This is a genomic window from Herbiconiux daphne (assembly GCF_024979295.1).
In the GTDB taxonomy this organism is placed as follows: Bacteria; Actinomycetota; Actinomycetes; order Actinomycetales; family Microbacteriaceae; genus Herbiconiux; species Herbiconiux daphnes.
On sequence record NZ_JANLCJ010000009.1, the window covers coordinates 57,458 to 113,791 of the forward strand.

Genomic DNA, 56,334 nt, shown 5'->3' on the forward strand with positions numbered 1-56,334 from the left:
CTGCGGTGCCGGCGGCGGAGCCGGATGCCGAGCATCCGGCAGCACCGAGGGCGATCGCCGCGAGTGCGGCGGCTGTGGCTGCCGTCGTGCGTCGTGAGAGTTTCACGGTCACTCCTTTGTGTGCGTGTTGCGGTGGGATTGGTGGTTGAGAGCGCTCTCACGTTTGGGTGTGAGAGCGCTCTCACGATCGAGACAAAACGTAGGTCACTGCTGGCTCACATGTCAAGCCGTTCGCGTATTCCCTTTTCGGCATACGGGCCCAGGCGCGTGATCCGGCGTAACAGTACTTCGCATTCGGCTCTGGGGAGGGGTCGGCATGCGACCCTGTATCGACCGGACGACGAGAGGAGTGGTCGATGACTCACGAGAACAGAACAGGCCGCGCGTTCGGGTTCGCCACCCAGCAACTGCACGCGGGGGGAGCGCCGGCCGACGGCATCAATGCCCGGGCCACCCCCATCTACCTGAGTGCCGGCTTCGTCTTCGACGACTTCGAGCAGGCACGCGACCGGTTCGGCGGCGCCGAAGACGGTTTCACCTACACTCGCATCGGCAACCCCACGAACTCCTCGGTGGAGCGTCGCCTCGCCGCGCTCGAAGGCGGCACCGGCGCCATCCTCGTCGGCAGCGGGCAGGCGGCGGTCTCGGTCGCCATTCTGGGCCTGCTGCAGGCCGGCGACCACCTGGTGTCGGCGTCGAGCATCTACGAGGGCTCGCGGGGCCTCTTCCTCGACAACTTCTCGCGCCTGGGCATCACCACCGACTTCGTCGCCGACGCCAACGACGCCCTCGCCTGGGAGCTCGCCATCACCCCGGCGACCCGCGCGTTGTTCGTGGAGTCGATCCCCAACCCCAAGAACGACCTGGTCGACATCGCGCTGGTGGCCGAGGTGGCTCACCGCCACGGCATCCCGCTGATCGTCGACAACACCTTCGCCACCCCCTACCTGCTGCGGCCGCTGCAGCACGGAGCCGACATCGTGGTGCACTCGGCCAGCAAGTTCCTGGCCGGTCACGGCTCGGTGCTCGGTGGCGCCGTCGTCAGCGGCGACGGGTTCGACTGGTCAGCCGCGACCTCCGGGGTCGCGCACTTCCCGCACCTCACCGAGCCGACCCGTTCGCTCGGCGGCCGGAGCTTCGTCGAGCGCTTCGGCGCCGAGGCGTTCCTCGTCTACGCCCGTGACGTGGTGACCGCACGCTTCGGCCCGACGCCGTCGCCGATCAACGCCTTCCTCATCCAGCAGGGCATCGAGACCCTGTCGCTGCGGGTGGACCGCCAGTCGGCCAACGCCCTGGCCATCGCCGAGTGGCTCGAGGCGCAGCCCGACATCGAGTCGGTCGACTACTCGGGGCTGCCGTCGAACCCGTTCCACGCCCTGGCCCAGCACTACCTGCCGCGAGGCCAGGGCTCGGTCTTCTCGTTCACGCTGCGCGGGGGCGCCGCGGCGGCCGAGCAGTTCATCAACGCCGTCGAGCTCTTCACCCGCATGACCCACCTCGGAGACGTGCGGTCGCTCATCATCCACCCGGCGTCGACCACCCACGCCTGGCGCTCGGAGCAGCAGTTGCGCGACGCGGGCATCTGGCCCGGTCTCATCCGGCTCTCGGTCGGCGTCGAAGACCTGCCCGATCTGCTCGCCGACCTCCAGCACGCGCTCGACGTGGTGCGGGCGAGCGCGCCCGCGCCGGCCGTCGCCGACCTCGTGAGCGAGGCTCGCTAGCCGTGTCGCGCCTGCAGCATTTCGGCTGGTTCCTCTCGCGGGGTTTCGGCCCGCACGGCTGGGGCCACCCCTACTACGAGTGGAATCACCGCTGGCACGGCCCGAAGCTCTACCAGCAGTCGGCACGCGACCTCGAGCAGGCGGGATTCGACCTCGTCATCGTCGAAGACGCCCTCTCGCTCGGCAACGCCGACACGCTCGACCTGCGCGTCCGCAGCGCCTACGGCGGGCCGAAGCACGACCCGTTGCTGCTCGCGCCCTATCTCTTCGCCGCAACCTCGCACCTCGGCATCGCGCCCACCGTCAACCCGCTCGCCTACTCGCCATACCAGGCGGCGCGTCAGTTCGCGACGATGCAGCACCTCAGCGACTACCGCTTCGGCATCAACGTGGTGACGGATGTCGGCTCCAGCCGCCACTTCGGCGCCGAGCCCCTGGCGCACGACGCCGCCTACGATCGCGCCGAGGAGTGGCTCACGGCGGTGCGCCGGCTCTGGCACAGCTGGGGACCCGACGCGCTCATCGCCGATGCGGCCACGGCGCACTTCGCCGACGGCTCGAAGCTCGACGCCTTCGAGCACCGCGGCGAGCACTACCGTTTCGACGGACCCCTCAACGCGCTGCCGTTCCCCGAACTCGGCTCCGAGCACCTCTCGGGTGACCCGATCGTGGTGTCGCCCGGCGGTTCGGGCCGCGGGCTCAACTTCGCCGGCGAGCAGTCCGACGTGCAGCTCGCGCTCGCCTCGCTCGACGTCGACACCATCCGCGCCTACCGCGCCAAGGTGATCGAGGCCGCCGAAGGGCACGGCCGCAGCGCCCGCGACATCGACATCCTGTTCGTGTTCAAGCCCATCGTCACCTCGAGTTCCGACGAGGCCCAGCGCATCGTCGACGCCTCCGCGCACCCCGACGACGCCACGCTGCTGCAGATCGCCGCCGGTCAGTCGAGCGACCTCGAGACCGACCTCACCGTGCTCGACCTCGACAAGCCGATCGACCCCGCCATCTTCGGCGATCACGTCTCGCGCGGCAGCATCAAGGGTCTGCTCGGAAAGTTCGACAGTTTGGCCGACGCCTCTCTCCGCGACATCCTGACCGCCAAGGCGAAGCTCGGCCGCATCTCCGAGCGGGCCGGCTACGTGGGCACGGCTGACGAGATCGCCGACTTCATCCAGGAGCTCGGCGACGAGGCCGACAACGACGGCTTCATCTTCTCGGGCGACCTGCACCCGGTCACCATCCACCGCATGCTCGACGAACTCGTGCCGATCCTGCGCCGCCGCGGCATCCTGCGCACCGAGTTCGGCGACGGCGGCCTGCGCGGCAACCTGCGCGACTTCTGACCGATCCGGTTAGCGGATGCAGATTTCACGACAAGCGACGCCGAATACGGCGTCGCTCGTCGGAAAAGCTGCATCCGTCAACCGATTCACGTGCAAGAACGGCCCGGGCGCGATGCCCGGGCCGTTCTCGGTGTCACTGACGCAGCAGCAGCAGCAGCTACTACTTACTGCTGGGTCAGCGGCTCGAGAGTGGGGTCGTTGGCGTAGGCCTCGGCCGCGTTCTCCTTGGTGACGATCACCGGGTCGAGCAGGAAGGCCGGAACGACCTTCACGCCGTTGTCGTAGGACTCGGTGTCGTTCACGTCGACCTCTTCGCCCTTCTGCAGCTCCGACACCATCGCGATGGCCTGCTTGACGAGGTTGCGGGTGTCCTTGTTGATGGTGGAGTACTGCTCGCCGGCCATGATCGACTTGACCGACTCGACCTCGGAGTCCTGACCGGTGACGATCGGGATGGGCTTTCCGGCGGCCTTCACCGAGGTGATGATCGCGCGGGCCAGGGTGTCGTTGGGCGACAGCACGCCGTCGAGCTCGGCCGAACCGTAGCTCGAGGTGAGCAGCGAGTCCATGCGGCTCTGCGCGTTCTCGGCCTTCCAGCCGGCGGTGGCGGTCTGCTTGATGTCGGTCTGGCCCGAGACGACGACCACGTCGCCCGAGTCGATGGCCGGCTGCAGCACGCTCATGGCGCCGTCGAAGAAGACGGCCGAGTTGGCGTCATCCGACGAGCCCGAGAACAGCTCGATGTTGTAGGGGCCGGTGGGCTTCTTGGCCTTCATGCCGTCGAGCAGGGCCTGACCCTGCAGCTCGCCGACCTTGAAGTTGTCGTAGGCGACGTAGTAGTCGACGTTCGGCGTGTTGAGGATGAGGCGGTCGTAGGCGATGACCGGGATGCCGGCGTCGGCCGCGGCCTGAACCTGCGTGGCGAGCTGGCCACCGTCGGCGGCGCCGATGATGATGGCCTTCGCGCCCTTGGTGATCATGGCCGAGATCTGGTCCTGCTGGTCTTTCACCGTGGTGCTCGCACCGGCGTACTGCACGTCGGACTTGAAGCCGGCCTCGGCGAGACCGTCTTCGAACAGTCCACCGGCGAGCACCCAGTTCTCCGACGTCTTCGACGGAAGGGCGACACCGATCAGCGAATCGGCCGGGAAGCCGGCGGCTGCCGCGTCGGTCGAACCAGAGGCCGAGCCCGAGTCATCCGAGCGCGTGGAACAACCGGACAATGCGAGAGCCGCAACAGCGGTCAGAGCCGCCGTCGCGAGGAGCATTTTCTTCATCTTTGATTACTTTCTCTCTGTGGGTGTGGTGTTAGGGATGGAAAAGAAGCGGATGCCGCGGCCTCAGCCGCGCGGGCGGGAGGTGTCGGGGCTGCCGGCCGTCGGCACGAGCATCTCGGGCGACTCCGACTCGGCCTGACCCGAGCCCACCGCGGGCGCCGCGGGGAAGTCGTCGTCGGTCGCGATGGTGCGGCGGAAGCGTCTCGTGAGCAGGCCCGTGATCGAGGGCCGCCCCTGCGTCTTGTTCCAGACGTCGAGGCCGACGGCCACCAGCAGCACGAGGCCCTTGATGATCTGCACGCGGTCGGCGCCCACGCCGAGCAGCTGCAGGCCGTTGTTCAGCACGGCCATCACGAGACCACCGATGATCGATCCGGCCACGGTTCCGATGCCACCGGCGACGGCGGCGCCACCGATGAAGACCGCGGCGATCGCGTCGAGCTCCCAGCCGATGCCGTCCTGCGGGCCGGAGGCCTGCGAGCGGGCCACGAAGATCATGCCGGCGAGGGCCGCCAGGGTCGACATGTTCATCATGACGAGGAAGTCGATGCGACGCGATTTCACACCCGACAGCTCGGCGGCGTGCTTGTTGCCGCCGACCGAGTAGATGTGGCGGCCGAAGATCGTGTTGCGGGTGACGAAGGAGTACACCAGCACGAGCACGCCCAGGATGATGCCCGACACCGGGAAGCTCGTGCCCACCCGGCCGCCGGCGAAGAGCACGGTCGCGATGACGATGACCGCAACGAGGATGACGAGCTTCACGATGCTCACCCAGAGCGGCGCGGGCTCGGAGCCCATCTTGCGCTGGGTGCGGCGTGCGCGCCACTCCATGAAGATCACGGCGAGCACGACGATGAGGCCGAGCAGCAGGGTGAGGTTGTTGTAGCCCGTGTCGGGGCCCACCTCGGGCAGGTAGCCCGCACCGATCTCGGTGAAGCCCTGCGGCACCGGGATGGTGTTCGCGTTGCCGATCAGCTGGTTGCCGCCACGGAAGATGAGCATGCCGGCCAGGGTCACGATGAACGCCGGCACGCCCACGAACGCGACCCACCAGCCCTGCCAGGCGCCGATCAACGCGCCGACGACGAGGCCGAGCAGGATGCCGAGCGGCCAGGGCAGGTTCCAGTCCTGCATCGCGGTCGCCACCACGATGCCCACGAACGCCGCGACCGAACCGACCGAGAGGTCGATGTGGCCTGCGATGATCACCATCACCATGCCGATGGCGAGGATGAGGATGTAGGCGTACTGGCTGACCAGGTTGATCAGGTTGCCCGACGACAGCGTGAGGCCGTCGGTGAGGATCTCGAACAGCACGATGATGGCGATCAGGCTGAACAGGATGCCGAACTGGCGGGTGTTCGACGTGCCGCCGCCGAACATCTTGCCGAGGTCTCGAATCGACGCCCGCTTCTTCGTGGGGGCCTGGTCGGATGCGCTCATCGGTTCACAGCCTTCTTCTTCATGGAGGTCATGCTCCTCATCAGGGTTTCGGGATCCGCCTCGGCGGCGGGGACGTCGTTGGTGATGGTGCCCTCGAAGATCGTGTAGATGCGGTCGGAGACGCCGAGCAGCTCCGGCAGCTCGCTCGAGATCATGATCACGCCCTTGCCCTGGGCCGCGAGCTCACGGATGATGCCGTAGATCTCGGTCTTCGCACCCACATCGATGCCGCGGGTGGGCTCGTCGAGGATGAGCAGGTCGGGGTCGGTGAACATCCACTTGGCGAGCACGACCTTCTGCTGGTTGCCGCCCGAGAGCTTGCCGACGCCCTCGTTCACCGTGGGGGTCTTGATGCGCAACGTCTTGCGGTACTGCTCGGCGATCTGGTACTCCGAGATGTCGTTCACCACGTCGGCGCGCGAGATCTTCTTGAGCTTGGCCGACACCACCGAGCGCTTGATGTCGTCGAGCAGGTTGAGGCCGAGCGCCTTGCGGTCTTCGCTCACGTAGGCGAGACCGTGGTCGATCGCCTCCGAGACGTTGCGCAGCTGGATCTGCTTGCCGTCTTTGATGATCTCGCCCGACACGAACTCGCCGTAGGCGCGGCCGAAGATGCTCATCGCGAGCTCGGTGCGGCCGGCGCCCATGAGTCCGGCGAAGCCCACGACCTCGCCGCGACGCACGAAGAAGCTCGAGTTCTTCACGACCATGCGCTCGGAGACCACCGGATGACGCACGTTCCAGTTCTTGACCTCGAAGAACACCTCGCCGACCTTGGTGTTGCGATCGGGGAAGCGGTTCTCGAGCGTGCGGCCCACCATGCCCCGGATGATGCGGTCTTCGTTGACGCCGTCGGCCTTGACGTTCAGCGTCTCGATGGTCTTGCCGTCGCGGATGATGGTGATCGCGTCGGCCACCTGCTCGATCTCGTTGAGCTTGTGCGAGATCATGATCGACGAGATGCCGCGGCCCTTGAGCCCGCGGATCAGGTCGAGCAGGTGCTGCGAGTCGGCCTCGTTGAGGGCCGCGGTCGGCTCGTCGAGGATGAGCAGCTTCACCGACTTGTTGAGCGCCTTGGCGATCTCGACCAGCTGCTGCTTGCCCACGCCGATGTTCTTGATCTGCGTGTCGGGGTCGTCTTCGAGGCCGACCCGCGCGAGCAGCTCGATGGCCCGGCGCTTGGCCGACACCCAGTCGATGGCGCCGAAGCGGGTGGGCTCGTTTCCCAGGAAGATGTTCTCGGTGATCGAGAGCTCGGGAATCAGCGCCAGTTCCTGGTGGATGATGACGATGCCGGCGGCCTCGGACGACTTGATGTCTTTGAAGTGCACCTCGGAGCCCTCGAAGAGGATGTCGCCCGTGTAGGTGCCGTAGGGGTAGACGCCCGACAGCACCTTCATCAGGGTCGACTTGCCGGCCCCGTTCTCACCGCAGATCGCGTGGATCTCGTCGGCCCGAACCTCCAGGGAGACATCCGACAGCGCCTTGACGCCCGGGAACTCCTTGGTGATCGAACGCATCTCGAGGATGACGGGAGACTCCCGCACGTCGCTCGTGTTCGCACGCGTGTCCAACAGGGAGACCTCCTCGTCTGGGGCTTGCTTCGTGTCTGGCTTCGGTAGTCTCCATCTTTCGCGCGGTGTGGTCAAGTTGTGAACGCAACGGCGCGATAACGACTAGGTCTCGAATCCCACCGCTTCGAATTCCTGGATCACGATCGCGGCCCCGCCCAGCGCTTCGGCGCGGTCGGTGAACGACGACATCGTCAATTCGGTCGAGTCGTGCACGACCGGCGAGCTGTAGCGCACGAAGCCCTTGCGCACCGGCTCGAGCAGGATCTCGCCGAGCCCGGCGAGCGGCCCGCCGAGCACGAGCATCTGCGGATTGACGAGGTTGGCGATGGCGGCGAGGGCGCGGCCGAGCGCCCGGCCGGCGTCGTCGATCACGTGCAGCGTCGCCTTGTCGCCCGCCTGGGCGAGCGCGATGATGTCGCTGGTCGTGCGCACGTTCTGCGGCTCGCGGCTGAGCAGTTCGATCATGATGGCGGTCGACGCCACGGTCTCGAGGCAGCCGCGGTTTCCGCAGCGGCAGATCAGGCCGTGCTCGTGGATCGGCAGGTGGCCGATCTCGCCGCTCACACCGATGTTGCCCGGAAAGATCTCGCCGCCGAGGATGAGGCCCGAGCCGATGCCCGTGCCGACCTTCACGAACACGAGGTCGTCGACGCCCTTGTGCGGCCCCCAGGTGATCTCGGCGATCGCGCCGAGGTTGGCGTCGTTCTCGAGCATGACCGGCATGCGCAGCCGCTCTTGGATGTGGTCGACCGTGATGCCCACCCACTCCGGCAGGATGGTGCCGTCGATCACGGCGTGGCTCCGCCGGTCGATGGGGCCGGGCACCCCGAGACCCACGCCGATCAGCGCGTCGCGGCTGCTGCCGCACTCGGCGAGCACCTCGTCGAGAACGGTGGAGGCGACATCCAGGGCGAGGTCGGCCTCATGGCCGAGCGGCAGATGCACCCAGCGTTCGCCGACCACGCGGTAGTTGATCGAGGTGACCACGACCCGCACGTGGCTGCGGCCGATGTCGATGCCGGCGGCGAGCGTGTCGTCGCCCGTCAGGCTCACGGCGAGGGCGCGCCGGCCCGAGCTCGTGGTGGGCGACGTGGCGAGCAGCCCGCGATCGACCATCGCCTTGACGATGTTCGACACGGTCGCCGTCGACAGCCCGGTCTGGCGCGACAACTCGGCCTGGGTGAGCGAGCCCGACTGCAGCAGCGACCGCACGATGCGCTGCTGGTTCGAGCGGCGGAGTGAGGCCTGCGACCCCGGCTTGACGCTCCGGCGCTCGGAAAGGTGCCCAGACGTCATGCACCCACCGTGCCCGATGACGACTTTGTAGTCAATTAGTTAACGCAAAGTGGTGCTGAACCGAGACCTACTCGCGCTGATCGGCGGGCCGCTGCACGGGCACCGAGTGGGTCGAGACATCCGGCGCCACCAGCGCGCCCATCTCGCCTGCCGCTACCTGGGCGTTGAGGGCGGCGTCGTCGTCGGCGGCCTCCTGCAGCGCCGACTTCGCGCGGAGCGGCGGCGTCTTGAAGAACCAGCTGAGCACGAACGCCAGCAGCGAGGCGGCCAGCGCCACCCAGAACACGGTGACGGTGGCGTTGGCGAAGCCCACCAGGAACGGGTCGGCCAGGCGCGGGTCGGCGGCGTTGAGGAACGAGGTGTCGCCGTTCAGCGAGCCGGTGAGGGCGCCGGTGTTGCCGTCTTGACCCTGTTTCAGCAGGTCGAGGATCTGCGTGTTCGCCGGGTCGGCGGCCACCGCGGGGTCGGCCGCGGCGGTGGCCACGCCCTTGGCGATGGCCGGGTCGGCGAACGCAGCCTGAATGGTGGTGGGGATGCGGGTGAACAGCACCGAGAACAGCACGGCGGTGCCGAGGGTGCCGCCGATCTGCCGGAAGAACGTCGAGGCGCTGGTGGCCACGCCCATGTCGCGCAGGCCCACGGAGTTCTGGCTGGCGATGGTGAGCGTCTGCATCAGCTGGCCGATGCCGAGGCCGATCAGCAGCATGCCGATCATCAGGTACCAGACCGGCTTGTCGGCCGTGACGAAGGTGAAGTAGAAGAACCCGGCACTCATGAGCCCGGTGCCGATGATGGGGAACGCCCGGTACTTGCCGGTGCGGCTGATGATCTGGCCGCTCGTGATCGACGCGATCATGAGCCCCACGATGAGCGGCAGCATGAGGAATCCGCTCTCGGTGGGGGTGGCGCCGGTGACCAGCTGCAGGTAGAGCGGGATGGTCAGCAGCGCGCCGAACATGCCGAACCCGACCAGCACGCCGAGCACGGTGGCCATCGAGAAGGTCGGCGAGCGGAAGAGCTTGAGCGGAATGAGCGCGTCGTCTTTCATGGCCCGCTCGATGATGATGAAGGCGATCACACCGATGGCGCCGATGACGTAGCAGGCGATGGCGCCGGCCGAGCCCCAGCCCCAGTCGCGGCCCTCCTCGGCCACGAGCAGCAGGGGCACGAGCGCGATGATGACGGTCGCGGCGCCCCACCAGTCGATGCGCACCGCCCGTTTGGCGCCCTTCGGCAGGTGCAGGAAGCGCAGCACGATGAACAGGGCCACGATGCCGATCGGCACGTTGAGCAAGAACACCCAGCGCCATCCGGTGATGAACAGAATCTGGTCGGCCCCGGCGAAGAGGCCGCCGATCAGCGGGCCGATCACGCTCGAGATGCCGAACACGGCCAAGAAGTAGCCCTGGTACTTCGCGCGTTCGCGCGGTGCCAGCATGTCGCCCATGATCGTGAGCGGCAGCGCCATCAGGCCTCCGGCGCCGAGACCCTGGATGGCGCGGAAGGCGGCCAGCTCGAACATCGACGTCGACAGGCTCGCGAGCAGCGACCCCACCAGGAAGATCGAGATCGCGATGATGAAGAGCGGGCGCCGGCCGAAGATGTCGCTCAGCTTGCCGTAGATCGGCGTGCTGATGGTCGACATGATGAGGTAGGCGGTGGTCACCCAGGCCTGCAGGCTCAACCCGTCGAGGTCGTCGGAGATCGTGCGGATGGAGGTGCCCACGATGGTCTGGTCGAGGGCGGAGAGGAACATTCCCGCCATCAGGCCGAAGATCACGAACAGGATCTGCCGGTGGTTCATCACGGCGCCGGCGTCGATCTCGCGCGCTGCGGCTTTGGCTCGACGGTCGGCGGGCGGATTGGTGCGTGACATGCAGATCCTCGGGGAATAAGGGGGACGCGCACGAACTTTGCGCAGGGTGCAAAGTTACACCCGGTGCAGGCCGCTTCTCAACCCGTGGCGCTGCGGTCGGGCAGGCGGTTCCCGGCTCCGCCCGGCCCGCGCGGCTAGGCTGGGCCGGTGTCGACGCGGAGCAGAGAGCGCATGGAACGCGAGCGCGCACGGCGCCAGCGGCGCACCCGCGCGATCGTCCTGGCGGTGGCGACGCTCCTGGTGGCCGCGGTCGTCGCGACCGGCACGCTGTTCGCGACGGGGGTGTGGAGCCTCGGCGGCGACAGGATGGCGGCGGCATCCGTCTCGTCGACCGGGTCGCCCACGGGTTCGCCCTCGCCCTCGGTCAGCGCCACTCCGACCCCCTCTGCTAGCGTGCCAGGCATCCCTGCTCCCTCCTTCACCCCAGAACCCCCGCCGCCGCCGTCATTCGACAAGGCGGCGCTCTCGATCGACGACCCGACGAGCCCTTGGGTGGTGGTGAACAAGCTGCGGCCGATCGCCGACGGTGCCGACTACGGGCCCCCCGACCTCGTCGATCTGCCGGCCGACATGCCCAACCCCAACGGCTACCAGCTGCGGGCGGATGCCGCGGCCGCGCTCGAAGAGATGTTCCACGCCGCGCTGGCCGAGATCGGCGTGCAGCTCGTGGCGCAGAGCGGTTACCGCTCCTACAGCGTGCAGGTGCGGGCCTACGACTACTACGTGAACTCGCTCGGTGTCGCCGGAGCCGACCTCACCTCGGCCCGGCCGGGCTACAGCGAGCACCAGACCGGCATGGCCATGGACATCCTCGACACGGTGTCGGGCTGCTCGACCGACGGGCGGTGCTTCGCCGACACGGCGGCCGGCCAGTGGCTCGCGGCAAACGCCTACCGGTTCGGCTACGTGCTGCGCTACCCCGACGGGGGCACCCCGATCACCGGTTACGAGTTCGAGCCCTGGCACTACCGCTGGATCGGCGTGCCCGCCGCGACCGAGATGCACGACACGGGGGTCACCACGCTGGAGGAGTTCTTCGGGCTCCCCGCGGCGCCCGACTACGCGGGCTGACCGGCGCCGGCTGACCGGCAGCCGGCTCACGCGTCAGGCCACCGACCAGCCGCCGTCAGAGGGCAGGATGACGCCGTTGACGTTCACGCCGTCGTCGCTCAGCAAGAACGTGATCGAGGCGGCGAGGGCGTCGGCCTCGACCGCGTCGGGCAGCACCGCCATCGCCTGGCGCACACGCTGGGCGCCGAGCGGCGACGCGAAGGTCGCCTCGATGTTCGTGATGGTCGGGCCCGGCGCCACGGCGTTGACCCGGATGCCGGAGGGCCCGTACATGAAGGCGGAGCTCTTCGTGAGCCCGGCCACCGCGTGCTTCGACGCCGTGTAGGCGGCTCCGGCGGCCGATCCGCGCAGGGCGGCCTCGGAGGCCGTGTTGACGATCGAGCCATATGCCTGTTCGAGCATGAACGGGATGACGGCGCGCATGAGCTTCATGGTGCCGTCGACGTTGATGGCGAAGACGCGCTTCCAGACGGCGTCGGACACGTCGCCGACCGGGGTCATGTCGTCCATGATCCCGGCGATGTTGGCGAGCGCGTCGATACGTGCTCCCGCGGCCTCGACGATCGCCGCGATGCCGGCGTCGTCGGTGATGTCGGCCGTGACGGTCACGATCTGCGCGCCGTCGTGGTCGGCCACGAACTCGTCGAGCCGCTCGGCCGAGATGTCGACCGCGATCACGCGTCCACCCTCGCGGGCGACGCGCGACGCGGTGGCGCGGCCGATGCCCGAGCCGGCGCCGGTGACGATGACGGTCTTGCCGGCGAACCGGCCGGCGTCGAGGCGCTCGACCCATTCCGGTCGCTCGATCGGCACGGGGCCGTCTTCGGTGTTGCCGGTCGCCGGAGGGGTGGCGGCATCCGTCGTCTGCACCCCGCCGGCCGCGACCTGTGCCACCATGCCGTCGATGATCTGCTGGGTGAACTGGCCCTTGCTGAGCTTGATCAGACGCTTGAGGGCGAGCTTGCGCACGGGCCGGAACACATCGGTCGTCTGGCCCGACTGCGCCAGCAGTTCGCGGATGACGGGTCCGCCGACGGGGTGGTCGATCCAGGCGGCGATCGAGGAGTCGCCGGTGAGGGGTGCGGGGGTGGAGGCCATGGGTTCTCATCTCTGTCGGGTTCAACCGGACAACGCTGTCCGCTAGTAGGCTACACCCCGTGCCGCAGACCCCCAAGGCGAACCGTGGGCCGAGCGCCGGGCCGGCGAACCGGCTGGCGCTGATCGCAGCTGCCCGCGAGGTGTTCGGCGACGGCGGCTATGCGGCACCGCTCAGTGCTGTCGCAAAGCGGGCCGGTGTCGGTCAGGGCAGCCTCTACCGGCACTTCCCCGATCGCATCTCGCTCGCCGTGGCTGTGTTCGACGAGAACATCGGCGACCTCGAGCGCGTCGCCTCGCTGCCCGACAGCACCCTCGACGACCTCTTGCAGGAGGTGATCGATCAGGCGCTGGTGTCGAAGGCGCTCATCGACCTGATCGTGGCGGGCGCCGACGACGAGCGCGTGGCGCATCTGGGCACCCGGGTGCTCGCCGTGGTCGACACCATGGTGACCCGGGAGCGCTCCGCCGGCCGGGTGCGCGCCGATCTCACGGCCGACGACGTCATGCTCGCCATCTCGATGCTCGCGGGCGTGCTCACCTGGACCCCGGGCGCCACCCGCCCCGACACCGCCGCTCGCGCCTGGTCGCTCCTGCGTCGCTCGTTCGCGCCGGCTCCGGCACCCTCACCGGCCCCCTAGCGCGCCCCGGTCCCTCCGGTTCCCTCCCGCGGCTCTCGCCCGGGTTCTCCCCCCGGTTCTCGCCTCCGGTTCCCTCTCGCGGTCGCGCAAGAGCACCCAAAAGAGCCCGCGAGCAGCACTTTGCGCGACCGCGGGCCGCGGCGACGGCCCGCGTGGGCGCGTCAGCGCGCGGCGAGCAGCGCGAGCACGTCGGCGGTGGCGCCGAGCTGGCCGAGGGCCGGAAAGACGCGGGCGACGGCGTCGTCGTGGGCGTCGGGGCTGCGATCGGTGATGGCGTCGACGGCGAGGGCGACGTCGTAGCCGAGGTCGTAGGCCTGGCGGGCGGTCGACTCCACGCCGAACGTGGTGGCGATGCCCGCGAGCACCACCTGGGTCACCCCGAGTGCGCGCAGGCGCGTGTCGAGGTCGGTGCCGGCGAACGCGCTCCAGGTGCGCCGGGTGACGAGGATGTCGCCGTCGGCCGGCTCGAGGGCCGGCACGAGGTCGCTCCACGGCGCGGGGAACTCGCGCGCCCCCGCGCCGTACTCGGTGCGACCGGCCGGTGTGCCGTCGACGTTCGCGAGCACCACCGGCAGCCCGGCGGCTCGGAAGGCCGCGGCGAGCTGCGCCGCGTTGCCGATGATCGTGTCGACCGCATGGGCGGTCGGGGCCGATGTCGTGCCCTGTTGCAGGTCGATGACGATGAGCGCGGTGCGGTCGTCGAGGGCGGTGATGGGCACGGGGTCTCCTCCAGCAAGCGGACGAAGTTGTCCGGTTCTCAGAGTAGACCCGGCGGAGCACCGATTTGTGTCCCCTTCATAGGGGACACAAATGTTGATGTGTTGCCATGGATCAATGCCCCTACGCATCGCTCGCTCCGCATCCCTGTTCGCCGGGGTGGCCGTCGTCGCCGCCCTCGTCCTTTCGGGGTGCGCGCCCGACGGCGGCTCGTCCAACGTCTCGGCGGCCAAAGAGGGCAACTCGGGCGCCGATTCGGCCGCCGCGAGCGAGGTGGTGTCGGTCGCGTCCGTCAGCCCCGCGACGGGCGCTCTGAGCGGCGGCACCGAGGTCACCATCGCCGGCGAGGGCTTCTCGTCGTCGTCGGCGGTCGCCTCCGTCTCGTTCGGCACCGAAGCGGCCACGTCGTTCGCCGTGGTCGACGACGCCACCCTGACCGCGGTCGCGCCGGCATCCTTCAACTACGTCGTCGGGGCGGTGCCGGTGACGGTGGCGCTCGCCGATGGTTCCGAGGTGACCTCCGAGGCCGCCTACGGCTACGAGATCCAGACCCCGGTCGACAGCCAGCTGGCCTACGCCTTCACCTACTGGCAGGACTACAACCTCGACGAGTGGGGCGAGTTCCCCGACAACGACTGCGGCAACTTCGTGAACCAGGCGATGCTGGCCCGCGGGTGGACCCAGAGCGACGATTGGTTCAGCGACTACGCGACCACCGGCGACTACAGCCTGAGCTGGATCCGCGGCAACGAGATGGACGCCTACTACGCCTCCCGACCCGACACCACCCGCCTCGAACTCACCCAGCGCGACCAGGTGAAGATCGGCGACGTCATCATGTTCGACTGGGACCCGCAGAACGACAACGGGGTCGACCACACGCAGATCGTGTCGAAGGTCACCCAGAACGCCGACGGCACCATCTCGATCGCCCTCGTCGGCCACACGCTCGACTCGAACTATCGCGACCTCGACAACGCCCTCACCGTCGAGAAGCCGGGCGCCACCGCCCACTTCTGGTCGATCGCCTAGCCGGCCGACCGCCAGAAGGCGACCAGGTGACCCACGAGCGCTTCGGGCTGCTCGAGCGGCACGAGGGTGCGTGCCCCCGTCACCGTCACGGCACGCGCACCCGGCGTCAGCCGTGCCGCCCGCTCCGCGTCGGCGGGCGCCCAGTCGCCCCGGTCGTCCGACGCCACGAACAGGCTCGGCACGCCGATCGACGCGAGTGTGCGGGTCACGTCGACCCGATCCAGGATGAACGACCGCAAAGCCAGTGCCATCGACGCGCGACCGGGCCGGCGCAGGCTCTCGACGACGACGCTCCGGATGTCGCGGTCGGCGGCCGAGGCATCGGTCAGCATCGCCCGCACCACCGCGTTCCGCACCGGGCCGACCGGCCCGGCGAGGCGCAGCAGCGGCTTCAGCAGCTGGATCTGGTGCCGCAGCGAAGCCGGGATCGGCTCGGGCGGAGCGCTGACGGCGACCAGGCTGCGCAGCAGGCCGGGCCGCGCGGCGAGCTCGAAGCCGACGTGGCCGCCGAACGCGTTGCCGACCCAGTCCACCGCGCCGGAGGCCTGCACCTGCTCGAGCAGGTCGACGGCGGCATCCGCGGCCTCGACGATCGACGTGCGCCGGCGCAACGGCTCGCTGAGTCCCAGCCCGGGCGGGTCGACCACGAGGAACGTGCGCCCGGGCTCGGCCGAGCGCAGGAGGGGGAGCGAGCTGTCCCAGGTGTGGCCGTCGACGAACATCGACGACCACAGAACGGTCGGGCGGCCGTCGTCGGGGCCGAACCGCCGAACGTGCAGGCGCCCCAGGCGCGTGGGCACCGATTCGGTGCGTTCGATCTCAGAGAGTGCTGACATGCAGATTGATGTTAGTGTAATCAACATGAATGCACCAGACCCGGCCGCCAAACGCGGCTATCGCATGTCGGCCCGGGCGACCTCGGCGGAGCGCACCCGCGATCGCATCGCCGACGCCATGCTCGACCGCTTCGCCGTCACGCCCTACGAGCACATCCGCCTCGACGACGTGGCGGCCGACGCCGGGGTCACCGTGCAGACCGTCATCCGCCGCTTCGGCGGAAAGGCCGGCCTGCTGCTCGCCGTGGTCGAGCGCGAGCTCGGCCGCATCGCCGACGCCCGGGAGACCGTGGAGGGCGAGTCGGTCGACACGACGCTCGCCGCGCTGGTGCAGCACTACGAGCGCTACGGCGACCTCATCCTCAAGACCTACTCCGAGTCGCCTCTCGTGCCCGGCCTGCCCGAGCTCGCGGCCGCCGGGCGGGCCTACCACGTCGGCTGGTGCCGGCGCGTGTTCGCCGACCGGCTCGACCCCGGCCTCGACGACGCGGCGCGCATCCGTCGCCTGGCGCAGATCGTCGTGATCTGCGACGCCACCACCTGGCGCATCCTGCGCGACGACGGCCCGCTCGACGCCGAGGAATGCCGGCGGGCGCTGCACGAACTGCTCACCCCCGTGTTCGCGCCGGCGTAGCCCGCCCCCGCGAGGGCTCGGCGGCGACGTTGTCGCGCGCGCTTGACCCTGACACGATGTCAGGGTGCACCGTGGCAGCATCATGTACACCATCGGAGAATTCGCGTCACTCGGCCGCGTCTCGGTGCGGATGCTGCGCCACTACGACACCATCGGCCTGCTCTCGCCGGCCCGGGTCGACCCGTCGAGCGGTTACCGCTTCTACGACCGCGGCCAGCTCGCCGACCTCGTGCGCGTGATCGAGTTCAAAGACCTCGGTTTCACGCTCGAACAGGTCGCCGTCATCGTGAACGACGACCCGCCGGCGCACGAGCTGCGCGCCCTGCTCACCGCTCGTCGCGTCGAACTGCTCCACCGGCGGGCCGCCGACGCCGAGCGGATCGACCGCCTCGACGCGCGTCTCCGATCACTCGAGAGGAACGAACCCATGTCCACCAGCACGGCCCCTGTCGTCGTCAAGCCGATCGAACCCCGCCGCCTCGCCGTTGCGACCGCCGAGGCCGCCGGCTTCGAATCCGACCTCATCTCCCCTGTCATCCAGCCGCTCTACCCGCGGCTGGCCGAGGCCCTCGTCGCCGCCGGCGTGCCGTTCACCGATCCCGCCGTCGCGTTCTACGAACAGCTCGGCGACGGCGTGCGCATCTCGGCCGGCTTCACCCTCGCCGGGCGACCCGAGGCACCCGGCAGCACCGCGGACGCCGCTGCACCCGCCACCGAGGCTACGGATGCCGCGGCCACGGATGCCGAGGCCACGGATGCCGCGGCATCCGGTTTCGCGGTCACCGAACTGCCCGGCGCCGCCGACGCCGCCACCCTCGTTCACCACGGGGCCATGGCCTCGATCGACGAGAGCTGGCGCGCTCTCGGCGAGTGGGTGGAGCAGAACGGCTACCGCGCGACCGGGCTCGTTCGCGAGGTCTACCTGCAGTCGATGCCGTTGCCCCAGGAGGACTGGGTCACCGAACTGCAGATGCCCATCGAGCGCGCCTGACGCCAGCGCACGTCAGGCGCACGTCAGGCACCTGATGGTCGCCTCTCAGTCGCCGAGCGCCGCGTCGACGATGAGCTTGGCCTCGGCCTGCACCTCGGCGAGGTGCTCGGGCCCCACGAAGCTCTCAGCGTAGATCTTGTAGACGTCTTCGGTGCCCGAGGGCCGCGCCGCGAACCAGGCCCGGTCGGTGACCACCTTCACGCCGCCCACCGCCGCTCCGTTGCCGGGCGCGTGCGAGAGCTTCGCAGTGATCGGGTCGCCGGCCAGCTCGGTGGCCGTGATGGCGTCGCCGTCGAGCTTCGCGAGCTGGGCCTTCTGCGCCTTCGAGGCCGGGGCGTCGATGCGCTCGTAGACCGGAGCCCCGAACTCCTCGGTCAGCTCGGCGTAGTGCTGCGAGGGCGTCTTGCCGGTGACGGCGAGAATCTCCGACGCGAGCAGCGCCAGCAGGATGCCGTCTTTGTCGGTCGTCCAGACCGACCCGTCGAACCGCAGGAACGACGCACCGGCCGACTCCTCGCCGCCGAACCCGACCGAGCCGTCGATGAGCCCGGGCACGAACCACTTGAAGCCCACCGGCACCTCCCAGAGCGTGCGGCCGAGCGAGGTGGCGACGCGGTCGATCATCGACGACGACACGAGGGTCTTGCCGATCGCGGCATCCGGCTGCCAGCCCTCACGCCGGGAGTAGAGGTATTGGATGGCCACGGCCAGGTAGTGGTTGGGGTTCATGATGCCGGCATCAGGCGTCACCACGCCGTGGCGGTCGGCGTCGGCGTCGTTGCCGGTCGAGATGTCGAAGTCGTGCCGGCGTGCCACGAGAGACGCCATAGCATAGGGCGACGAGCAGTCCATGCGGATCTTGCCGTCCCAGTCGAGCGTCATGAACGCCCACTGCGGGTCGACGGTCTCGTTCACGACGTCCATGTTGAGGCCGTAGCGGTCGCGGATGAGCTCCCAGTACTCCACCGAGGCTCCGCCGAGGGGGTCGGCGCCGATGTGGATCTTCGACTTCGCGATGGCGTCGAGGTCGATCACGTTCACCAGGTCGGCCACGTAGTGCTCGCGGAAGTCGTAGGTTCCGGATGCCGCGCCCTCGCCCCGCCCCACCCGCTTGACGTCGGCCAGGACACCCGCGATGAGCTCGTTGGCGCGGTTCGCGATCCATCCGGTGGCGTCGGAGTCGGCCGGCCCGCCGTGCGGCGGGTTGTACTTGAAGCCGCCGTCGCCCGGGGGGTTGTGCGACGGTGTCACGACGATGCCGTCGGCCTGGTCGTCGTGCCCGGCCTTGTTGTAGGCGAGGATGGCGTGCGACACCGCCGGCGTCGGCGTCCAGCTTTCGCGCGAGTCGGTCCACACCGTCACGCCGTTGGCGTTCAGCACCTCGAGGGCGGTGTCTTCGGCGGGCTTCGAGAGGCCGTGCGTGTCGCGGCCGATGAAGAGCGGGCCGGTGATGCCCTGGCCGGCGCGGTATTCGACGATGGCCTGCGTGATGGCGGCGATGTGGTCTTCGTTGAAAGCGGTGTTGAACGACGAGCCGCGGTGCCCGCTGGTGCCGAAGATCACCTTCTGCTCGGGGTCGTTCACGTCGGGGTGCAGGTCGTAGTAGGCCCGGATGAGGGCATCGACGTCGATCAGGTCGGAGGGAAGGGCCACAGTGCCGGCGCGCTCATGCATGCCCCAAGTCTGGCACTCCCCGGCAGCCTGTGCACCTGCGCCCGAAGCCGGGTGGATAGGCTCTCAGACATGTCGGAGACGTACAGCTACCTGGGCCCGTCGGGAACGTTCACCGAGGCCGCGCTCGCCCAGGTGCCCGAGGCCGAGGGCAAGGACTGGCGCTCGGTCAACAACGTGGGCGAGGCGCTCGACGACGTGGTGTCGGGCCGCAGCGTCGCCGCGATGATCGCCATCGAGAACTCGATCGAGGGCGGGGTGACGGCCACGCTCGACGCGCTCGCCAACATCCCGGGCCTGCGCATCATCGGCGAATACCTGGTGCGCGTGCAGTTCGTGCTGGTGGCGCGGCCGGGCACGACGCTCGACGAGGTGCGGGTGGTCAACGCGCATCCGGTGGCCTACGCCCAGACCCGCAAGTGGCTCGATGCGAACGTGCCGACCCACGGCCACATCCCCTCCACCTCGAACGTGGCCGCGGCGCTCGCCCTGTTCGAGAACGACCTCGCGGATGCCGCCATCGCACCCCCGCAGATCGTGCAGCACCACGCCCTCGAGGTGCTCGCCGAGAACATCGCCGACAACGCGAACGCGGTGACCCGTTTCGTGCTGGTGAGCAAGAGCGCCGCCGTGCCCGCGCCGACCGGGGCCGACAAGACGAGCATCATCGCCGAGCTGCCCGAAGACCGCGCGGGCGCTCTGCTCGAGCTGCTCGAGCAGTTCTCGACCCGCGGGGTGAACCTGTCGCTGCTGCAGTCGCGGCCGATCGGTGACGCCCTCGGCCGCTACCGCTTCGTCATCGACGCCGACGGGCACATCACCGACGAGCGCGTCGCCGACGCCCTGCTCGGGGTGCGCCGGTTCAGCCCGCACATCCTCTTTCTCGGCTCCTACCCCCGCGCCGACAAGGCGCCGGTGCAGTACACCGCGCGCTATGACGACGGCGTCTTCCTCGAGGCGCGGCAGTGGCTGGCGGCGCTCATCGCGGGCGAGCCCGAGGCGTGACGCGAGCCGGATAGCCGCGCCGGGCCGGGCCGGGCCGCGTGCGCGGCTGCGCGATTGCGCGACGGCACCCCTGGCTGGCGGCGCCCCTGACGGCCCGACCCGGGCTCAGGCGTCGACGCTGGAGTGGTCGCGGTGCGCCAGATGGCGGATGGCGTTCACCGGAATCGGCAGCCAGTCGGGCCGGTTGCGCGCCTCGTAGCTGACCTCGTAGAGAGCCTTGTCGAGCTCGAAGGCGTCGAGCAGAGCCTGCTGCACCCGCAGGTCGCGGCCCGAGCGCGCGATGTAGCCGTCGAGGAACGCGTCGCGCGACACCTGCGCCCATTCCTGCACCGCGGCGGCGTTGGGCGAGGAGGCGTAGGTGCCGGCCACGTAGTCGAATGAGCGCAGCATGCCGGCCACGTCGCGCAGGGTGACATCCGGTTCGCTGCGCTCGGCCAGCGGCCGCAGGGGTTCGCCCTCGAAGTCGAGCAGCACCCAGCCGCGACCGGGCACGGCCAGCACCTGGCCCAGGTGGTAGTCGCCGTGGATGCGCTGGAACGGCGGCCAGTCGGCCGCCTCGGCCAGCCGGAACACCTGCTCGACCGCGTCGTGCTCGTTCGCGAGCACCGCGACCTCGTTCACGGCCTGGGCGCTGCGCTCGCGCATGCTCGCCATGATGGTCGCCACGTCGTCGGGGGTGGCCTCGCGCACCGGAAAGAGCCGGGCGAGCTCGGAGTGCACCTGCGCGGTGGCCTCGCCGAGCGAGCGCGCGTGCTGGGCGAACGACTCGCCGGCGTCGGCGGCGCGCAGGGCCACGCGCCAGGCGTCTTCGACTTCGGGAATGAACTCCTGGGCGAACGCGAGGTGGCCGCGGGCCAGCCCGGTGAGCTGGCGGGGGTCGCGCCAGACGCCGGTCACGTTGCCGACCGCGCGGGGCACCAGGCGGGAGCCGGCATCCGACAGCGCCGACTGCACCGTGACGTCGGGGTTGACCCCGTCGCTCACGGCGCGGAACACCTTGCAGATCACGGGCTGCGCCGGCTTGCCGTTCGGGTGCACGAGGTCGTAGATGATCGACGTGTTCGACTGCTCGCCCCGCAGCACGTGCGAATCGGTGACCCGGATGTCGGAGCTCGTCAGGGCGTGATGGCCCTCGGCCTCGGCGGCCTCGAACGACTCGCCCGGCTCGATCTCCTCGTCGAGCATCAGCCCGAGCAGAGCTCTGGTGTAGGCCGGGTCGTGCGGGGCGTCGTAGACGTAGACCGTCTTGCCGTCGACCGTGGCGCGCTCGATCAGCGCGCGGTCGCCGCCGAGCAGGGCCGACGAGCGGAACGACAGCGGCACCTGGTAGAGCACGGGCGTCACGCCCGATTCATCGAGGATGAGATGGGTTTCGAGGCCCACCTGATGGCGATGGTCGACCAGCGACCACATGCCGACCCGCGACAGAACGGGGTGTTCGGTGGAGGAGGCGAACCAGCGTTGCTGCCGGATCCAGTCCGCTAGCGCCGGTCGCACTTCCCGAGTGGGGGCAATTCTCGCTGCAGAGACGCTCATGCTCGGACACTACGCCGCGCGCCGGGGAACTGCCAGGGTCAGGCCACGAGTTGCCAGCGAGACCGAGGCCCCGGATGCCGCCTACTCGGCGGGTTCGCGCAGGGCCGCCTTGCCCGCCTTCTCGTCTTTGATGCGCTTGTTCTCGGCGCGCACCTCGGCCTGCGTCTGACGCTCGACCACGAGCCACTCCGGCGGCGACTGCAGCAGCGCGGTGATCTCGCTCGTGGTGAGGGCATCCGTCACGCCGGCCCGGGCGAGGCCCGAGATCGAGACCCCGAGCTTGCGCGCCACGATCTCGCGCGGGTGCGGGCCGTTGAGCCGAAGCTCGACGAGCCACTCCGGCGGCGACTCGAGCAGGGTGTTGAGGTCGTTGCGGCTCACCGGCGCAGCCTGGAAGTCGTCGGGAGCCGCGGAGAGCAGAATACCCAGCTTCTTGGCCGCCGTGGCGGGCTTCATGGTCTGCGGTGTCTTCTCGGGGCTCATCAGCACAGCGTATCCTGGGGAGGCTCCGGGCCGAGCCGGCGAAAGGGGAGTGGCATGGCATTCCGCGTGGCCTTCGTGCCCGGCGTCACACCCACCAAGTGGTTCCGGGTCTGGGCCGAGAGGCGAGCGGACGTCGCCCTCGAACCGGTGCCGATCGATCACGCCGATCAGCGCCGCGTGCTCGACGACGATCTCGCCGACGTGGTGTTCGCGCGCCTTCCGATCGATCGCGACGGCGTCAGCGCCATCCCGCTCTATGCCGAGGTTCCCGTGGTGGTCGTCTCGAACGACCACGAGTTCGCCGCGCTCGGCGACGACGAGACGGTCGACGTCGCCGACCTGGAGGGGCAGCGCCTGCTCGAGATCGCGCCGGGCCCCACCGGGGGCGCCGACGCCTTCGAGCTCGTGGCCGCCGGCGTGGGGCTGGTGCAGGTGCCGAAGTCGCTGGCCCGGCTCCACGGCCGCAAAGACGTCACGGCCCGCGAGCTGACGGGGGCTCCCGAGACCCAGATCGTGCTGGCCTGGCGCGACGACCGCCGCAGCGAGCTGGTCGACGAGTTCATCGGCGTGGTGCGGGGGCGCACCGCCAACAGTTCGCGCATGACGGCCGAGGAGGTCGAGGAGCTGCGGCGCCAGAAGCCCACCGCGAAGGCCAAGGCGAAGGCCGCCGAGGCACGCGCGGCCGCGGCGAAGGCGCAGCCGAAGGGCAAGGCGAAGGGCAAGGGCACGCCGCAGCCCGGGCGCACGCGGCCCCGCTCGTCGGGCCGCGGCCGGCGCTAGTTCGACGCGGGCAGCGCCTTCTGGTCGATCGGCACCCGCACCGCGAGACCGTCGTGATGCACCCAGGTGTGCACGGCCACGGCCACGCCGAACTCGTCGCCGTCGAGCTGGATCTCCTGCGGCGACTCGAGGGTGAGCTCGAAGTCCATGGCCGTCGCGTAGCGCACCGAGCGCACGTCGTGCACGAGGTCGATGATCTTGCGGCCGGCGGCCGACTTGCGCAGCACGCCGTTCTCGAACGCGAGCTTGTTCCACACCTTCAGCCAGCCGAACGGGCCCTCGGGGCGCAGGGTGACGATGTCGAGCAGGCCGTCGTCGGGGCGGGCATCCGGAATCAGCAGCAGCCCGCCGGGCAGCAACCCGCAGTTGCCCACCATCACCGAGTGCGCCGTCGTGGTGCGCCAGGGCGATCCGTCGAGACTGAACCGCAGCTTCACCGGCTTCAGGGTCGGGATGGCGCGGCCGATGCCGTCGACGTAGGCCAGCCAGCCCACGGCCTTCTTGAGCTTGGCGTTGGTCTTCGCGATCATCTTGGCGTCGATGCCGAGGCCGGCCATCACGAGGAACACGTGCTCCGACGCCGGTCCGTCGGGGCGCGTGATGCGTGTGATGCCGAGGTCGATGAGCCGGTCGCGGCCGGTGAACGCCGTCGCCACCGCGAGTTCGACGTTGGTGAGATTGAGGTCGAGGTTGCGGGCCAGCAGGTTGCCGGTGCCCACGGGCAGCAACCCGAGCGCCACCCGGCTGCCACGCAGACCCTCGGCCACCGCGCGCACGGTGCCGTCTCCGCCGGCGGCCATCACCACCGAGGCGCCGGCCTCGACTGCCTGCTTGGTGACGAGCTGCCCCGGGTCGTCGAGCGTGGTCTCGAACCACATCGTCTCGCCCCAGCCGGCGGCCTGTTCCGCGGCCTCTACCAGAGGGCGGATGCGGCTCGCGTCGACCTTGACCGGGTTGATCACGACGGCCGCGCGAAGGGGCGCTGCTGCTGCCGCGTCTGCTCCCACAAGCTCACCGTAGCCGCAAAGTAGGATTGACCACGTGATCGATCCAGTGCTCTTGCGTGAAACCCCCGATATCGTCCGGAATTCGCAGCGGGCACGCGGCTCGTCGGTCGAACTCGTCGACCTTGCGCTGGCCGCCGACACCGAGCGCCGCGCGGCCATCCTCGAGTTCGAGAACCTACGCGCCGAGCAGAACGCGTTCGGCAAGCTCGTCGCCGCCGCGCCCAAAGACGAGAAGAAGGCACTCGTCGCCCAGGCGCAGGAGCTCGCCGCGCGGGTGAAGGCCGCCAGCCAGCGGGCCACCGAGAAAGAGGGCGAGTTCACCGAACTGGCGCGCCAGATTCAGAACATCGTCATCGACGGGGTGCCCGAGGGCGGCGAAGAGAACTTCGTCACGCTGCGCGAGGTCGGCACGAAGCCCGTGTTCGACTTCGCCGCACGCGACCACGTCGAGCTGGGCGAGTCGCTCAAGCTCTTCGACCTGGCCCGTGGCGCCAAGGTCTCCGGTGCCCGGTTCTACTTCCTCACCGGCATCGGCGCCCGGCTCGAGATCGCGCTGATGAACCTCGCGCTCGACCGGGCGCTCGAGGCCGGGTTCACCCCCCTCATCACCCCGACCCTGGTGCGGCCCGAGACGATGGACGGCACGGGCTTCTTGGGCGAGCACGCCGACGAGGTCTACTACCTGCCGGCCGACGAGCTCTTCCTCACCGGCACGAGCGAGGTGGCGCTCGCCGGGTTCCACATGGGCGAGATCCTCGAGCCGGGCGACCAGGGGATGCGCTACGCCGGCTGGTCGACCTGCTACCGGCGCGAGGCGGGCTCGCACGGAAAAGACACCCGGGGCATCCTGCGCGTTCACCAGTTCAACAAGCTCGAGATGTTCAGCTACGTGCTGCCCGAGAACGCCGAGCGCGAGCACGACGCCCTGCTCGGCTACCAGGAGCGCATGCTCACCGACCTCGGCCTCGCCTACCGCGTGATCGACGTGGCGGCGGGCGACCTCGGGTCGAGTGCCGCCCGCAAGTTCGACACCGAGGCGTGGATCCCGTCGCAGGAGACCTACCGCGAACTCACGTCCACCTCGAACTGCACGACCTACCAGGCCCGGCGGCTCGACACCCGCTACCGCACCGAGTCGGGCAAGACGGCGCCGGTGGCCACGCTCAACGGCACGCTGGCCACCACGCGCTGGATCGTCGCGCTGCTCGAGACCCACCAGCAGGCCGACGGGTCGGTCGTGGTGCCCGAGGTGCTGCGGCCCTACCTCGGTGGGCTCGAGCTGATCGAGGCGCCGTGAGCGCAGTGGCGGCATCCGGTGACCGCTGGCTCGTGGCGCTCGACATCGACGGCACCGTGCTGCACGAAGACGGGTCGCTGAGCGACATGGTCGGTGCCGAGGTGCGGCGGGTGGTGGCCGACGGCAACGAGGTGATGCTCGCCACCGGGCGGTCGGTGGCGACCACGCTGCCGGTGCTCGATCTGCTCGGCATCGCCCCGCAGTTCGTGGTGTGCGCCAACGGCGCCATCACGCTCGAACGCGACGTCGACGCCCCGCTCGGCTATCGGCGCGAGCACGTCGAGACCTTCGACCCGGGCCCGGTGCTCACGAAGATCCGGTCGCACCTGACGGAGGCGCTGTTCGCGGTCGAAGACGAGGAGGGGCACTTCCTGCACACCGAGGCGTTCCCGCAGACGGTGCTGGCCGACGGCAGTCGTCAGGTCGGCTTCGACGAGCTGCTCGGCGTCGACGCCACCCGCGTAGTCGTCATCTCGCCCGATCACGACATGGAGGACTTCTTGAAGGTCGTCGAGCGCATGGGCCTGCACCGCGTGAGCTACTCCATCGGCTGGACGGCGTGGCTCGACATCGCTCCCGACGGCGTGAACAAGGCCACCGGGCTCGAGCGCGTGCGCGAGCGGCTCGGCATCTCGCGCTCGCGGGTGATGGCCATCGGCGACGGGCGGAACGACATCGACATGTTCCGCTGGGCGGGCGAGTCGGGCCGCGCGGTGGCGATGTCGCAGGCGCCGCACGACGTGATCGAGGCGGCCACCGAGGTGACGGCATCCGTTCACAACGACGGGGTGGCCGCGGTTCTCGCCACGCTCTGATGCTAATCTTGCCCCTCAGGAGTTCGCTCCTGGGAGGGCTGTCCGAGCGGCCGATGGAGCCAGTCTTGAAAACTGGTGGGCAGAAATGTCTCGCGAGTTCGAATCTCGCGCCCTCCGCCGTGTCAATGCCAAAGGCTGCGGTTTGCGGTTTTCCGCAAGAACGCCGGCACGCCTCGACGCCGGTTAACCCCCCGTTATAGGGTCGTCGCGTCGGCGACCACCGCCGGCATGGGGCGAGAACAAGACGAGATCGCAACGGTGCATCGACGAGTTCACCCCTGCCTGCCGCTCTGCCGCCGCCGCGCTCACGCTCTTCGTGCCGCCCTGTCGATCGACCCGGCAGTAAGGAGCGCACCATGAACAAACGCACCATCGTGGGAGCCGCACTCGCGGCCGCCTTCGCGACGGTCGCCATCGCCAGCCCGGCTTCGGCGTGGCACCACTCCGCCCCCGAGGCGCCCGATCTCAGTCTCGACCCCGTGCAGACGCTGGCCACCGACCTCGTGTCGCCGCTCAGCCTCGACGTCGACCGCGACGGCAACGTGGCCGTGTCGCAGAACTTCATCGGCCAGCTCACCGGAGTGGGTGCCGACGGCACGATCGCGCCGCTCGCCTCAGCCACCGTGCCCGGCCAGGAGATCGGGGCGGTGTCGTCGAGGCACTCGACCGTGTTCTACGCCCAGAACGACCAGGCCGCGGGAGTCGCTCAGCTCATGGCCCTGCAGCAGGGCGGCGAGCCCCAGTTGCTCGCCGATCTCGGAGCCTACGAGGCCACCGTCAACCCCGACCAGGTGAACACCTACGGGTTCAGCGACCTCGACCCGGCCTGCGCGGCGCTCATCGATCCGGCCGGTCCGGCCGGCCCGCCGACCTACACGGGCATCGTCGACTCGCATCCCTACGGCTCGCTCGCCCTGCGCGACGCGGTCTACGTGGCGGATGCCGGCGGCAACGACATCCTGCGCGTCGGCTACGACGGAGAGATCTCGACCGCGGCCGTGCTGCCGCCCGGCGAACCGGTGGTCGTGACGCCCGAGACGGCGGCGATGTTCGGCTTCCCCGAGTGCACGGTGGGCCATGGCTACTCGTTCGAGCCCGTGCCGACCGACGTCGAGCGCGGCCCCGACGGCTGGCTCTACGTGTCGTCGCTGCCGGGTGGCCCCGAAGACCCGAGCCTCGGCCTGCGTGGCAGCGTCTACAAGGTCGACCCCTGGAGCGGAGACGTCGAACTCGTGGCCACGGGCTTCGGCGGAGCCACGGGTCTCGCCGTCGACCGCGCCACCGGCGTCGTTCTGGTCGCCGAGCTCTTCGGCGGCCCGGAGGGCACCGGCCAGATCTCGGCGCTCTCGTCGTGGTCGGGCGAGGTGTTCGCCACCTTCGCGGTCTCGTCGCCGGCGGCGATCGAACTGCGCGACGGCCACGTCTACGCCACGACGGATGCCTTCGTGCCCGACGCCGAGGGCAACCCGCAGCCGATCGGCACGGTGACCGTCTTCCAGCTCACCAACCAATCCGACGGCTCCTGCTGGGGCGATGACGGCGAACACGAGGAGGAGGCCGCCCCCTGAACCCGCTTACCATTCCCGACCGCTGATGCGGTGAGCGGCCCCGCGGGCGATCTCGCCCGGGGGCCGCTCCATGCCGACAGAGACCGCCTACGACATCGGCAAGCCGGCGCAGCTGTCGCACCTGACGCGGCTGGCGTCCGGCTCAGGCCAGCAGGCCCGCCGACGCCATCGCGCGCGTGACCTCGAACTCGATCACGACGCGGAGCGGGTTCTCGCGCGGCTGACGGTAGCGGGCGGCGTAGCGGTCGACGGCATCCTGCACCGCAGGGGCGTCGTCGAGCACGCGGGCCCGCCCGCTCAGGGTGAGCCAGCGGGCGCCCTCGAACTGGCACACGCTCACCCGGGGGTCGCGGCGCACGTCGGCGACCTTCTGGCTGGGGCCGTTCGTGATGATGCGCACGCGCTCGCCGTCGAAGGTGAACCCCACCGGCACCACGTGCGGGGAGCCGTCGGCGAGCAGGGTCGTCAGCGTGGCGAGGTGGTAGTCGGTCACGAACTGCAGACCGTCGGGCGTGAGGCGGGTGAAGGCGGGCATCGGTGCGAGCTTAGGTCACGCGGCATCCGTTCGCCCTGGGCGTCGCGAGAGCGGCTTGACCTGTAGTGCACTCCAGGTAGCAGGATGAGGGCATGACAGATGTGGCTCTGCCCGAGATCGGTGCCGACGTTCCCCCCGAGGGGGTGTCGATCGGCGAGGCCGCACGGCTGACCGGGGTCGGCATCGAAGCCCTGCGCTACTACGAACGCGAGGGGCTCATGCTCGACCCCACCCCGCGCGACGAGGGCGGTCGCCGCCGGTATCACGAGCGCGACCTCGCCTGGATCGCCGGCCTCGTGATGCTGCGCGAGACGGGCATGGCGATCGCCGACATCCGCGTGATCGCCGACGTGAGCCGGCGGCCCGGCACCGAGGGCGAGCGCCTCCACCTGTTCGAGCAGCACCGGATGCGCGTGGTCGAACAGCTGGAGCGCACCCGACGGCACCTCGCGGCCATCGACGCCAAGATCGCGGCCTATCGCCGCGCGGCCACTCATTCCGACCCGGAAGGAACCCCACGATGAAGACCACCCCCCTCGGAGACGGCCTGCAGGTCTCCTCCATCGGCCTCGGCGCGATGGGCATGAGCGCGTTCTACGGCCCGAGCGACGAGCAGGAGTCGATCGCGACGCTGCGGCACGCGATCGACAGCGGAGTCACCTTCATCGACACCGCCGAGGCCTACGGTCCGTTCGAGAACGAGAAGCTGATCGCTCGCGCCCTCGGCGACCGCCGCGACGAGGTGGTGCTCGCCACGAAGGCCTCAGCCGAGACCGACGACGACGGCACGGTGCACGGCCGCAACGGCACGCCCGAATACATCACGCGTGCCGCCGACCGGTCGCTGCGGCACCTCGGCACCGACGTGATCGACCTCTACTATCTGCACCGGGTCGACCCGAAGGTGCCGATCGAAGAGAGCGTCGGCGCCCTCGCCGACCTCGTCACCGCCGGAAAGGTGCGGCACATCGGGCTCTCGGAAGCCTCGGCCGACACCATCCGGCGGGCGCACGCGGTGCATCCGCTCGCCGCCGTGCAGTCGGAGTTCTCGCTCTTCTCGCGCGACGTGCTGCACAACGGCGAGAAGCAGGCGATGGACGAGCTCGGCATCGGCCTGGTGGCGTTCTCACCGCTCGGGCGCGGATTCCTCACGGGCGGCATCCGGTCTCTCGACGACCTGACACCGGATGACGCCCGGCGCGGTCTGCCGCGATTCCAGTCCGAGGCCATCGCGAGCAACCTCGCGCTCGTCGACCGCGTGAACGCGATCGCCGCCGAGAAGGGCGTGACCGCGGCGCAGATCGCGTTGGCCTGGCTGATCGCCGAAGGGGTGGTGCCGATTCCGGGCACCCGGCGTCGCAGCCGGCTTGACGAGAACATCGGAGCGGTCGGGGTGGAGTTGACCCCGGATGACCGCCGGCGCCTCGCCGAAGCACTGCCCGACGACGAGATCACGGGCGGCCGAGACGTGGCACCGACGGTCGTGGGCAGAGACCGCTGATCGGTCAGGCCAGCAGTGCGTCGAGGCGCTCGTAGCCCTCGGTCACGCCGACCTCCATGCCGTTCTCGACCATGCCGTCGCGCCCTTCGACGCTCGGAAACACGCTCCAGCCGGTGAGCCGAGTGCGCCCGTCGCCCAGGTCGTCGAACCGCAGGGTCTCGATCGACACCTGGTCGGGCAGGCCCTCCCATTCGAAGGTCTGGATGATCAGCTCGTTGGGCCGCACGCGGTGGAAGACGCCGTTGAAGGCGAAGGAATCGCCCTCAGGGTTCGTCTGCACGTAGCGCCAGCGGCCGCCGCTGGTGAGGTCGTAGGCGTCGATGGCCGTCTCGTAGCCGTTCGGGCCGACCCATTGCCTCACGAGCTCCGGATCGGCGTAGGCGTTGTAGACGGCCTCGAGCGGCGCATCGAACTCGCGCACGATCTCGATGAACGGCACGCCGGCGGGGGCGGTGATGGTGACGGGGTTCGTCATGATTTCTTCTCCTTCTTCGCGTTGTTCGTGTTCGTTGTCTCGTTTTCTGATGACGCCGTGCGTGTTCTGGCTGCCGCGGGGCCCTGCACGATCGCGTCGAGGCGGCGGAAGCGCTGCTCGTGCGCGAGTCGGTAGCCGTCGATCCAGCTGGTGAGCCGCTCGAGCGCCTCGGGCGCCAGGTGCACAGGGCGACGCTGGGCGTCGCGGGTGCGTGTGACCAGGCCCGCCGCCTCGAGCACCTGAATGTGCTTCGACACGGCCTGCACGCTGATCGAGAACGGTTCGGCCAGTTCGTTCACGGTGGCTTCGCCGCGGCTGAGACGGGCTATTATGCCCCGTCGCACCGGATCGGCCAAGGCCATGAACGCCCGGTCGAGCGCCTCGTCGGCGCGGGATTCCGTGTCATGCATTATTCAACCTATCTGTTGATCAACGTGTCAGTTGAATATAGATCCGGATGCCACGTCTGTCAAGAACCTGCCAATGGGACTCTCAGTTTCATGCGCGATCATGGAAGGTCCGCTTGCTCTTCGTTTCGAGAACCGTTCTTCCATGACTCATCCCATCGCCCGACATGGCCGGCAGAAGACCCCGAATCCGATCGCTCTGGTGGGCCGCTTTCTCGTGGTGGCGGCCGCGGTCGTCGGCGTATCCGGTGCGGCGTTCGCCGCCTTCGCCGCGTGGAGCGTGTCGAGCGAGGTGCAGACCGTGGCACTCGCGGGCGACATGGCCGGCCCGCCGGCCCAGATCTCCGCCATCGACGGCGGGGTCAACCTGCTGCTCGTCGGCAGCGACAGCCGTGAGGGTCAGGGCGATGCCTACGGAGACACCGAGGGCAACCTCAACGACGTGACGATGCTGCTGCACATCGCGCAGGATCACTCGAGTGCGACCGTGGTGTCGTTCCCGCGCGACATGGTGGTGCCGATCCCCTCCTGCCCCGACCCCGCCGGCGGCAGCTTCGACGCCATGAGCGCCCAGCCGCTCAACGTCACGCTCAGCTACGGCGGGCTGCCGTGCACCGTGCTCACGGTCGAGGCACTCACGGGGCTCAGCATCCCGTTCGCCGCCGAGATCCAGTTCAACGGCGTCATCGAGATGTCGAACGCCGTGGGCGGGGTGCCGGTGTGCGTGGTCGACCCCATCGACGACCCCTACACCGGCGTCGTGCTCGACTCGGGCACGCACCTGCTGCAGGGCGCCGACACCCTCGGCTTCCTGCGCACGCGGCACGGCGTCGGCGACGGCAGCGACCTGGGCCGCATCTCGTCGCAGCAGGTGTTCCTGTCGTCGCTCGTGCGCACCATGAAGTCGAGCGCCACGCTCTCCGACTTCGGCAAGCTCTACGGCATCGCGCGGGCCGCGTCGGGCAACATGGTGCTCTCGCAGAGCCTCGCCTCGCCCGACACCCTCGTCTCCATCGCCCTCGCCCTCAAAGACATCGACCTCGACCGCGTCTCGTTCGTCGCCTACCCCGGCACGACGGGCGGCGACGGTGTCTACGCCGGCAAGGTCGAGCCCCTCTACGACGACGCCGACGTGCTGTTCGCGGCCATCGCGGCCGACCAGCCGGTCGTGACCGCCGACCCGGGCAACACCGGCGTGGGCGCGGTGGTCGACCCGGCGGCGGCTGCGGCGGGGCCCGCCTCTTCGGCAGCTGCTGCGCCTTCGACCACGGCTCCGGCGGATCGGTCGGCGCCCGACGCGACGACCACACCGGCTCCGGATGTCGCGAAGAGTGTCACGGCCCTGCCACAATCGATCACAGGTCAGACCGCAGCGGAGTACACCTGCTCGAAGGGGAACGACGATTAGCCGAATGTCGCACGCCAGGGCGCCCATCGCCCGACACGGCAGGCAGAAGACGCCGCACCCCGTGCGTGCCGTCGCCGCCGTTCTGCTGACGGCCGTCGCCGTCGTCGCCATCAGCGGAGTCTCGCTGGCCGCCTACGCGACGTGGGACGTCGCCCGATCGATCAAGACCGTGTCGCTCGTCTCCGACGAGGCGGCGGCCGCGGCACCCGGTGATCAGGCCGCGGCCGCGCCCCCCGAGATCTCGGCCATCGACGGCGGCGTGAACCTGCTGCTCGTCGGCAGTGACAGCCGCACCGGCCAGGGCGACGCCTACGGCGAAGACGAGGGCGGCGAGCTCAACGACGTCACGATGCTGCTGCACATCTCGCAAGACCACACCAACGCCACGATCGTGAGTTTTCCGCGCGACCTCGTCGTCGACATCCCGGAATGCCCCGGGGGCGGCGGCTACACCGCGCCCATCAACGAGTCGCTCTCGCAGGGCGGCCTCGCGTGCACGGTGCTGACCGTCGAGAGCCTCTCGGGGCTCAGCATCCCGTTCGCCGCCGAGATCCAGTTCAACGGCGTCATCGAGATGTCGAATGCCGTCGGCGGCGTGCCGGTGTGCGTGAGCGAGCTCATCGACGACCCCTTCACCGGCGTCTACCTCGAGCCCGGAACAGCCACCCTCAGCGGAGCCGACGCCCTCGGCTTCCTGCGCACCCGCCACGGCGTCGGCGACGGCAGCGACCTCGGGCGCATCTCGTCGCAGCAGGTCTTCTTGTCGTCGCTCGTGCGCACCATCAAAAGCGACTCGACCCTGACCGACTTCGGCAAGCTCTACGGGCTGGCGAAGGCGGCGGCGAGCAACATGATCCTCTCCGACCGGCTCGCCTCGGCCGACACGATGGTGTCGATCGCGCTGTCGCTGAAAGACATGGACCTCTCGAAGGTGACCTTCGTCGCCTACCCCTCGTACAGCGCCGACTGGGTGCCCGAGGGCAAGGTGGCGCCCGACACGGATGCCGCGGCGGTGCTCTTCGCGGCCGTGCTCGCCGACCAGCCGGTCGCCGTCGAGACCCCCGGTGGCATCGCGTCGGTGCTCGACCCCAATGCTCCTGTGGCCCCGGCCGAGCCGGCCGCCCCGGTCACGGAGGTGCCGGTCGATCCATCGGCCCCGGTCGATCCGGATGCGCCCGTCGACCCCGAAGCGCCGGTCGAGCCCACCGCCCCCGAGCCCGGATCGATCAACGCCGACGGCTCCACCGTGCTGCCCTCGAACGTGAAGGGCCAGACCGCGGCCGACTACACCTGCTCGGTCGGCAACGACTAGCAGACCTCGTGCAACCGGCCGCGTCATCCGTGATTCGCCGCGTCGGTTATGATGGCTGAGGCGCAAGCCAAGGAGACGTCGCATAGTTCGGCCTAGTGCACCACCCTGCTAAGGTGGAGTACCCGCAAGGGTACCGTGGGTTCAAATCCCACCGTCTCCGCACTGAATCCCTGCCAGATGCTTCCGAGGTTCGCGCTCAAGGGCCTTGTCTAAAGCTCCGCAGTCGCGCGTATCCCTAGCACTCGCTTACTTGAATGATGAACGTCTGCGTTCAAGTAAAATGCGAATAACTTGAATTACACTGATGTTGTTTCAAGTTGGGAGAAGCGCCATGGACGTGAGTCGATTCAAAGCGAGTCCGGTTGGAAATCTCACGCCCATCAGCGGTACGGATCGTGCTTCAGGGAAGTCCTTTCATCATTTCGCATTCGTTCCCCACCCTCTGAGTGAAGAACCGCAGTTGACGAACGCGACGTGGCGGGCGGTCTCACGCGCGAATCACGCCCTCGGCCGCCTGCAGCAAGGGTCGATGATCGTCAAGAATCCGAGCATTCTTCGCCAGCCCACGCTCAGGCGCGAAGCGCAGAGCACGTCGGCGCTCGAAGGCACCTTCGCCCCTCTCGAGGAAGTGCTCGCCGCGAACGTCATCGACCAGCCGAACCGGTCATCGGCGCTGCGCGAAGTTCTCAACTATGTGCAAGCGGCGGAGATCGCCTTCGAGTCGCTGGCCCACGGACGCCCGATCACGGTCGGACTCGTCGAACAGTTGCACGCCGATCTCGTTGCGGGCACCGCGGCTGATACCGACGACGCCGGCCGAACTCGATCCATCCAAGTGGCGATCGGAACTCAGGGAGGAGGCGTGGACCAAGCACGCTTCATCCCCATGCCTCCAGGCGCAACGCTTCGTGCGGCATTCGGCGACCTCATCGACTGGGTGCGTCTCAGCGAGAGCGGTGGAAGTGATCGTGATCCCCTTGTTGCCGCTGCAATGACTCACTACCAGTTCGAGACGATCCATCCATTCAATGACGGTAACGGCCGGCTCGGCCGCCTCCTGATAGTGCTGCAGCTTCTTCAAGATAGGGTGCTCTCCGAACCGCTTCTGAGCGTCTCGCCCTGGTTTGAGGCCCGTCGCGATCAATACCAGAACGCGTTGGCGGAGGTCAGCATGACGGGTGACTGGAATAGGTGGGTGATGTTCTTCGCGGAAGGCCTCGAAGCGTCTGCCGTCGACACCGCCAAGCGACTTGAGGCGCTGCTCGCGGTTCAGGAGCACTTCCACGAGGTGTTGCGAGACGCGAAGGCGCGAGGGATTGTGCGTGACATCGCCGATCACTTGATCGGACTACCGTTCGTGAACATCAGAAACTTGGCGGACCTGACCGGCGCAACCTATCAGGCAGCGAGTACCGCGGCCGGCAAGTTGGTCGACCTCGGGATTCTCGAGGAGATCCATTCTCAAAGCGTCAGAGCGTTTCGTGCGCCCTTGGTGCTTGCCGCCATAGTCCGCTGACCTTCTTCGGATCGGGCGGCGGCGACGAACGCCTAGGCCACGTCCTCGTTCCGGAACACTCAGGTCGTCTCGCCCGAGACCAGCCGCACGAGCGCGTCGAAGTCCTCGCCGGCGGATGCCTGCTCGACCGGATCGATGCCTGGTCGGCGCAAGAGCGCCGGAAGGGCGCGCAGGCGCGAGAGCATGATGGCGGGCTCATCGATGTCGACCGTGGTGAGTCGTGGTGACACGAGCTGCCCCACGTCGGTGTGGTCGGCGCCGACCAGCGACAGCTGCCCCGGGATGTCGACGCCGAGAGCGCGTGCCGCGGCACACGCGGCGATGGCCACGTCGTCGTTGTAGCAGCAGAGGCCGACGGGGGCGCCGGGCTGCTGCTCGAGCAGGCCCGCGAGCACGCGGGTCGCGCCCGACAGCTCGAGCGGGATGCGCACGTGCTCGGGTTCGGGGAGGCCCCGCTGCGCGGCGGCGTGCGCGATGCCGTTGAAACGCGGGGGGCCGAAGGGGTCAAGACGCGCGTCGGAGATCGCCGCATAGACCAGGCGGCGCGGGCCCGACTGCAGCACCGCGTCGACCTGCACCCCGCCGATGTGCGCGCTGACCGGGTCGGTGCCGTCGACGGCGGTCTCGTCGTATTCGGGAACGACCACGGCGCCCGTCGAGGTGAACTGCCGCTGCTGCTCGAGTGAGAACACCCCGAAGTTCACCACCGCAGTCGGCCGCAGGTCGAGAACCGAGGCGAGAGTGCTCTCGCTGTCGGCGCCGGCGAAGCGCACCACGACGCTCAGCCCGGCGGTGGCCGAGGCCGCGGCGATGGCATCGACCGTGTTCTGCAGGTGCGGGCCGAAGGTGGCGTTCGGCACCACCACCACGATGAGGTCGCTGCGCCCGGTCACCAGCGCGCGCCCGGCCCGTGACGGCCGGTAGTCGAGCGCCGCAGCGGACTCAAGCACCCGATCGCGGGTAGCCGGCGGGAACCGGGCGTCGTCGCCGTTGAGGATCTGGCTCACCGTCGAGCGCGAGACCCCCGCGTGCCGAGCGACGTCGATACTCGTCGCCCGTCGCGAGGGGGGAGCGGGTTCTGCGGTCATGCATTCAGTGTGGCACAGACCGTTGACACGCGACACTAAGGACCTCTACAGTCAGTGTCGCGTGTTACTGACACGTGATACTAGACGAAGCAGACGCTGACGAACATGACGAAGGGGTCAGAAATGGCGAAGGATTCCGCGAGGAACCAAGCAGAACAGGCGAGGGCGGCGATCGCCCTGAGTGCCGAGCAGTCGACCACGGCCGCGCTGGCCGCCGAGACGGTCGGACAGGCGATCGGGGCCACCGGCCAGCGCCTCAGCATCCGTGAACGACTCGCCTACGGGGTGGGCGACATCGGCGGCAACCTGATCTTCGCGCCCATCTCCGCCTTCCTGCTGTTCTACTTCACCGACACCGTGGGCATCGGCGCGGCCATCGCCGGCACTCTGCTGTTGTTCGGGCGTGTGCTCGACGGCACGATGGATCTCGTCCTCGGGTCGTTCATCGACCGCACCACCACCCGCTGGGGGAAGGCGCGGCCGTGGATCCTGTTCAGCACCCCGGTCGTCGTCATCTCGTTCGTGCTGCTGTTCAACGTTCCCGCCGGACTGGGCGATGGTGCGAAGGAGGCCTACGCCTTCGTCATGTACTTCCTGTGCCTCGGCGTCGGCTTCGTGGGCTCGAACCTGGCCTACCACACGCTGCTCTCGGTGATCACGACGAACTCGAAGATGCGCGTCTCGCTCACCGTCATCCGCACCTTCTTCGCCCTCTTCACCACGCTGGTCGTGAACTTCATCACCATTCCGATCGTGACCTCCTCGGGTGGTGGCCAGAGCGGCTGGACACTCGTCTCGCTCGTCTACGGAGCCATTGCCGCCGTCACGTTCCTGATCGTGTTCTTCGGCACCAAAGAACGCGTGAAGACGACACTCAAGGTCGACTCGGGAAAGAAGCTTCCGTTCGGGCAGACCGTGAAGATCCTGGTGAAGAACCCGTACTTCTTCCTCGTGTTCGGGTTCTTCCTGCTCAACTTCCTCCTCACCGGCATCAACGGCGTGGGCATCTACTTCGCCCAAGACGTGCTGGGCGACGCGAACCTGTACAGCTTCCTCGGCCTCATCCAGATCCTCCCGCTCTTGATCGGCATGTGGTTCATGCCGCCGCTGATCGCGCGCTTCGGCAAGCGGCGGCTGATCATGATCGGCGTCGTCATCACGGTGCTGGGCATCGTGATCTCGCTGATCGACCCGTCGAGCTTCACCCTCATCCTGAGCGGCGGACTGGTGCGCTCGGTGGGCGGCATCCCGATCGCGGCCGCCCTGTTCGCCCTCGTCGCCGACGTGGTCGACTACGGCGAGTGGAAGACCGGCGTGCGTCTCGACGGCATGACCTACGCCGCGGCGACCGCCGGCCAGAACTTCGGAGCCGGACTCGGCGTCGCCCTCGTCGGCTGGCTGCTGGCGGCGGCGAACTACGACGGTGCCGCCGCGACGCAGCCCGCGTCCGCGGTCGGAATGGAGGTCTTCCTCTACCTCTGGATCCCCCTGATCGCCGCGGTGCTGATGGGCGTCATCATCTACTTCCTCAACATCGACAAGAACCTCTCGACCATCCAGCGCGACCTCGCGGCGCGCCGTGCCTCCCGTGAGGCCGGCGAGTTCGCCGCCACGGAGAACTCATGAAACGCATCCCCTTCACCGACGGCTGGCAGTTCCGCGAGAAGGTGAACCCGTTCGCCGAGATCGGCGGCCCCGGAGCGCCGTACGAGCCGGTCGTGATTCCCCACGACGCCTCCATCGGGCGCCCGCGCGACCCTCGTGGCGAACCGGCGGCGGCCTACTTCTCCGGGGGTGCGTACCAATACCGGGCCTCGTTCCCGACCCCCGCCGACGCGTCCCAGGTCGTGTTCGAATTCGAGGGTGTCTACCGCGACGCGATGGTCTACATCAACGGCGACTTCGCCGGCCAGCGCCCCAACGGCTACGCGGCCTTCACCGTGGATGCCGGTCCGCTCCTGCGCCCGGCCGGCGAGACCAACGAGATTCTGGTGGAGGCGCGTGCCCACCGCGACTCCCGCTGGTACACCGGGGCCGGCATCTACCGGCCGGTATGGCTGCTCACCGGTAGCGACGTGCACATCCCTTCGGGCGGCCTCCGGGTCTCCACGCCCGACGTGGATGCGCTCGGCGCGATCGTCGAGGTCGCCGTGACGGTTCAGAACGCGAGCAGTCGCGTGAGCACCGTCGATGTGGAGGTGACGGTCGAAAGCCCTTCCGGTGATCGCATCGCGGGCGGCATCGCGCGGGTCACGACCCGCCCCGGAGCCCGCGCGATCGCCCGGCAGCGGCTGTATGTCGCCGAGCCCGCGCTCTGGAGCGAGACGGCGCCGGCGCTGCACACCGCCCGGGTCCGACTCGTCGGAGAGGGCGAGCGTGAGGGCGACTCGATCGACGAGGCCGACGCGGTCTTCGGCATCCGGCGGCTCCAGCTCGACCCGGTCAACGGCCTGCGTGTCAACGGCGAGGTGGTGAAGCTCCGCGGCGCCTGCGTGCACCACGACAACGGTCTGCTCGGCGCGGCCACCTTCGCCGGCGCCGAGGAGAGGCGGGTGCGGTTGCTCAAGAACGCGGGGTTCAACGCCATCCGTTCGTCGCACAACCCGCTGAGCTCGGCAATGCTCGACGCCTGCGACCGGCTCGGCATGTTCGTGATGGACGAGACCTTCGACGTGTGGACGTCGGCGAAGTCCGACTTCGACTACTCGCTGCACTTTCCCGAGTGGTGGCAGCGCGACATCGAGTCGATGGTGACGAAAGACGTCAACCACCCCAGCGTCATCCTGTACTCCATCGGCAACGAGATCCCCGAGACCGGCTCCCCGGTGGGCGGCATGCTCGGCCGCGAACTCGCCGAGAGGGTGCGTGAGCTCGACCCCACACGGTTCGTCACCAACGCCGTCAACGGCATGCTCGCCGTGATCGACGACGTGAAGCGGATGGCGGCCGAGCGGGCAGGCTCCGCGGATGCCGGCGCGACGGCCGAGGAGGGCGCCGGCATCAACACCCTGATGGCCGGCCCGGGCGATTTCATGAACCTCATCGGCGCTTCGCCACTCGTGACCGAGAAGACCGCCGAGTCGTTCGGCGTGCTCGACGTGGCCGGCATGAACTACCTCGACGCCCGTTACGAGAGCGATCGCGAGCTCTTCCCCAACCGAGTGATCGTCGGCACCGAGACCTTCCCCACCCGCATCGACCACAACTGGGCGCTCGTGCGCGAGAACGCGCATGTCATCGGCGACTTCACCTGGACCGGGTGGGACTACCTCGGCGAGGTGGGCATCGGCCGCGCCCAATACCTCGACGCCGAGCATCCGGCCCCCAGCATCGCCGCGCCCTATCCATGGATCGCGGCCTGGTGCGGCGACCTCGACATCACCGGCCACCGACGCCCCGCCTCCTACTACCGCGAGATCGTCTTCGGCCTGCGCGCCGAGCCCTACATCGCCGTGGTGCGCCCGCGCGACGACGACGCCGTGCTGTATGCGGGGCCGTGGACGTGGAGCGACAGCATCAGCAGCTGGAGCTGGGCAGGCCATGAGGGCGAGCTCGTCACCGTCGAGGTCTACAGCGACGCCGACGAGGTCGAGCTGCTGCTCGGCGGGCTCTCGCTCGGCCGCGCACCCGCCGGGCCCGATCACCGCTTCCGCGCCGAGTTCGCGGTCGAATATCGGCCGGGCGAGCTCACGGCGCAGGCGTGGCGCGCCGGCGCGAAGGCCGAGACCTCGACGGTGCGGAGCGCTGCCGGCCCCGCGCGCTTGTCGGTGACGGTAGAGCAGTCCGAGCGCTCGGAGCTGGCCTTCCTGGCCGTCGAGCTCGTGGATGCGTCGGGCACGGTCGTGACCGATCGTGCCCCTGCCGTCACGGTCGATGTTGATGGCTCCCTCGCCCTTCAGGCGTTCGGGAGCGCCGATCCGATGCCCACCAGGCCGCTCGGTTCGACGACGCAGCACCTCTTCGACGGGCGAGCGCTCGCCATCGTGCGCACCGGGAATGGTGATGGCACCGTCACCGTCACCGCCCCCGACTACGAGCCCGTCACCGTGCGGCTGTAGAGACCTCACAGGCCCAGCGCGCCGAACTCCGTCACGTCGCTGGGCCCTCGTCGGCGGCCCACCGCTCGAGGGCGCGGATCGCCTCGCGAAGGGCGAGCCCGCGCTCGGTCAACGCGTAGGCCCGGGTGTTGTGCCGCAGCGGCAGGCGATACAGCACGCCGGATGCCTCGAGCTCGCGCAGGCGCGTGGCGAGCTGGTTGGTTCCCAGTCCGAGGTCGCGCTGAAGATCGCCGTAGCGCTGCGGGCCCTCGAGCAGCCGCTCCACGATGAGCAGGGCCCACCGGGCCCCGACGACATCGAGGGCCGCGGCGAGATCGCTCACGCGGTCGGATCGGCGTCGGGCTTCATCCAGAACGGCGAGTAGTGGTAGCCGTCGGGGTCGTCGAACTGACGCTGGTACATGAAGGGGTAGTCGTCGATGTCGCCGACCCGTCCACCGGCGGCCGCCGCACGCTCGATGAGCTCGTCGACCGCTTCGCGACTGTCGAGGTCGAACGAGACCGTCACCTTCGAAGGGGTGTCGGGGCCGCCGATGAGCGACTCGACGCCGCCGACGCTCGCGTACATCTCGCGGGTGCCGAGCATGAGGTACTGCTCGGGCGCGATCGCGAAGCACGACACGTTGTGATCGGACATCTCGGGGTTGAGGGTGAAGCCGAGAGCGGTGTAGAAGGTGGTCGCGCGTTCGACGCTCTCGACCGGGCAGGTGATGAAAAGGCTCATGCGCCAATACTTCCAAAATGAAAGCGCCTAGGTCAAGGCCTTCTTCGGCGCTGTCGATCGAGGCGGAAGGCGCTCCGCGGCTTACGGTGGTGAGTGCGGCGCCCCGGGAGGAACCACGATGACCAGCACCACGCGCGACACCCTGTTGACCGAGGCCGACCTCGAGCGCCGGGCTGCGCTCCGGCGCATGAAAGCGCTCGCGACCGCCCTGCTGGTGCTGTCGGCGATCGTGTTCGCGGTCGCTTTCGCGCTCGAGGACCAGTACGCCTGGCTCGGCTACGTGCGGTCGGCCGCCGAAGGGGCGATGGTGGGTGCGCTCGCCGACTGGTTCGCCGTGACCGCGCTGTTCCGGCATCCGCTCGGCCTCCGCATTCCGCACACGGCGATCATCCCGAACCGCAAAGACGAGATCGGGGTGAGCCTCGGCGAGTTCGTCGAGCAGAACTTCCTCTCCGACGAGGTGGTGCGCAGCAAGCTGGCCACCTTCAGCGTGGCCGACCGGGTCGGCGCGTGGCTCGCCGACCCGGCGAACGCCGAGCGAGCGAGCGCCGAGGGCGCCGTGATGGCGCAGGGTCTGCTGCGGTTCTTCAGCGACAGCGACGTCGAGAGCCTCATCGAGAGGCTCGCCCGGGAGTACCTCTTCGACCGGGAGTGGGCGCCGGCACTCGGCCGGGTGGGGTCGGAGCTCGTGGCCGCCGACCAGCAGCGCGCGGTCGTCGACGCCCTGCTCGATGCGGCGGAGACCTGGCTCACCGAGCATCCGGATGCGCTCGGCGAGGTCGTCTCCACCCGGCTGCCCCGCTGGGTTCCCGGGTTCGTCGGCGACCTCGCCGACGAGCGGGCACACCGCGAGCTGATGGGCCTGCTGCACGCGGTGCGCGACGACCCGGAGCATCCGATGCGGGTGGCGATCGACGGCTATCTCGTCGATCTCACCGACCGGCTGCAGCACGACCCCGCGATGGCCGACCGGGTCGAGCAGATCAAGGCCGAGTTCCTCGAGAGCCCGCGCCTGCGCTCCTTCGCCGGGCAGCTGTGGGGAGCGGTGAAGTCGACCTTGGCCGAGTCATTGGCCGACCCGGCGAGCGAACTGCGGTCGGCCGCGACATCCGCTCTGCTCGACGTCGGCGTGCGGCTCTCGAACGATCCGGCGCTCTCGGCCAAGATCGACGCGTGGATCGCCGACGCCGCGGGCTACGCGGTGCAGAAGTACCGGCACGACCTCGCCTCGGTGATCAGCGACACGGTGCAGCGCTGGGATGCCCGCGAGACCACCCAGAAGATCGAGCTGCAGGTAGGCCGCGACCTGCAGTTCATCCGCATCAACGGCACGGTGGTCGGCGCGATCGCGGGCGTCGGCATCTACGCGATCGCCACGGGGGTGCACGCGCTGCTCGCCTGAGCCGGGCTGACGGGACTCTCGCTTCGCCCCTCGGGCTGTCTCACCCGGTCGAGACTGGGGGGTCTCCCGGATTCGCCGGTCGGCCGAACCGTGGTGGTATTGCCGCACGTTCTCGACAAAGAGGAGGAACGATGGCCACCATCACCGTTGGAGAAGAGAACTCGGCACCCATCGAGTTGTACTACGAAGACCACGGCGGCGGCCGACCGGTGGTGCTCTTGGCCGGCTGGCCGTTCGATGCCCGTTCGTGGGAACCGCAGCTGCACCCCTTGCTCGATGCCGGCTACCGAGTCGTCAGCATCGACCGTCGTGGGTTCGGGCGTTCCAGCTCGCCGACCACCGGCTACGACTTCGACACCCTGAGTGCCGATGTCGACGCTCTCGTGCAGAAACTCGACCTCCGCGACGTGAGTCTCGTCGGCTTCTCTCTGGGCACCGGCGAGGTGGCGCGCTACATCGGACGATTCGGCACCGAGCGGCTGAGTAGCGCTGTGCTGATCGAGAGTCTCACGCCGACGTTCGCATTCAGCGACGACAACCCGAAAGGCGTCGACGAGGCGGGGGTCAGAGGCGTTCAGCAGGCGATCCTCGACGACCGCTTCGCGTGGCTGACCGGCATGATGGCAAACTTCCTCAACCTCGATGACTATCAGGGATCACGCGTGAGTGAGGACACGGTGCGGGCCATGTGGTCCGCCGGCGCCGAAGCGTCACCGTACGCGACCTGGGCGTGCCCGCAGACGTGGTTGGAAGACTTCCACTCCGACCTGGAACGGTTCGACGTGCCGACACTGATCATTCACGGCACAGCCGACCGCATCCTGTCGATCGACGGGCAAGGCGCCAGGGCGCACGAAGCTCTCCCCAGCGCCCGCTATGTCGAGATCGAAGGCGGGCCGCACATCAACCCCGTCACGCATACGGCGGAGGTCAACCAGCAGCTCCTCAGCTTCCTCGAATCCCCGTCGTGACGATCGGATGACCCGGTGTTCGACGACTTCAGCTCTCGACTGGTCGACGTCGACCGGGGAGCGATCTTCGCGCGTTCCGGTGGCCACGGCCCCCCGGTGCTGCTTCTGCACGGCTATCCACAGACACACGTCATGTGGCATGCGGTGGTGGGCCGGCTGACCGAGCACCACACCGTCGTCGTGGCCGACCTTCCCGGGTACGGCCGGTCGTTCCGGCCGGAGACCGTCGCCGACCACAGCACCTACTCGAAGCGTGCCCTTGCACGAGACCTGGTGCAGCTCATGGCCGCTCTGGGGTTCGAGAGGTTCTCGGTGGCCGGTCACGACCGAGGGGGCCGGATCGCCTACCGGATGGCACTCGACCACAGCGAGACCATCACCGCGGCGGGTGCGTTCGACGTGGTGCCGACGGGCGAGGTCTGGGCTCGCGCAGACGCGCAACTGGCCCTCACCTACTGGCACTGGGCCTTTCTCGCTCAACCGGCGCCTCTGCCCGAGGATCTCATCGACGCGAATCCGGGAGCATTCTTCGATCGGCACATCCGTGCGCTCGGGTTGGGCCGCGCGACCGATCACTACCCGCCAGAACTGATGGCACACTACCGACGGCTCCTCGACGATCACGACGTGGTGCACGGCATCTGCGAGGACTACCGCGCCGGTGCAGGCATCGACCGAACCCACGACGACGACGACAAGATCGCGGGTCGCCGGATCTCGTGCCCGTTCCTGGTGCTGTGGAGCGCACCCGGCGCCCTGCCCAAGCTCTACGGCGGCGTGCTCTCCATGTGGCGGGGCTGGGCGACCGATCTTCGCGGTCACGGACTCGACGCATCCCATTTCCTCGTCGAAGACCGACCCGACGACGTGGCTCGCGAGCTGCTTTCGCTGCTGACTCCGCGTTGACCTCCCTCGAAAGGACCACTCCCATGACCGCATCAGAACCCGACAGCTCCCCCATCTCGGGCGAGCACGACCAGCTCTCGCGAAAGCTCAAGCGCACCGAGGTGCAGCACGAGGCATCCTCCATTCCCGGGCGCGACATCGTTCAGGTGCTCACCGAGATTCCCGTCGATGTGTCATCGGGCTGGCACCATCACCCTGGCGAGGAGGTCGGCTACATCGTCGCCGGCACCGTGCGCATGGAGCGCCGCGACGGCGAGACGAAGGTCCTGAACGCCGGCGACGGGTTCCTCATCCCGCCCGGCGTGCCTCACAACGCCACCGACCTCGGTCCCGATACCGGTCGCATGCTGTCGACCTACATCGTCGCGACCGGAGAACCCGTCTCCACCCTTGACACCTGATCCAGACATCCGAGCGAAAGAGAACTCATGACTACCGTCATCCTGGTGCACGGCGCCTTCGCCGGCTCCGACAGCTGGAACGGCGTGATCGCGGCTTTGCACCCCGAGCAACGGGTGATCGCCTACGCGAATCCCCTTCGGGGAATCGACGACGATGTCGCGCCTCTGAACGACCTGATCCGAACCATCGACGGTCCGATCGTGCTCGTCGGCCACTCCTACGGAGGCGCGGTGCTGACCGCGGTGGACCCCTCGGCGGCGCAGATAGTCGGGCTGGTCTATGTCGCCGGATTCGCGCTGCAGACCGGCGAGAGCCCCGCAACCGCCTCTGCCCTCGCACCCGGCTCCACGCTCGCCGACACGTTGGTCGAGGTGCCGTTACAAGGGGGAGGAGTGGACCTCTACATCGACCAGGACGAATACTGGAAACAGTTCTGCGCAGACCTCAGCGAGCAGCAGGCCGGCTCCATGGCGGTGACGCAACGCCCCGTCACCGGCGCCGGGCTGAATGACCCCCTGAAGACGCCGGCGCTGTGGCAGTCCGTGCCGAGCTGGTTCGTCTTCGGCGAGAACGATCGCAACATCCCCGCCGCGGCGCATCACGTCATGGCCGACCGAGCGGGCGCCCGTCGCACGGTGGAGGTCGCCGGCGCATCGCACGTCGTCGGGATCTCCCATCCGGGCGAGGTCGTGACGATGGTGATGGAAGCCGCTTCGTCGCCACGCTGATCACCGTGCCGGCTCCCCATCGTCCCCATCCGTCGAGAACAGCCCCGACCCTTCCCGCGAGCAGCAGACCGTGAATCCCGGAACGATCGTCGCGTGGGTGGTGGCGTTCGTGCTGCTCGCCGTCGTCATCACGGGGTTCGCTCGCCGCGTCGGCTGGTCGGCCCCCGTGCTCCTGGTCGTCGTCGGGGCTGCCATCTCGTTCATCCCCGGGGTGCCCGACGTGCGCATCGAACCGGAGTTCGTGCTGTACGGAGTCGTTCCACCCCTGCTCTTCGCCGCCGCATTCGGCACGTACGTCATCGACGTCCGTGCCCGCCGGGACACCATCGTGCTGCTTTCCGTCGGGCTGGTCGTGTTCACGGCCTTCACCGTCGGATGGGTCACCTACCTGCTGCTGCCCGCCATCGGTTTCGCCGCCGCTTTCGCCTTCGCCGCGGTCGTCGCGCCCACCGATGCCAGCGCCGTCACCGCGATCGCCGGGCGCCTGAAACTGCCGCATCGGGTTGTGACGGTGCTGGAAGGCGAGAGCCTTCTCAACGACGCGACCGCGCTGGTGCTGCTGAACACCGCGATCGCCGCGATCATCTCGACGACCAGCCCAGCACTCATCGCAGCCGACCTGGGTCTCGCGATCGTCGGCGGGGTCGGGATCGGACTGGCGATCGGATGGCTCGTGTCGTCGATCCGCAGTCGGCTCCGGTCGCCCGTGCTCGACACGAGCCTGGCTCTCATCACCCCGTATTTCGCGTTCATAGCGGCCGATGCCGTCCACGGCTCCGGGGTGCTCGCCGTCGTCATTTCGGCGCTCTACCTGGGCTTCCGTTCCCCCATGGTGCAATCTGCCGAAGCGAGGGTTGCCGAGGCCGTGAACTGGCGCACGGTCGGGTTCCTGGTCGAGAACGCCGTGTTCCTCTTCATCGGTCTCAACGCCGCGGGAATCGTTCGAGGGGCGCTGCATCAGCTCAACGGCGTCTGGGCAGCGGTCGGCGTCTGCGCGATCGTCATCGCGGCTCTGTTCCTGTCGCGCTCCGTGTTCGTGTTCCTGATGGTCGCCGTCTTTCGACACGGCTCGCGATACATGCGCGCGCAGGACCTCCGATGGAAGTACGCTGCCGTCGTCTCTGCAGCGAACGTTCGGGGAGTCGTGACATTGGCAGCGATCTTCCTGCTGCCACCGGAGACTCCCGGACGCGAGCTGCTGCAACTCATGGCGTTCGTCGTCGTCGTGGTCTCTCTTCTCAGCGGCATCCTTCTTCCTCGGCTGATCCGCCGACTCCGTCTCACGCCGGCGGACGAGACCGAGGAGTTCGCCGAGTGGGAGAAGCTGATGGCCCAGGCGCATGCCAGTGGGCTGAGTCGGCTGGAGTCAGAAGCGACCGACGCCGATCACGAACGAGTGCTGAACCAGTTGCGTTCGAACGCGACTCTCATCTCGGATTCTCTCGAACACGAATCGGATGCCGGTGGTGAGAGCTACCTGCTCGCCTACCGACGGCTGAGAAAACTCATGATCCGCGCCGAGAGGCAGTACGTCAACGACGCGAGACGCCGACGCCTCTTCCCGGAGACCGTGGTCGCCGCCGCCCTCCGCGCGATCGACATCGAGGAACTCGCGATCTGGGCGGCCCCGGTGCTCGAGGACACAGAGTCATCGCCGCACCTCGACCGCACCGATGCAGCGCCGAGTGGCCGAGCGCGATGGCGGCGCCGGAGGGGTGACGCCCGCAGAGACCCACAGTGACCCGGCCCGTCAGTGGATGACGGATGCCAACTGTCTTCGCGACGTGATGTCCAGCTTCTTGAAGATCTTGCTCAGGTGGTATTCGACCGTCGACGTGGTCAGGAACATGTGCACGGCGATCTCGGAGTTCGTCGCACCGGTCGCTGCGAGGCGGGCGACCTGTGCCTCCTGCGGAGTGAGTCCGGGGTCGACCCTCCCCTCCGGCGTGAACTCGATGGGCTTGAGTCCAGCGGCGAGCAGCTCCGAGCCGGCACGGGCTGCGAAGGCCTCGGCGCCCATCGAGTCGAAGAGTTGATAGGCGGCGGACAACTGCACCTGGGCGTCGCGGCGTCGTCTCTGCCGACGAAGCCATTGGCCGTAGACCAGGTGGGCTCGAGCGACCTCGACACGGAGGGAGGTCGACAGGAGCGACTCGATCGCCTCGAGGTAGAGACGCTCGGCATCCGCGACGGGAGCGACGAGCGCCCGCGAGCGAGCGAGCACCCCGAGCGCCCATGGCGTGCCACTGGCAATCGCTCGCGTCTCGAGCCGCACGAGCGCGGCTTCCGCTGTCGCGAGCTGGCCCACTCGAGCGGCCGCCTCGACGACATCGGGAAGGATGGTGCTTCCGTACCCGAGATTGTCACGTTCATAGATCTCCAACGCGGAGGCGAGTGCCTCGGCGTAGTTTCCCAACCCGATCTCCAAGACGGTGAGCCCCGACCAAGCGGCCAGTTCCATGTAGAGCGAACCCCACTGTCGTCCCCAGGCCGCACCGGCATGCGCGTTGTCACGGCATTCCTTTTCTCGCCCCTGCCACGCGCGCAACTGGATCATGGGTCCGAGTCCCGCGGCGCCGGGCAGGCCCATGAGGGCAGTGATCTCGGCCGCCTCGAACGCGCTCTGCTCTGCCGCCCTCATCTCGCCCGCCCAACATTGCGAGACGCATCGTCCGCCCAGCGATACCTGCAGCACGTCCAACACTCCGTGCCGGCGGCCTTGGTCGATTCCGCGCTCGAACAACCCGCGGCGCCCGTCGTCGTCCCAGATCTCATCACCGGCGAACCATCCTGCGACGGGAGGTGAATGAGCGTCGGGCGGCTCGTCGTCGTCGATGAACAGAGCCCGCACCGAGCTCCGCAACAGCGGGAGTGCCTCGGTGTACCCGACGGCGAATCGGGTGGCGAGCCCCTCGAGCAGCAGATCGCGGGCGGAGGTCGGTGGATGCTTGTCACGAACGTAATCCAGAATGGTGCGCGCTATCTCCTGCGCTGTCAGGCGGTCGATTCCCTCCCGCCCGGCCAAGGCCGCCCTCAGCGCGTTGAACAGCATGCCCCGGATCAGCTCTTCATCACCCCGATCGGCGTGGTCGATGGCGTCCAGGAGAGTCGTCCACGCATCGCGGTAGCGGTGGTGGAACATCGCGATCAGAGCACGCAGGCGCTGAACGTCGACGTGTCTGCCCGCCGCGTCGAGCCACGGTCCGGCCTTGTCCAGGAGCGCTTCGGCCAGGATGCCGTCTCCGGCGGCGAGATAGGCCTCCGCAGCGCGGAACATCCGGTCGCTCCGCTCGTAGGGCCCGGGAGAGAGTTCGGCCGCGCGAGCGAGGAATCGGGCTTGCGCGAGTTGCCCGCCGCGTCGTTCGGCGCGGTCGGCAGATCGCTCGAGGTCGGCTGCCACGTCTTCGTCGGGGGCACTCGTGGCAGCCGCCCGGTGCCACGCAGCGACGTCGGCGTGATCGTCCATCTCGGCGATCGTCGCCATGATGCTGTGCGCAAGGCGACGTTGGCGAGGATCCGCTGCGTGGTAGACGGCGGATCGAATGAGCGGATGGCGGAATGCCACCGTCTCGCCGATGGTGAGCACATCGAGGGCGTGCGCTGCGTCGGCCGCGTCGTCGGGCAGCCCGAGCAGTGCGGCCGCGCGCCACAGGGTGGAGGGATCATCCGTCGACATGGCCGAGGCCAGAACGAGCAGCGAACGGGTCTCCGGCGGGAGCACCTCGAGTTGACGCAGGAAGTGTGCGTTGAGTCCGCGACCGGTGGGCAACTGCTGTGGCAGAGGAAGACGACCGGCCAGCTGCTCCGAGGTCAGCTGGGTGAGCAGCTCCCGCATGGCCAACGGGTTCCCGCCCGTCTCCGCGACGATACGCGCCGCGACCAGAGAACTCACGGGGCCGGGGCGAGCCGAATCGAGCAGGGCGTACGAGCCGTCACGATCCAGACCTCGCACGTGATGAGTGGGCAGCCCGTCGAGCGCCCGAACCAGGTCGTGACCCTCTCGTGCGGCGAACACGAAGCCCAGACTGTCGGCATACACTCGCCGAGCCGCGAAACTCAGAACGTCGAGCGATTCCCGATCCAGCCACTGAGCGTCGTCGACCACGCAGATGAGCGGGTCACTCTCCGCAGCAGCAGCCAGAACGCCCAGGGCGGCGAGCCCGAGCAGGAACTTCGGGGGCGGGGGCTCCTCCAGAACTCCGAAGGTCGTCAGGAGTGCGGTGCGCTGGCGCGCCGGCACGTCGGCGAAGTGTTCTTGCAGTGGCAGCAGAAGGCGGTGAAGGGCGGCGAACCCGATACTGAACTCCGATTCGATTCCCACGATGCGGACCGTCCTGATGCCCGACGACGAGAGATGGTCGAGCAGCCGAGTCTTCCCGACACCTGGTTCGCCGAGAATCACCAGAGATCCGCTGAGGCCGTCGGCGACCGACTGCACGAGGTCGTCCAGCATCTGGCATTCACGGTCGCGGCCCACGAGGGGCGAGGCCGACGGTCGCGATGAGGGGGATCGCAGTGAGGGAGATCGGCGGGAGGAGGGTTCGTCGGTCGGCGTGGGAGCGCGGTCCGGCTCAGTCATCGCGCGTGCCCTCACAACCGAGCATGGTTGCCAATCCTTCGGTGCCGAATAGCAGCCATTAATAACGAAGTTTCCACCGCGCCACAACCCCGAACCGGGCAGGTGAACTCCCTGACCACACTGGGGTCCTTACCAGATGCGAAAGCGGGTCGGAGATGCTGTCATGTGTTCGTAGGCGAAGCCGCTGGAGAACCACGACTCCTGGTCAGCGGGGAAGGAAGCCGACCATGATCGACGACGGGTCTGCACCGCCCACGGTCGTGCTGGTGCACGGGGCGTTCGCTGACGGGGGGAGCTGGGCACGCGTGGCGGCCCTGCTCGTGGCGCAGGGAATCGGCGTGCTCGTGCCCGCCGTGCCGCTTCGCGGGATCGCCTCCGATTCCGCCTACCTGGCGAGCGTGCTCTCGAACATCCACGGCCCGGTTCTCGCGGTGGGCCACTCATACGGGGGAGCTGTCATCACCAACGCCGCATCGCGAGCGCCCAACGTGATCGGCCTCGTCTACGTCGCAGGGTTTGCTCCGGACGAGGGCGAATCGATCCGCGACGTCGAGGCGATGTCGCGCGACAGCGCCGTCGGCCCGGCGCTTCTCCGGCGAGGCCATCTCACCGGGTGCGGGGAGGGGACAGACGTGGAGTTGTTCGTCGAACCGACATCCTTCCACCGGCTGTTCGCCGCTGATCTCACGCCAGCGCACGCAGCGGTGCTCGCCGCGTCCCAACGTCCTCTGGCGGAATCAGCGGTTGCCGAAAAGGCACGGACCGCCGCATGGCGCACGTTGCCGTCGTGGGCGGTCGTCGCAACAGCCGACCGCCTGGCCGGCACGGATGTGATCCGCTCGATGGCCCGCCGCGCCGGTGCCGAGATCGTGGAACTGGAAGGTTCGCACGCGATCATGATCTCTCAACCGCGAAGGGTCGCCGAGGTGATCCTCGCCGCCGTGAAATCCGTCACGCCATGACCGGCGCGAGATCTCGGCCGAAACGGATGGCGCCGCGGATTCCGTTGAACACGCTGGCTATCAGCTTCGGTCTCACCGGGCTGGCATCGCTGTGGTCGACCATGGCCGGCGCACTCGAGTTGAGCAGGTTCATTCCCATCGTCCTCTGGAGCGGTGCCGCCCTCTCGTGGGTCTGGCTCATCGTCGCCCATCTCGTGCGCGGCGCTCGTAGCACGGAGTCGTTGATCTCTCAGCTCCGGCATCCGGCTCAGGGACCGATCGCGGCCATCGTGCCGACGGTGGGCATGCTGTTGGGTGCCGAGCTCTACCTCGTGTGGCCGATCGGCGGGTTCATCCTTGCGCTCACCTCCTTTGTCGCAGCGATCGCCTTTGCCGGGTGGATCCTGGCGTTCTGGCACAGCGGCCACCTCAACCAGGAAGCGTTTCACGGGGCCTATCTCCTGCCCACGGTTGCGGCTCCCCTGGTTGCGTCCGCCGTCGCCGCGAGGCTGGGGTTCCCCCTGATGGCGATGGGGGCGTTCGCCGTAGGGCTCTTCTTCTGGGTGGTGCTCGTCACCGTGCTGCTATCACGACTGGCCTTCTTCCCGCCGCTACCCGACCCCCTCACGCCGACCCTGGCCATTCTTCTCGCCCCGCCCGCCGTGGCGGGTGCGGCCTGGTTCGCCATGAACGGGGTTCATGACGACGTCGTCTCCGTCAGCCTGCTCGGGGTTCTCGCCGTGATGTTCGTCATGCAACTGTTCCTCATCGGCGTCTATCGCCGGCTGCCGTTCACTCTGGGGTTCTGGTCATTCACGTTCCCCGCCGCATCGGCCGCCACCTTTCTCGTGCAATGGGTGGAGCTGGGTGCCTTCCGGGGCTGGCAGATCGTGGCCGTCGTTGCCGCGACGTGCGTGACCGTCTTGATCGCCGCCATCGGCATCCGCTCCATCGTGCTCGTCAGTTCCGTTCGGCGAGGAGTCCGTCGGGCGGAACAGACACTCCGACGAGCCGATGACGTCGCCGGACGAGCGGGTCGCGAAGAGCAGATCGATCCGCCTCGCTCGCACCCGATCGGATGACACACACCACGAAGGAGAGGTACATGGTGACCGCAGCAGAGCTGTCGCACGACGACGCCTACGAGAAGCTCGCACACGCCGAGCCGCGTTTCGCGGAACTGGTCGCGCGACTGGGAACCCCTGACCCATTCCTCTTCCCGGACGGCGGCCGAACCACCGGCAGCAACTTCGCCGGGATGGTCCTGCACATCCTTGCGCAGCAGATCGCCGTGCGTGTCGCACTGGTCCTGTACGACAGGCTGGTCGCAGTCATCGGCGGCACCCCGACGCCTGAAGCAGTGCTTCGACTAGACGTCGACCAGCTGAAGGCGATCGGCACCTCCCATTCGAAAGCGACCTACGTACGTGCGCTCGCCGAAGCCGTCAGCTCCGGAAACCTCGACATCAAGCGTTTGACGGACCTCGGGGATGACGAGGCCGAGGCGGCTTTGACCCGCGTCAAGGGAATCGGGCCGTGGAGCGCGGAGATGTTCATGATTCATCAACTCCGACGAGGCGACATCTTGCCGGCGGGCGATCTCGGCATCCGTACTGCCGTGCGAGACGTGCTCTCGCTGCCTGCGGTGCCTTCGATCGACGACGTGCGTCGCCTGGGTGAAGCCTGGAGCCCGTATCGAACCTATGCGGCCGCACTCCTGTGGCGATCCCTCGCTAGTGGGTGATCGATAATCGCTTCACGATCGTCGTGAGTCGTGTCAGCCGACAGCGTCCTGGCTGATCTGCCACAGCCGATCGGCGTTGTCCTCGTCGAGCGCGTAGTTCGCCACCTTGGAGGAGAAGATCGTGAGGTCCTCGGGACGGTGATCGGTGACTTCCGCTTCCTGGTTGTCGTTGAAGTACCGTCCACTGATTCCTTCGAGGAGGGGAGAGGTCGCGAGGAGAACCGTGGTGGCAGCGCCCTGTTCCGCGGTCTTCTGCTGATCTTCCGGAGTGGCGAGCGTTCCACCGACATGGCGCTGGAGCGGGGTCGCGATCGCCCCCGGGTTGAGCGTGTTCACGGTGATGCCGTCGTCGGCCCACCGTCGGCGCGCTCCGACGCCGAAGAGGATCACGGCCGTCTTCGATTGGCCGTACGCCAGCCGTGGATCGTACGGACGGAAGTTGAAGCTGATGTCGTCGAACACCACCGGCGAGAACAGGTGCGCCGAAGAGCTGACCGAAACGACCCGCGCCCCGTTTGCAGAGGCCAGCGCGCCGTGCAACCCGGTCGCGAGCGCGAAATGACCCAAGTGATTGGTCGCGAACTGTGTCTCCCAGGTCTGGGCGAGTGATCGGTCCTGGATCGCCATGACACCGGCGTTGTTGATGAGGAGGTGGAGCGGCTCGTCCCACCTCTCGACGAATCGGCGAACCGAATCAGGATCGGTGAGCTCGAGCTCGCGCACATCGATCTTGTCGTTGCCGGTCTCGTCGGTGATGCTCCGGGCGACGTCTCGACCCGCGTCGGTGTTCCTCACCGCGATCGTGATCGTCGCACCACGGCGGGCGAGAGTCGTGGTGGTCGCCACCCCGATACCGGAGGCGCCACCCGTGACGATCGTTCGCCTGCCGGTCAGATCCACGCCGGCACTGACCTCGTCGGCGGTCGATCGGGCGTCGAAAGGGGTGATGATTCGTGTCGTCATGTGCCTGTTCCTCTGGTCATGTCGTAGCAACAGCCATCCGATCAGCCGCGGCTCGCCGGCGAATCCCTGAAGCACCCCAGTTCCCAACGGCTGGAACTGCTGCCACTCGTTCCCCAGTGGCCCGCGAACTGCCGGCAGTCCTCGACATAGCGTCGACGGATGGAGATTCTGACCTACCGCGCTTTCACCCCCGTTCCCGACGACCCGCAGGCCACCTCGGGCAACCCCGCCGGGGTCGTGCTCGACGCCGAAGAACTCGACCGGGCAGGCATGCTGCGCATCGCGGCCGACCTCGGCTTCAGCGAGACCGCCTTTCTGACGCAGATCACCCCTGATTCCGCGCGCATTCAGTACTTCACGCCTCGCGACGAGATCGCGTTCTGCGGTCACGCGACCATCGCCTCGGGGGTCGCACTCGCCCGCCGAGGGGCGGGTCCAGTCGTCACCCTCGCCACTCGAGCGGGTGACGTTCCCGTGGAGGTGACCACGGATGCTGCGACGCTGACCGCCGTCGACTCCCTCGTCACACCACTCGGCGGCCTCGTTCTCGACGCCCTGCTGGCGGCCCTGCGGCTATCACCCGCCGACCTCGACCCGGCGCTGCCGCCCGCGTTCGTGCAGGGTGGAAACCCGCATCCGCTCGTCTTCGTCGGGGCCGGAGCGCTGGAGCGGCTCGACCCTGATGACGGCGCGCTGCTGGCCGTGCAGAACCGCCACGGCTGGGACGGCACCGTCCCGGTCGTGCACCGCCTCGCGGCTGACCGCTTCGTATCACGCAATCCGTTCCCACGTGGGGGCATCCGCGAGGATCCCGCCACCGGCTCCGCCGCCGCGAGCCTCGGGTACTACCTGCGGGCAGGCTCCCACCTTCCGGTGCCGGCCCGGGTGCACGATCGACGAGTTTCCGTAGGAAAGCGAGTGGGTGCAGAAGGTGCCTAGCCCTGGCGGGCCGTCACCCCGAGGCGGAGGGTGGTGGCCCCGATGCAGGTGTCTTCGACGTAGGTCAGGCCCGACGCCTCTGCGGTGGCACGCGCCTCGGGTGAGCTGATGCCGAGTTGCAGCCACAACGCTCCGGCGCCGGCATCCACGGCCTGCTGGGCCACGCCCGCGGCCTCGTCGGACGGCCGGAAGACATCCACGATGTCGATCGCGACGGGCACCTCGGCCAGCGACGGGTAGGCCTTGCGACCCAGCACCTCCGCGGCCTTCGGATGCACCGGGATGACGTCGAAGCCGGCATCGATCATGACCTGCCCGATCTTGTTCGAGGTCTTCTCCGGGTCGGTCGACAGGCCCACGATGGCGATCGTTCTGGCCGACTCGAGCAGGGACTTCAGAGCTTCATCGTTCATGCTGAGCCCAACGCCCGTGACGCCGAATCGATTCCCCGTGTCGGCATGGTCGCCGGCGCTCAGCTGTCGAGCAGCCGCCTCAGCATCCAGTAGCGCCGCTCGAACTCCGCCGTCGCCGTCTCCGGATCGCTGTGCATCTCGTCGAGCACGTTCTGCAACCGGCGCAGGTTGCCGGTCGGGAACTCATCGATCCTGATCTCACTGATCGGCGTGCTGATCGCCAGCGCGGCGACGTCGTCGGTCCAGAATTCTGCGCTCATCGGTGCCCCCTCGCACGTCTGACAAACCCCTGTTCGCATGGCAATGAGAACTTGCTAGCCCAAACAGTACGCCTTTCACGCGCGCCGACAAGCGGAATGGCGACGGACACGCCACCGATTCGGTACCGACGTGGTACCGACTGGAGGCGAGCATGCCAATCCGTCCCGCCCTCGACTCCGAACAACCCCTGAATCGCGTCAGCGAGATCAGGAGAGCCGAGCCATGGCAACCACCACGACCGCGTCACCGTCGCAGAACGACGCGACCCGACGCGCCCGAGCACCCCGCAAACGATTCTGGGTGTTCGCGGCCATCGCCGGGGTGGTCAGCGCCGCCGCCCTGCTGGCGGTCGCCGAAGTCATCGCCCTCGTCATCGCCCGTGACGGCAGCCCGGTGCTCGCCGTCGGCTCGTTCGTGGTCGACATCGTGCCGCGCTGGGCGAAGGAGTTCGCCATCGCCACCTTCGGCGAGAACGACAAGCTCTTCCTGCTCGCCTCGATCGGGCTCGCGGTCGTCGTCGCCGCCGCGGTCGCCGGGGTGCTGCAATACCTGCGGCCCCCGATCGGCGCGGTCGTGCTCGCCCTGGCGGGCGCACTCTCGGTGGCGGCCATCGTCACGCGCACCGGTGCCACCGCGCTCGCCTCGGTGCCTACCATCGTCGGCACCCTGGTCGGAGTCGTGCTGCTGCACCTGATGGTGCGTCGCCTCCGACGCTGGCACGCTGCCGCCTCTGCCGTCGCTGCCGATCCCGCGACCACACCGGCGACGGATGCCGCGACCACCTTCCCCGGGCCGGCCGTCGCCGTGTCCGCATCCGCCGTGTCCACCGCCGCCGTGCGGCCGGGCGCCGTCGACCGGCGCGCGTTCATCGTGATGACGGTCGTCGCCGCGGCGGCGTCGGCCGTGGTCGGCACCGGGTCGCGCGTGCTGGCGGCCGCCACGTCGTCGCTCCGCGGCATCCGTGACGCTCTGAAGATTCCGGCACCGGCGTCGACCGTGACCGTTCCGGCGGGAGCCGAGCTCGACATCCCGGGCCTGTCGTCGTTGTTCACCTCGAACGCCGACTTCTACCGCGTCGACACGGCGCTGACCGTGCCCGAGATCGATCCGGCCACGTGGAGCCTCACGATCGGCGGCATGGTCGACAAAGAGGTCACGCTGAGCTTTCAGGATCTGCTCGACCTGGGCGTCGACGAATACGCCATCACCCTGACCTGCGTCTCGAACGAGGTCGGAGGCTACCTGCTCGGCAACGCCCGCTGGGTGGGCGTGCCCATCCGCACGGTGCTCGCGCTGGCCGCCCCGGCATCCGGAGCCGACATGCTGCTGTCGAAGAGCATCGACGGCTTC

At 68.6% G+C, this 56,334-nt stretch carries 53 protein-coding genes and 2 tRNA genes (2 of these 55 only partly in view); 32 read left to right on the forward strand and 23 right to left on the reverse strand.

Going from position 1 to position 56,334, the window contains the following annotated elements:
- Positions 1-106: the 5' portion of an ABC transporter substrate-binding protein gene (locus tag N1032_RS19120; protein ID WP_259541092.1), read on the reverse strand. The gene continues 1,214 nt to the left of window position 1, outside the view; 106 of the gene's 1,320 nt are visible here — the first part of the coding sequence; it begins with the start codon at positions 104-106; its stop codon lies beyond the left edge, outside the window.
- A gap of 250 nt (positions 107-356) precedes the next feature.
- On the opposite strand from N1032_RS19120, the gene N1032_RS19125 reads away from it, so the two are divergent.
- Complete coding sequence (locus N1032_RS19125; RefSeq protein ID WP_259541094.1) at positions 357-1,721, forward strand: O-acetylhomoserine aminocarboxypropyltransferase/cysteine synthase family protein; 1,365 nt, start codon at positions 357-359, stop codon at positions 1,719-1,721.
- Between the two features lie 2 nt (positions 1,722-1,723).
- On the forward strand, positions 1,724-3,064 hold the full coding sequence (locus N1032_RS19130) for an LLM class flavin-dependent oxidoreductase (RefSeq protein WP_259541096.1): 1,341 nt from the start codon (positions 1,724-1,726) through the stop codon (positions 3,062-3,064).
- A gap of 164 nt (positions 3,065-3,228) precedes the next feature.
- Here the strand turns inward: N1032_RS19130 and N1032_RS19135 are convergent, their stop codons facing one another.
- From N1032_RS19135 to N1032_RS19155, 5 genes are all read right to left on the reverse strand, one after another.
- Positions 3,229-4,341, reverse strand: coding sequence for a substrate-binding domain-containing protein (locus tag N1032_RS19135; protein ID WP_259541098.1), 1,113 nt, complete (start codon positions 4,339-4,341; stop codon positions 3,229-3,231).
- Between the two features lie 63 nt (positions 4,342-4,404).
- Entirely contained in the window at positions 4,405-5,787 is a 1,383-nt protein-coding gene (gene mmsB / locus N1032_RS19140) for a multiple monosaccharide ABC transporter permease (RefSeq protein ID WP_259541100.1), read from the reverse strand.
- Complete coding sequence (gene mmsA, locus N1032_RS19145; RefSeq protein WP_259541268.1) at positions 5,784-7,307, reverse strand: multiple monosaccharide ABC transporter ATP-binding protein; 1,524 nt, start codon at positions 7,305-7,307, stop codon at positions 5,784-5,786. The genes mmsB and mmsA overlap by 4 nt, the downstream gene beginning before the upstream one ends.
- A 156-nt stretch (positions 7,308-7,463) precedes the next feature.
- Positions 7,464-8,657, reverse strand: a complete 1,194-nt coding sequence (locus N1032_RS19150; protein WP_259541102.1) for an ROK family transcriptional regulator — start codon at positions 8,655-8,657, stop codon at positions 7,464-7,466.
- A 67-nt stretch (positions 8,658-8,724) separates the two neighbouring features.
- Positions 8,725-10,461, reverse strand: a complete 1,737-nt coding sequence (locus tag N1032_RS19155) for an MDR family MFS transporter (protein WP_259541269.1) — start codon at positions 10,459-10,461, stop codon at positions 8,725-8,727.
- Between the two features lie 243 nt (positions 10,462-10,704).
- Between N1032_RS19155 and N1032_RS19160 the strand changes: the two genes are divergently transcribed.
- Positions 10,705-11,604, forward strand: coding sequence for a M15 family metallopeptidase (locus N1032_RS19160; RefSeq protein WP_259541103.1), 900 nt, complete (start codon positions 10,705-10,707; stop codon positions 11,602-11,604).
- Between the two features lie 33 nt (positions 11,605-11,637).
- Here N1032_RS19160 and N1032_RS19165 read toward each other — a convergent pair whose 3' ends face one another.
- Positions 11,638-12,702: an SDR family NAD(P)-dependent oxidoreductase gene (locus N1032_RS19165; RefSeq protein ID WP_259541104.1), complete on the reverse strand. Its 1,065-nt coding sequence runs from the start codon at positions 12,700-12,702 to the stop codon at positions 11,638-11,640.
- A 59-nt stretch (positions 12,703-12,761) separates the two neighbouring features.
- Here N1032_RS19165 and N1032_RS19170 point away from each other — a divergent pair, with 59 nt between their 5' ends.
- A complete protein-coding gene (locus tag N1032_RS19170) occupies positions 12,762-13,340 on the forward strand; it encodes a TetR/AcrR family transcriptional regulator (protein ID WP_259541105.1) in 579 nt (192 codons plus the stop codon).
- Positions 13,341-13,501: 161 nt separating this feature from the next.
- On the opposite strand, the gene N1032_RS19175 is transcribed toward N1032_RS19170, so the two are convergent.
- Positions 13,502-14,059 (reverse strand): isochorismatase family cysteine hydrolase, encoded by a 558-nt coding sequence (locus N1032_RS19175; protein ID WP_259541106.1) that lies wholly within the window; start codon positions 14,057-14,059, stop codon positions 13,502-13,504.
- Positions 14,060-14,174: 115 nt separating this feature from the next.
- Here N1032_RS19175 and N1032_RS19180 point away from each other — a divergent pair, with 115 nt between their 5' ends.
- Complete coding sequence (locus tag N1032_RS19180) at positions 14,175-15,089, forward strand: amidase domain-containing protein (RefSeq protein WP_259541107.1); 915 nt, start codon at positions 14,175-14,177, stop codon at positions 15,087-15,089.
- Here the strand turns inward: N1032_RS19180 and N1032_RS19185 are convergent.
- A complete protein-coding gene (locus tag N1032_RS19185; RefSeq protein WP_259541108.1) occupies positions 15,086-15,925 on the reverse strand; it encodes an alpha/beta fold hydrolase in 840 nt (279 codons plus the stop codon). The genes N1032_RS19180 and N1032_RS19185 overlap by 4 nt on opposite strands.
- Before the next feature lie 25 nt (positions 15,926-15,950).
- On the opposite strand from N1032_RS19185, the gene N1032_RS19190 reads away from it, so the two are divergent.
- On the forward strand, positions 15,951-16,559 hold the full coding sequence (locus N1032_RS19190) for a TetR/AcrR family transcriptional regulator (protein ID WP_259541109.1): 609 nt from the start codon (positions 15,951-15,953) through the stop codon (positions 16,557-16,559).
- A 64-nt stretch (positions 16,560-16,623) separates the two neighbouring features.
- On the forward strand, positions 16,624-17,550 hold the full coding sequence (locus tag N1032_RS19195; protein WP_259541111.1) for a MerR family transcriptional regulator: 927 nt from the start codon (positions 16,624-16,626) through the stop codon (positions 17,548-17,550).
- Between the two features lie 45 nt (positions 17,551-17,595).
- On the opposite strand, the gene pgm is transcribed toward N1032_RS19195, so the two are convergent.
- On the reverse strand, positions 17,596-19,224 hold the full coding sequence (gene pgm, locus N1032_RS19200; RefSeq protein WP_259541113.1) for a phosphoglucomutase (alpha-D-glucose-1,6-bisphosphate-dependent): 1,629 nt from the start codon (positions 19,222-19,224) through the stop codon (positions 17,596-17,598).
- A 69-nt stretch (positions 19,225-19,293) separates the two neighbouring features.
- On the opposite strand from pgm, the gene pheA reads away from it, so the two are divergent.
- The gene (gene pheA / locus N1032_RS19205) at positions 19,294-20,226 is read left to right on the forward strand and encodes a prephenate dehydratase (RefSeq protein WP_259541115.1); all 933 of its coding nucleotides are present in this window, start codon (positions 19,294-19,296) and stop codon (positions 20,224-20,226) included.
- Positions 20,227-20,331: 105 nt separating this feature from the next.
- Here pheA and N1032_RS19210 read toward each other — a convergent pair whose 3' ends face one another.
- A complete protein-coding gene (locus N1032_RS19210; RefSeq protein ID WP_259541117.1) occupies positions 20,332-21,762 on the reverse strand; it encodes a maltokinase N-terminal cap-like domain-containing protein in 1,431 nt (476 codons plus the stop codon).
- Positions 21,763-21,843: 81 nt separating this feature from the next.
- A complete protein-coding gene (locus N1032_RS19215; protein WP_259541121.1) occupies positions 21,844-22,245 on the reverse strand; it encodes a DUF5997 family protein in 402 nt (133 codons plus the stop codon).
- 54 nt (positions 22,246-22,299) lie between these two features.
- Here N1032_RS19215 and N1032_RS19220 point away from each other — a divergent pair, with 54 nt between their 5' ends.
- Positions 22,300-23,025: a LysR substrate-binding domain-containing protein gene (locus tag N1032_RS19220; RefSeq protein ID WP_259541128.1), complete on the forward strand. Its 726-nt coding sequence runs from the start codon at positions 22,300-22,302 to the stop codon at positions 23,023-23,025.
- Here N1032_RS19220 and N1032_RS19225 read toward each other — a convergent pair.
- Positions 23,022-24,032: a diacylglycerol/lipid kinase family protein gene (locus tag N1032_RS19225; RefSeq protein WP_259541137.1), complete on the reverse strand. Its 1,011-nt coding sequence runs from the start codon at positions 24,030-24,032 to the stop codon at positions 23,022-23,024. The two genes, N1032_RS19220 and N1032_RS19225, sit on opposite strands and share 4 nt — an antisense overlap.
- A 34-nt stretch (positions 24,033-24,066) precedes the next feature.
- On the opposite strand from N1032_RS19225, the gene serS reads away from it, so the two are divergent.
- From serS to N1032_RS19245, 4 genes are all read left to right on the forward strand, one after another.
- The gene (gene serS / locus N1032_RS19230; protein ID WP_259541139.1) at positions 24,067-25,329 is read left to right on the forward strand and encodes a serine--tRNA ligase; all 1,263 of its coding nucleotides are present in this window, start codon (positions 24,067-24,069) and stop codon (positions 25,327-25,329) included.
- Positions 25,326-26,144: an HAD family hydrolase gene (locus N1032_RS19235; RefSeq protein WP_259541141.1), complete on the forward strand. Its 819-nt coding sequence runs from the start codon at positions 25,326-25,328 to the stop codon at positions 26,142-26,144. Before serS ends, N1032_RS19235 begins: the two co-directional genes overlap by 4 nt.
- Before the next feature lie 32 nt (positions 26,145-26,176).
- Positions 26,177-26,261, forward strand: a tRNA-Ser gene (locus tag N1032_RS19240).
- Positions 26,262-26,500: 239 nt separating this feature from the next.
- On the forward strand, positions 26,501-27,712 hold the full coding sequence (locus N1032_RS19245) for a ScyD/ScyE family protein (protein ID WP_259541143.1): 1,212 nt from the start codon (positions 26,501-26,503) through the stop codon (positions 27,710-27,712).
- A gap of 142 nt (positions 27,713-27,854) precedes the next feature.
- Here the strand turns inward: N1032_RS19245 and N1032_RS19250 are convergent, their stop codons facing one another.
- A complete protein-coding gene (locus tag N1032_RS19250; RefSeq protein WP_259541145.1) occupies positions 27,855-28,247 on the reverse strand; it encodes a PPOX class F420-dependent oxidoreductase in 393 nt (130 codons plus the stop codon).
- Between the two features lie 92 nt (positions 28,248-28,339).
- Here N1032_RS19250 and N1032_RS19255 point away from each other — a divergent pair, with 92 nt between their 5' ends.
- Complete coding sequence (locus N1032_RS19255; protein WP_259541147.1) at positions 28,340-28,771, forward strand: MerR family transcriptional regulator; 432 nt, start codon at positions 28,340-28,342, stop codon at positions 28,769-28,771.
- Positions 28,768-29,748, forward strand: a complete 981-nt coding sequence (locus N1032_RS19260; RefSeq protein WP_259541149.1) for an aldo/keto reductase — start codon at positions 28,768-28,770, stop codon at positions 29,746-29,748. Before N1032_RS19255 ends, N1032_RS19260 begins: the two co-directional genes overlap by 4 nt.
- A gap of 4 nt (positions 29,749-29,752) precedes the next feature.
- Here the strand turns inward: N1032_RS19260 and N1032_RS19265 are convergent, their stop codons facing one another.
- Entirely contained in the window at positions 29,753-30,223 is a 471-nt protein-coding gene (locus N1032_RS19265; RefSeq protein WP_259541151.1) for an SRPBCC family protein, read from the reverse strand.
- On the reverse strand, positions 30,220-30,633 hold the full coding sequence (locus tag N1032_RS19270) for an ArsR/SmtB family transcription factor (RefSeq protein WP_259541160.1): 414 nt from the start codon (positions 30,631-30,633) through the stop codon (positions 30,220-30,222). Before N1032_RS19270 ends, N1032_RS19265 begins: the two co-directional genes overlap by 4 nt.
- Positions 30,634-30,775: 142 nt before the next feature.
- Here N1032_RS19270 and N1032_RS19275 point away from each other — a divergent pair, with 142 nt between their 5' ends.
- The 4 genes from N1032_RS19275 to N1032_RS19290 all read left to right on the forward strand — a co-directional run bounded on the left by N1032_RS19275 (position 30,776) and on the right by N1032_RS19290 (position 34,866).
- The gene (locus N1032_RS19275) at positions 30,776-32,038 is read left to right on the forward strand and encodes an LCP family protein (protein WP_259541162.1); all 1,263 of its coding nucleotides are present in this window, start codon (positions 30,776-30,778) and stop codon (positions 32,036-32,038) included.
- A 4-nt stretch (positions 32,039-32,042) separates the two neighbouring features.
- The gene (locus N1032_RS28325; protein WP_310795972.1) at positions 32,043-33,350 is read left to right on the forward strand and encodes an LCP family protein; all 1,308 of its coding nucleotides are present in this window, start codon (positions 32,043-32,045) and stop codon (positions 33,348-33,350) included.
- A gap of 71 nt (positions 33,351-33,421) precedes the next feature.
- Positions 33,422-33,510: transfer RNA gene (locus N1032_RS19285), tRNA-Ser, on the forward strand.
- Between the two features lie 171 nt (positions 33,511-33,681).
- Positions 33,682-34,866, forward strand: a complete 1,185-nt coding sequence (locus N1032_RS19290) for a Fic family protein (RefSeq protein ID WP_259541171.1) — start codon at positions 33,682-33,684, stop codon at positions 34,864-34,866.
- A 59-nt stretch (positions 34,867-34,925) separates the two neighbouring features.
- Here N1032_RS19290 and N1032_RS19295 read toward each other — a convergent pair whose 3' ends face one another.
- Positions 34,926-35,954: a LacI family DNA-binding transcriptional regulator gene (locus N1032_RS19295; RefSeq protein ID WP_259541172.1), complete on the reverse strand. Its 1,029-nt coding sequence runs from the start codon at positions 35,952-35,954 to the stop codon at positions 34,926-34,928.
- A 123-nt stretch (positions 35,955-36,077) separates the two neighbouring features.
- Here N1032_RS19295 and N1032_RS19300 point away from each other — a divergent pair, with 123 nt between their 5' ends.
- Both N1032_RS19300 and N1032_RS19305 read left to right on the forward strand, forming a co-directional pair.
- Positions 36,078-37,580 carry an MFS transporter gene (locus N1032_RS19300; RefSeq protein ID WP_259541174.1) on the forward strand — a complete coding sequence of 501 codons (1,503 nt, stop codon included), beginning with the start codon at positions 36,078-36,080 and terminating at the stop codon, positions 37,578-37,580.
- Positions 37,577-40,012, forward strand: a complete 2,436-nt coding sequence (locus N1032_RS19305; RefSeq protein WP_259541176.1) for a glycoside hydrolase family 2 TIM barrel-domain containing protein — start codon at positions 37,577-37,579, stop codon at positions 40,010-40,012. The genes N1032_RS19300 and N1032_RS19305 overlap by 4 nt, the downstream gene beginning before the upstream one ends.
- A 31-nt stretch (positions 40,013-40,043) precedes the next feature.
- Here N1032_RS19305 and N1032_RS19310 read toward each other — a convergent pair whose 3' ends face one another.
- Both N1032_RS19310 and N1032_RS19315 read right to left on the reverse strand, forming a co-directional pair.
- On the reverse strand, positions 40,044-40,334 hold the full coding sequence (locus tag N1032_RS19310) for a winged helix-turn-helix transcriptional regulator (RefSeq protein WP_259541177.1): 291 nt from the start codon (positions 40,332-40,334) through the stop codon (positions 40,044-40,046).
- Entirely contained in the window at positions 40,331-40,735 is a 405-nt protein-coding gene (locus N1032_RS19315) for a VOC family protein (protein WP_259541179.1), read from the reverse strand. Before N1032_RS19315 ends, N1032_RS19310 begins: the two co-directional genes overlap by 4 nt.
- A gap of 118 nt (positions 40,736-40,853) precedes the next feature.
- Here N1032_RS19315 and N1032_RS19320 point away from each other — a divergent pair, with 118 nt between their 5' ends.
- The 6 genes from N1032_RS19320 to N1032_RS19345 all read left to right on the forward strand — a co-directional run bounded on the left by N1032_RS19320 (position 40,854) and on the right by N1032_RS19345 (position 46,885).
- Positions 40,854-42,137 (forward strand): DUF445 domain-containing protein, encoded by a 1,284-nt coding sequence (locus tag N1032_RS19320; RefSeq protein ID WP_259541181.1) that lies wholly within the window; start codon positions 40,854-40,856, stop codon positions 42,135-42,137.
- 131 nt (positions 42,138-42,268) lie between these two features.
- Positions 42,269-43,108 carry an alpha/beta fold hydrolase gene (locus N1032_RS19325; protein ID WP_259541183.1) on the forward strand — a complete coding sequence of 280 codons (840 nt, stop codon included), beginning with the start codon at positions 42,269-42,271 and terminating at the stop codon, positions 43,106-43,108.
- A gap of 15 nt (positions 43,109-43,123) precedes the next feature.
- Entirely contained in the window at positions 43,124-44,014 is an 891-nt protein-coding gene (locus N1032_RS19330) for an alpha/beta hydrolase (RefSeq protein WP_259541185.1), read from the forward strand.
- Positions 44,015-44,037: 23 nt separating this feature from the next.
- Positions 44,038-44,415, forward strand: coding sequence for a cupin domain-containing protein (locus N1032_RS19335; RefSeq protein WP_259541187.1), 378 nt, complete (start codon positions 44,038-44,040; stop codon positions 44,413-44,415).
- 27 nt (positions 44,416-44,442) lie between these two features.
- Entirely contained in the window at positions 44,443-45,144 is a 702-nt protein-coding gene (locus N1032_RS19340; RefSeq protein WP_259541190.1) for an alpha/beta fold hydrolase, read from the forward strand.
- A gap of 70 nt (positions 45,145-45,214) precedes the next feature.
- Complete coding sequence (locus N1032_RS19345) at positions 45,215-46,885, forward strand: cation:proton antiporter (RefSeq protein ID WP_259541192.1); 1,671 nt, start codon at positions 45,215-45,217, stop codon at positions 46,883-46,885.
- A 9-nt stretch (positions 46,886-46,894) separates the two neighbouring features.
- Here the strand turns inward: N1032_RS19345 and N1032_RS19350 are convergent, their stop codons facing one another.
- Positions 46,895-49,723 (reverse strand): helix-turn-helix transcriptional regulator, encoded by a 2,829-nt coding sequence (locus N1032_RS19350; protein ID WP_259541194.1) that lies wholly within the window; start codon positions 49,721-49,723, stop codon positions 46,895-46,897.
- 227 nt (positions 49,724-49,950) lie between these two features.
- Here N1032_RS19350 and N1032_RS19355 point away from each other — a divergent pair, with 227 nt between their 5' ends.
- From N1032_RS19355 to N1032_RS19365, 3 genes are read left to right on the forward strand one after another with little or no spacing between them, the layout of a single operon-like run.
- Complete coding sequence (locus tag N1032_RS19355; RefSeq protein ID WP_259541196.1) at positions 49,951-50,685, forward strand: alpha/beta fold hydrolase; 735 nt, start codon at positions 49,951-49,953, stop codon at positions 50,683-50,685.
- A 44-nt stretch (positions 50,686-50,729) separates the two neighbouring features.
- Positions 50,730-51,746, forward strand: coding sequence for an SLAC1 family transporter (locus N1032_RS19360; protein ID WP_259541204.1), 1,017 nt, complete (start codon positions 50,730-50,732; stop codon positions 51,744-51,746).
- A gap of 23 nt (positions 51,747-51,769) precedes the next feature.
- Positions 51,770-52,408: a DNA-3-methyladenine glycosylase family protein gene (locus N1032_RS19365; protein WP_259541206.1), complete on the forward strand. Its 639-nt coding sequence runs from the start codon at positions 51,770-51,772 to the stop codon at positions 52,406-52,408.
- 33 nt (positions 52,409-52,441) lie between these two features.
- On the opposite strand, the gene N1032_RS19370 is transcribed toward N1032_RS19365, so the two are convergent.
- Positions 52,442-53,371: an SDR family NAD(P)-dependent oxidoreductase gene (locus N1032_RS19370; RefSeq protein WP_259541210.1), complete on the reverse strand. Its 930-nt coding sequence runs from the start codon at positions 53,369-53,371 to the stop codon at positions 52,442-52,444.
- 159 nt (positions 53,372-53,530) lie between these two features.
- Between N1032_RS19370 and N1032_RS19375 the strand changes: the two genes are divergently transcribed.
- The gene (locus tag N1032_RS19375) at positions 53,531-54,310 is read left to right on the forward strand and encodes a PhzF family phenazine biosynthesis protein (protein WP_259541212.1); all 780 of its coding nucleotides are present in this window, start codon (positions 53,531-53,533) and stop codon (positions 54,308-54,310) included.
- Here N1032_RS19375 and N1032_RS19380 read toward each other — a convergent pair.
- Both N1032_RS19380 and N1032_RS19385 read right to left on the reverse strand, forming a co-directional pair.
- Complete coding sequence (locus N1032_RS19380) at positions 54,307-54,723, reverse strand: CoA-binding protein (protein ID WP_259541214.1); 417 nt, start codon at positions 54,721-54,723, stop codon at positions 54,307-54,309. The two genes, N1032_RS19375 and N1032_RS19380, sit on opposite strands and share 4 nt — an antisense overlap.
- Before the next feature lie 59 nt (positions 54,724-54,782).
- Complete coding sequence (locus N1032_RS19385) at positions 54,783-54,983, reverse strand: hypothetical protein (protein WP_259541216.1); 201 nt, start codon at positions 54,981-54,983, stop codon at positions 54,783-54,785.
- Between the two features lie 223 nt (positions 54,984-55,206).
- On the opposite strand from N1032_RS19385, the gene N1032_RS19390 reads away from it, so the two are divergent.
- Positions 55,207-56,334, forward strand: the 5' portion of a protein-coding gene (locus tag N1032_RS19390; RefSeq protein ID WP_259541222.1) for a molybdopterin-dependent oxidoreductase. It continues 570 nt past the right edge of the window; the window shows 1,128 of its 1,698 coding nt (coding positions 1-1,128); its start codon is at positions 55,207-55,209; its stop codon lies off the right edge, out of view.

Coding starts and splice junctions, on each gene's coding strand:
- N1032_RS19355 (WP_259541196.1), top strand. CDS start 49,951: ATGATCGACGACGGGTCTGCACCGCCCACGGTCGTGCTGGTGCACGGG.
- pheA (WP_259541115.1), top strand. CDS start 19,294: ATGTCGGAGACGTACAGCTACCTGGGCCCGTCGGGAACGTTCACCGAG.
- N1032_RS19265 (WP_259541151.1), bottom strand. CDS start 30,223: ATGACGAACCCCGTCACCATCACCGCCCCCGCCGGCGTGCCGTTCATC.
- N1032_RS19275 (WP_259541162.1), top strand. CDS start 30,776: ATGACTCATCCCATCGCCCGACATGGCCGGCAGAAGACCCCGAATCCG.
- N1032_RS19185 (WP_259541108.1), bottom strand. CDS start 15,925: ATGTCAGCACTCTCTGAGATCGAACGCACCGAATCGGTGCCCACGCGC.
- N1032_RS19365 (WP_259541206.1), top strand. CDS start 51,770: ATGGTGACCGCAGCAGAGCTGTCGCACGACGACGCCTACGAGAAGCTC.
- pgm (WP_259541113.1), bottom strand. CDS start 19,224: ATGCATGAGCGCGCCGGCACTGTGGCCCTTCCCTCCGACCTGATCGAC.
- N1032_RS19350 (WP_259541194.1), bottom strand. CDS start 49,723: ATGACTGAGCCGGACCGCGCTCCCACGCCGACCGACGAACCCTCCTCC.
- N1032_RS19220 (WP_259541128.1), top strand. CDS start 22,300: ATGGCATTCCGCGTGGCCTTCGTGCCCGGCGTCACACCCACCAAGTGG.
- N1032_RS19215 (WP_259541121.1), bottom strand. CDS start 22,245: ATGAGCCCCGAGAAGACACCGCAGACCATGAAGCCCGCCACGGCGGCC.
- N1032_RS19305 (WP_259541176.1), top strand. CDS start 37,577: ATGAAACGCATCCCCTTCACCGACGGCTGGCAGTTCCGCGAGAAGGTG.
- N1032_RS19295 (WP_259541172.1), bottom strand. CDS start 35,954: ATGACCGCAGAACCCGCTCCCCCCTCGCGACGGGCGACGAGTATCGAC.
- N1032_RS28325 (WP_310795972.1), top strand. CDS start 32,043: ATGTCGCACGCCAGGGCGCCCATCGCCCGACACGGCAGGCAGAAGACG.
- N1032_RS19370 (WP_259541210.1), bottom strand. CDS start 53,371: ATGACGACACGAATCATCACCCCTTTCGACGCCCGATCGACCGCCGAC.
- N1032_RS19385 (WP_259541216.1), bottom strand. CDS start 54,983: ATGAGCGCAGAATTCTGGACCGACGACGTCGCCGCGCTGGCGATCAGC.
- N1032_RS19135 (WP_259541098.1), bottom strand. CDS start 4,341: ATGAAGAAAATGCTCCTCGCGACGGCGGCTCTGACCGCTGTTGCGGCT.
- mmsB (WP_259541100.1), bottom strand. CDS start 5,787: ATGAGCGCATCCGACCAGGCCCCCACGAAGAAGCGGGCGTCGATTCGA.
- N1032_RS19270 (WP_259541160.1), bottom strand. CDS start 30,633: ATGCATGACACGGAATCCCGCGCCGACGAGGCGCTCGACCGGGCGTTC.
- N1032_RS19210 (WP_259541117.1), bottom strand. CDS start 21,762: ATGAGCGTCTCTGCAGCGAGAATTGCCCCCACTCGGGAAGTGCGACCG.
- N1032_RS19290 (WP_259541171.1), top strand. CDS start 33,682: ATGGACGTGAGTCGATTCAAAGCGAGTCCGGTTGGAAATCTCACGCCC.
- N1032_RS19300 (WP_259541174.1), top strand. CDS start 36,078: ATGGCGAAGGATTCCGCGAGGAACCAAGCAGAACAGGCGAGGGCGGCG.
- N1032_RS19125 (WP_259541094.1), top strand. CDS start 357: ATGACTCACGAGAACAGAACAGGCCGCGCGTTCGGGTTCGCCACCCAG.
- N1032_RS19260 (WP_259541149.1), top strand. CDS start 28,768: ATGAAGACCACCCCCCTCGGAGACGGCCTGCAGGTCTCCTCCATCGGC.
- N1032_RS19160 (WP_259541103.1), top strand. CDS start 10,705: ATGGAACGCGAGCGCGCACGGCGCCAGCGGCGCACCCGCGCGATCGTC.
- N1032_RS19165 (WP_259541104.1), bottom strand. CDS start 12,702: ATGGCCTCCACCCCCGCACCCCTCACCGGCGACTCCTCGATCGCCGCC.
- N1032_RS19150 (WP_259541102.1), bottom strand. CDS start 8,657: ATGACGTCTGGGCACCTTTCCGAGCGCCGGAGCGTCAAGCCGGGGTCG.
- N1032_RS19320 (WP_259541181.1), top strand. CDS start 40,854: ATGACCAGCACCACGCGCGACACCCTGTTGACCGAGGCCGACCTCGAG.
- N1032_RS19245 (WP_259541143.1), top strand. CDS start 26,501: ATGAACAAACGCACCATCGTGGGAGCCGCACTCGCGGCCGCCTTCGCG.
- N1032_RS19380 (WP_259541214.1), bottom strand. CDS start 54,723: ATGAACGATGAAGCTCTGAAGTCCCTGCTCGAGTCGGCCAGAACGATC.
- N1032_RS19190 (WP_259541109.1), top strand. CDS start 15,951: ATGAATGCACCAGACCCGGCCGCCAAACGCGGCTATCGCATGTCGGCC.
- N1032_RS19250 (WP_259541145.1), bottom strand. CDS start 28,247: ATGCCCGCCTTCACCCGCCTCACGCCCGACGGTCTGCAGTTCGTGACC.
- N1032_RS19155 (WP_259541269.1), bottom strand. CDS start 10,461: ATGAACCACCGGCAGATCCTGTTCGTGATCTTCGGCCTGATGGCGGGA.
- N1032_RS19315 (WP_259541179.1), bottom strand. CDS start 40,735: ATGAGCCTTTTCATCACCTGCCCGGTCGAGAGCGTCGAACGCGCGACC.
- N1032_RS19180 (WP_259541107.1), top strand. CDS start 14,175: ATGCCCCTACGCATCGCTCGCTCCGCATCCCTGTTCGCCGGGGTGGCC.
- N1032_RS19255 (WP_259541147.1), top strand. CDS start 28,340: ATGACAGATGTGGCTCTGCCCGAGATCGGTGCCGACGTTCCCCCCGAG.
- N1032_RS19375 (WP_259541212.1), top strand. CDS start 53,531: ATGGAGATTCTGACCTACCGCGCTTTCACCCCCGTTCCCGACGACCCG.
- mmsA (WP_259541268.1), bottom strand. CDS start 7,307: ATGCGTTCGATCACCAAGGAGTTCCCGGGCGTCAAGGCGCTGTCGGAT.
- N1032_RS19340 (WP_259541190.1), top strand. CDS start 44,443: ATGACTACCGTCATCCTGGTGCACGGCGCCTTCGCCGGCTCCGACAGC.
- N1032_RS19335 (WP_259541187.1), top strand. CDS start 44,038: ATGACCGCATCAGAACCCGACAGCTCCCCCATCTCGGGCGAGCACGAC.
- N1032_RS19325 (WP_259541183.1), top strand. CDS start 42,269: ATGGCCACCATCACCGTTGGAGAAGAGAACTCGGCACCCATCGAGTTG.